The sequence below is a fragment of the Lacipirellulaceae bacterium genome (assembly GCA_040218535.1).
In the GTDB taxonomy this organism is placed as follows: Bacteria; Planctomycetota; Planctomycetia; order Pirellulales; family Lacipirellulaceae; genus Adhaeretor.
In genome coordinates, this window is the sequence record JAVJRG010000005.1 from 1,211,101 (window position 1) to 1,268,771 (window position 57,671).

The window sequence follows — 57,671 nt, forward strand, 5'->3', positions numbered from 1 at the left end:
GGCGAGTGAAAGCTCTCCGAACTCGACCTCGGCTTCGTGCTGCAGGATTTCGTGTTTGATTTGGATGATCTCCTCGTCGTAGGAGGCCTTAGCGCTTTTAAGATCTTGCTTCCCCAAAGCAACCCAGTTCTCAACACGCTTGACTCGCAACCTCTGCTCAGCGACTTCTTCGGGGCGAGGGCCGACTTCGAGACGGCGTAGATTGGCTTTGGATTCGCGTATCTCCGCGTGCTTCTTCGTCAGGTTGACTTCGAGGTCGGGGATTTCAATGCGGGCAATAATATCGCCAGCGTTAACGCGGCTCCCTTCGGAGACGATAATCTCCTTTAGGAACCCTGCCTCCAGCGCGTTGACTTCAATGTGGGTCGTTGGTCGAACCGAGAAATTTCCAGACACCCGATCTTGCATCGGCACAAGGCTGGCAACGACAGGAATGCCGAGGAGCACGAGTAACCAAACCAACGCCCTACCTCTACGTTTTGCGAACATTTTTGTCATCTCCCCGGCGGACAAACCGCGTAATAAATTCTTGCCGATGACTAACGGCATCAACACTGCCACGAAGATTCCGATGGGTCCAAGCTGCACACTGCTTAAGCTGTGCAACTTGATCAGTCCGTAAACCATGCCCCAGAGAATCGTGGCGATAAACAGCCAGCTTGCCATTCCATAATAAAACAAAAATCGACCATGAGGCTCAGGTTTCGGACGTCTCCCGCCCCAGAGAAGCCAACGAACGGTCTGCATGAATCGTTTCCGGCCACGGTCGAAGAGATTCGGTAGCCGCATGGCGTCGCTGAGCAGGTAGTACCCATCTAGCTTAATCAGCGGATTGAAATTAAAGAAACTCCGCCCCCCACAGATGGTTGCGGCCATCCAAGCGAAGTAGTTCAAGGAAGTTTCAGGGGCTGAGGCCCGCCAAACGAGGGTGGCGACAGCCCAAATCACCAGATCAGAGTAGCCACCTGCCGCTCCCACCCACAAACGTTTTCGCCGCTCACGGAACAACCAAGCGTCGGAAACATTGCAGTAAAAACAGGGCATAAAGAACAGCGCCAAGAAACCAATCTCGTGGACTTCTCCGCCATAGTGCTTGCAGGTGAGCCCATGAGCGAATTCATGAATCAGCGTCACAAAGAAGATCAGCACCCACACCAGGGCGATCGTCTTCCAGGTGATTGCCTCCGGGAACGAGCTGATCCAGTGGGCACGGTTGACATAAGCGGTTGCCGCGGCGAAAAGCATCAGTGCGATACTGAAAACCACAAAGCCTTGTGTCCACAGAAAACGCACCTTGGGCTCGAGCCACGTTAAGATCGGATCCGGATCGAAGAACGGGATTCGCCAATTCAGCAGTGTTTGGTCACTCGCTTGGCTTCTTTTGGCTTTCTTGTGGGGAGTCGGAGTGACCGCTTCCGAATCCTTCCCCACGACGGGGTCTTGAAGTAGTCCGCGACGGCCGGCGAGATCGACAAATTCTTTGACATCTTTCGCTGACACCGATTCTTTGAATCGTGTCTCGAACGCTTCTCGAATAGCAGCCCCGTCATGCTCACCGTCTAATAGCGAGAAGAGATAATGCTCGTGTTCGCCGACGTGAAAGAATTTTCCCGAGTCGGGGTCCTTAACAACATAGTTCCCGGGGGATGAGTCTTCTCGAATGACAAGAGTCGACCGCAATCGAGGACGAACTTCAGGTTGCCGCAACGTCGAGGAAGGCATGATGGCGATTTACCTGACTGAGCAATAGCTCCTTGGCCTACTCGTCATCAACTTTCGCGAAGGTCTGAACCGGTTTCCGCAGCAAGATTTCCTTGCTTTCTTCTTCGGTCAGTATGTAGGCAAAATAAGGCTTGCCAAGTTCCAGGCAGCGAGCCGCACGGTGATTGCCGTCAATCAACACATGGGCATGGATCTCCTCACCATCATCGGCATGACAGAAGACATGAGAGATGATGCCAGGCTTTGTCGGGTCGACATGAGAAACGTGGTCTCGATCGATGCGACTATTCTCGACGCTGAGCCGCACGCTTTCTTCTTCGACCTCAACAGGCTCGCGTCCGTCCTGCACCATTTCCATGGCGAGCTCCACATCGAAGATAAAGTTCTTTCCCCAGTATTTATAAGTTGCGTCGCGGTTTTTCTTGCGACGACAGCACTCAGGGACCTTTTGCTTTTTCTTGGACTTCGAACTCTTCAAAGCTGATTTCTTTGCCTTCGACATGGGCACGGCCTCGTTAAAACGTCGCAAACTTGAGAAAAGAAAAACTGAGATGAGAATAAATCCGGCGCTGGAAAGCAGTTGCTCTCCAGCGCCGGTCGACATCAATCATCACTTCACAATCAGATGTGAAGTTGCAGCCGGGTAGCGCCTCCCTCAGCTACTACCACCTTTGCCGCCACTGCTTCCACCACGGCGGCCTCCGCTGCTTCCACCCTTACGGCCACCGCTGCTGCCGCCTTTGCGACCGCCGCTGCTGCCGCCCTTACGACCGCCGCTGCTTCCACCCTTACGGCCACCGCTGCTGCCGCCTTTGCGACCGCCGCTGCTTCCACCCTTGCGACCACCGCTGCTGCCGCCTTTGCGACCGCCGCTGCTTCCACCCTTGCGACCACCGCTGCTTCCGCCCTTACGGCCACCACTGCTGCCGCCTTTGCGACCGCCGCTGCTTCCACCCTTACGACCACCACTGCTGCCGCCCTTGCGACCGCCGCTGCTACCGCCCTTACGGCCACCGCTGCTTCCACCCTTGCGACCACCGCTGCTGCCGCCTTTGCGGCCGCCACTGCTGCCGCCCTTGCGACCACCGCTACTTCCACCCTTGCGGCCACCGCTACTGCCGCCCTTACGGCCACCGCTGCTGCCTCCCTTGCCGCCGCTGCTACCTCCTCGGCCACCACTGCTTCCGCCTTTTCCGCCGCTGCCCGATCCGCCTTTGCCACCACTGCCGCTACCGCCGCCGTGATGCCCGCCCCACTTGCTTGGCGCAATTCGCTCCTCCAAGCGTGTAATTTTAAATCTACCCATTTGAGTTACTCCTATTATGAAGAGTCTTTTGTTCGCGCCGAGTTGCGAACTCTGCCCAGCTGACTATTCTCACCTTGCCAAATTGGCGCATCAAGCATATTTAACCCGATTAGTACAAATTCCCTAATATCCGCACTGGTTGGCACTTAGGAATCAGGCTTGGGGCGGAGAATGCCCGTTGGTTTGCTCGGACAAGGGCAACTAGATGATCGCGGCGGCCGTCAACGCCTTAGGTCAAGCCATAGGGAGGATCCCGGAAGATCCGGAATCTGGACTCGACTGACGGCAATAGGTCGTGAGAAGCTTCAGAGCGTTCGTTCATCATGCTTCAGTTGTCAGTAGGTAGCGCTCTCGACTGTACGAAATGAAGAACAATCGCTTTCGGGACCATTCAAAATCGGTGCCCGAGTCAAGCCGAAGAGAGTCTGGAGACCAGTAAGCGGACGAAGAGGGATTCGAACCCCCGGTACCTTGCGAGCACGCCGGTTTTCAAAACCGAGAATTGAATAGGGCAATTGATATGCACTTGTTGGACATTTGCGTTTCAGTAAGGCCAAGAATCGTTTTGTGTGAGCGAAGGGTAGGGCGATTGATCACTCTTGGGATGGTAATTACATGGCCCCGTTTCTGTCAGAAATCTGTCAGATTTAACTTGGGTGTCGCACACGGTATGACACTGCAAGAGCAAAAGGGTTTCGTCAAAGATGCCGTTGCTCCATTGCCTCCTCGGAGGCCTGCTAGCACTCTCGGCAAGATCATGCCTACCACCGTTTCCCCTGTAGGGATGAAGCAGGATTTACCGATAAGGAAAAGGAGGTTCCTGCGCGCTTCGTGCGTACCCTATCCTTTTCTTTCTCGACTCGAACCTTCATAGATGGATCCGCTTTGCAATTACTGGCGCTCGAAGTTCGCGCTGGTTCTTGCGAGCCTGCAGCTTTGCATCTTGCTTGCCGTTTGGTTCCGAGCCCAAGCGCGGGCTTCAGAGTTCCCGCACTCATTGACAGCAATTCTGGACTCAGAGGTCTTTCAAGAGTTCCCCTCGGAGCCTCATCCAGCAAGCGGTGAGTCAGCACTCATTAGTGATCCGGTAGTCTCGCACGCTTGCCACACGAGCCCGTTCGCTGGGAACACTTTTCAGACTCACGTGGTTGGAGTTGGATACGAAGAAGGTTTCGTTATTGCTGCTCCAGGGCCGATGAATCTTCGAGCCAGTGACTCGCCTTATTTGTTAAGGCTGAACGGTTGGGGTCAGTTGCGTCACACGGTGCTTGATTCACAAGGGGCCAATCCGGATGTCAATCAGTTTCAACTGAAGCGAGCTCGATTGGTATTCTCTGGCCACGCCTACACGCCGGATTTTGCCTATTACGTCCAGTTGGATGGACGCAGCAGCAGCGGCGACGATGTGCGGTTGCTAGATTACTTTTTGACCTACGACATTGGGCGTCATCTTTGGGAACGTGATCAGGGCACGCTAGTATTTAAAACGGGACAATACAAGATGCCATTTACGATGGCGCGATCGCTGTCAGGGCGAGAATTCGAGTTCTCTGATCGTGCAATGGCGAGCACCTTCTTCGACGTGAATCGCAGTTTAGCTTGGGGATTGGCCGGACAACAGAATCAGGCGGTGGTGCCTTGGAATTGGGAGGTAGCCGTCTTTAACGGGTTAGTGACCGGAGGTGCCGAGACCGGTAGTAGTGGGACCTTGGATGACAACTTCGCCTATTCAGGTCGCATCGTTGCCTTCCCGATCGGGGAATGGGGACTTGGTGCACTGGCAGATTTCGACCAGCATGAGCAACTGGCGGTGCGCTCGGGGCTGGCATTTGCGACTACCACGATCGACTCAAGTGGCACGACGGAGTTCAGCAGCCTGAGGGTGGTTGACTCGGGAGCGACGCTTGCTTCGCTCTTGCCGGCGTCGGCAACCCAATACACCGTCAATCTCTATTCAATCGATACGTCGTTCAAGTGGCGAGGTTGGTCGACGACCTTCGAATACTACTTCCGGAACGTGGGGCAAATCAATGATCCAACCATTGATCGCCTCTTCGATCATGGATTCTGGCTTCAATTGGGAAAATTCGTTGTCCCCAGGAAACTTCAACTGCTCACCCGTTGGTCGCGGGTCGAGGGCGACTCGGGCACGTTGGGGCTGGCGAATCAAAGTTCCGAAGAGATTTCGGGGGGCTTGGTTTGGTACTTTCGCGAGCAGCATGCTAAGTTCACAGCGGACATGACTTATCTGGATGGTGCTCCCATCCGCTCATCAGCCCTCGACATTTCCCCGGGTGACGTCGGCTGGCTGTTTCGTTCGCAGATACAATTCGCGTTTTAGCGGACTTTGATGAGAACTTCAGTGATGGGTTCTCGATTGAATGATGCCCAGAGCTAGGGGCAGAGAGTCGTTATACTAGGGGGCCTTGTTCTCGGGCGGGAAGATGCGCTTCCAATCACGCTGCATATCCACAACATGCCAACCTCGGCTTTGGGCTTCGTCGAGTCCGCGATCTAGCTTTCCGACGTGGGACTGTCGGTCGTATGCCCATTCGCGCTCAGCGTCCGTGTGATGTACAATCATCCCGAATCGAGATCCACTGCCAGCGGTCGTCCACTCGAGCATCTGAAAGTCGCCGTCCGAGTTGCCGAAAGCCATCAGTGGCCGCCTGCCAATATGGTCTTGGATACCAATCGGTTTCCCTTCTTTGTCATCAATAAAGTTGAGTTCAGGTAGACGGACGATGGCGGGTTTTCCATCGCGAAGCTCATATCTAGTCTTGACGCTGCTTCCAACAACTTGCTCGGGAGGAATCCCATAAACGCGTTCTGTCCAAGGGCGCATGAACTCTATACCGCCGCCGGAAACGATGAAGGTTTTAAAGCCATTCGCTCTTAGGTAGTCGAGTAGTTCCAGCATCGGCTGGTAAACCATTTCCGTGTAGAGTCGGCCTGTCTTCGGATGACGAGCGGTCGTTACCCAATCGATAACCACCTGATCGAACTCTTCCGAGGTCAGCCCTGCGTGCGTCGCCATCACCAATTCAACGAGGCTTTTCTTGCCACCGGCTGCGACCTTTTGCAAGTCACCGTTCAAGACGGACGCATAAGGCTCCTCGGTTTTCCATTCGGGATGCTTAGGCGTCAGGGCTTTGATGCGGTCAACGATAAAGAATGCCTGAAAATACATCGGTTGCTCCGCCCACAGGCAGCCGTCGTTGTCGAAGACGGCAATCCGTTCTGCAGCTGGGACGTAATCATCGGAGCCTTCGTCGGCTACCGTGCTAACGAAGGCAATGATACTCTGCTTCACTGGCCCGTCGTTCCAGGAAGGGAGTGGCTCTGATGCCGATAGCGAGGAAACCTTGAAGACTAATACGAGAAAGGCGGCGGTAAGCTTGTTTGTGCTTTGCTTCATCGTTAGAGATTCCAAATTTTGAGCCGTTGAAATGAGACCGTCCGCCTCCCCGAGCGGGGAGGCGGACGGTGCGAGTTGCAAGCTTCTCTAGAAAAGCTATTTCGAACCGACGCCAGCTTTGATCTGCTCGATAACTTTATCGAGGTTGAACGATCCTGGGGTCTGGCTGGGCGGATACTCTTGCATGCTCTTAAGGAACTTGCCAGCCACGTCTTGCATGGGGACAAGCACAAAGACGCGGTCGATGTACCAATCCCAATACGTGTTGGAGTTCTCCTGGGCTTTCTCAAAGGGGTCGCGACGCAGATTAAACAAGTAGGGGATGCGGAGTTGCACGAATGGCTCCTGCCAAACCCCAAGCTGCACGCCACGGTTGGCGAGGAAGACCGCCTTCCACGGACCGAGACGAATCGCGACGATTTGCCCCTCGTCGTTCACGTACATGAACTCTTTGCGCGGAGAGTCCTTCGTTTTGCCCATCAGATAGTCAAGCTGGTTGTAGCCGTCGATCATGTTCCGATACTTGCGACCGATCAGCTCCGTTCCAGCAGCCAGTTTCTCCTTAATCTTCGGTTCGCCAGCGGCGGCTGCGAAGGTGGGCAGCCAATCTTCATGGGCGACGATCCCGTTGAGCGTTACATCTTCAAGGAACTTCCCTGGCCAACGCACAAACGTTGGCACGCGGTAGGCACCCTCCCAGTTGCTGTTTTTTTCACCTCGGAACGGTGTTGTTCCTGCGTCAGGCCAAGTATTAAAGTGCGGACCATTGTCGGTTGAGTATTGCACGATGGTGTTCTCTGCGATGCCTAGCTCGTCAAGCAGGTCAAGCAACTCGCCAACGTGCATGTCGTGTTCCACCATGCCATCGTGGTACTCATCGCCGTCTTTGCCGGAAATGCCGCGGTGCTCCTCTTTGACGTGAGTGCGAAAGTGCATTCGCGTTCCGTTCCACCAGCAGAAGAAAGGCTTGCCCGCTTCGTGCTGTCGCTTGATGAAGTCCTTAGCGGCAGCGACCGTTTCGTCATCGACGGTTTCCATTCGCTTCTTCGTCAAAGCGCCAGTGTCTTCGATCTTCTGGGTGCCATCGGGCATCGCGTACGAGCGGATGACGCCGCGCGGGCCGTATCTCTCGCCGAACTTTTTGCCACTGGGTAGGACGAGATCGGTGGGATAGTCTTCATTCTCCGGCTCTTCTTCAGCATTAAGGTGGTAGAGGTTCCCGAAGAATTCGTCGAAGCCGTGGTTCGTTGGGAGGTGTTCGTCGAGATCGCCCTGGTGGTTCTTCCCGAATTGTCCCGTGGCGTAGCCTTGTTCTTTCATGACGGCAGCTATGCAGACATCGGTTTCTTGCCAACCTTCCTTGGCACCAGGCATGCCGACCTTGGTCATGCCCGTTCGAACAGGGACATTCCCGCCCAGGAATGCTGCGCGACCCGCAGTGCACGACTGCTGAGCATAGTAGTCCGTAAAGGCGATCCCTTCTTTGGCAATCCGATCGATGTTGGGAGTCTTGTAGCCCATCATGCCACGGTTGTTGTGACTAATATTCCAAGTCCCGATGTCATCGCCCCAAATTACGAGAATATTGGGTTTGTCGGCAGCGTGAGTCGCAGTCGCCACAAGAGCGAGAGCAACAGAAGCGAGTAAACAGAGCCTCTTAATCATGACAGTTACCTCCGAAAGTAAATTAGAAAGAAGTGTTAAACCAGGTTTCGACGTGACTCGTGTTAGAACAAGTATTTGAGCCAACTCTGCATCCGCACTACGAACATCACCGGAATGCCAGCAATGGGGACGTGATTCGTATAGATTGCAGCCAAACCGTTTGAGCCCGCGGGCAATCGCAAGTCTTCGGCTTCGTCGATCTGGATACGCACTGCGAACTTCGACGGCTTTGCAGGGCCTAGGTCTTCGGGCAAATCGCCAGTAGCAAGCAGTTGTCCAGCTCCCGAGATGTCAATGAGTGTCAAGACTCTCCCCCTGAAGACCTCTCCGGGATATCCATTCAGGACCACTTCTGCGTAATGACCAGGCTCAATCAACAAGTAATTCTTTTGATCAATCAAAGCGACAACAACGCCACGTTCGTCTTTCTGGGAGTCTCGAACGAAACTCATGACCGAACCGGCTCCAGGACCGCCCACAAGCATTCCTTCTTGCAGTTGCAGGTTGGTGACAAACCCATTGCCGGGGGCAAGAACGGTGGTCTGCTGCAAATCGTACTTAGCGCTCTCTAGCGAAGCTTGGGCTTGGGATAACTTCGCATTGGCAAGTTCCACCGAAAGCAGCGACTGTTTCTCCGTTGCTTTGGCTTGCTCTAAGGTGGTGACAGCTTGTTGGTAGCGGGTGATTGTCTGCTCAAGTTTTTCTTCAGTTGTTGCTCCACTGGGCAGAAGCTTTTCCTGTCGTTCGCGTTCGCGTGTCATGAATTCCAAGTCAGATTGGGCACGCCTGATTCCCGCCTGAGCGATTTCAATGCTCGACTGAGCGACGCCAACACTCTGCTCGGCTTCCTTCACGGTAGCTTCCAGGCGGTCAACTGTTTTTCGATAGGGTACGGGATCGACCTCGAACAATACATCACCCGCAGAAACAGGTACGTTTGGTTGAACGGCTATTTTGACAACCCGCCCAGCCTGCTTCATCTGTGGAATGACGGGCACGACTTTTTGAAAGACGCGAACATCGCTGGAGAGCGGATGGTAGTACTGAGCACAGAACAAGAGGGCGAGTATCAGCGCTGGACCCACGGATCCAGCGACAACAGCAATCGGCAGAGAAAACCGTAAGAGCTTTAGCTTGTCGAATACCAACCACAGTACAAGGCAGTAGGCACCTCCCAGGAGCCACATCATGATGTGCTCTCCTTTGTTGACGCCGTCGCAAGTTTCGTTAGTCTCTTCTCAATCCGCCTGATTCTCTCTCGAATACCGCTCGATGCCGACGCGTAGCTCTCGTCCTCCGACGCTACTGAGTCTTCGGCAGCGTTTAACTTGCGATACAAGTAGAACACGTAAACACAGGTAAGTAGAGCGACGATCAAGAACGGGGCACCTTTTGCTGATTCTCCAACCTGTCGATGGTGGCTTCCAAGCTACTCAATGCTTCCTCAATCTCGTGACTGTTCGCAGTCTGATACTTCCAGAATGCCCATGCGAAGGCAACCACCCAGAGGATGCCTGTTGGCAACCCGAGCCAACCACAAGCGTTGACTGCTGCGGTTTGCGGATGATTTCGTGCCGCAGCAATCCGTCCCGGAAGGGACGCGAGCAAGATCGCAACAGCGATGCCTACCAACAGCATCGCAAACAACACGAGCAAAGCGATGACGTGCAGAGTTGGCCCGATAGAAATGAATGGATAATCCATGAAATACGCCCCACCAAACTACTCTTGCGTTGTGTCGCTCTCTGCTTGCTCTTCGGGAAGCCGTACCATTAGCCAATTCTGTGTCTGATCGGCACCGAAATGAACCAAAGCAGTCGACTCTTCTTGGGTGAGATTGTAGATGGTAGTTTCCATCACGACTTCCGTATTTTTATCGTCGGCGAATTTCCAAGCAGCACGCTGGCTTTCCCGATCAACCTTGCCTTCCAGGGGCCGTCCTTCATCGGTGGCATCGTTGTAGAAAGTTCCTGCGATAATCCCTTCCTTGGAAACGGCCAATTGGATGAGCATGCCGTTATCGATGCCATCTTGCTCAGCGATCGCAAAGACGCCTAACGGCATCCACTCGATCTGTTCAGATTCGACTTCCGCAGGGATGCTTGCTGCGATTGTCTCGGCTTGTTGGTAATACTCCTCTGTGGTCGCCACCTGTTGTTCGTTCACATAGACATAATTGTCTCGGTAGACGACATCGGTCCCGTAGTCGTACACCACGGGAGTCGACCAACTCCAGGCAAACCAACCACCAACGGCCGCCCAACTACCGTGACGCCAATACCAACTTCCCGGATACCGTCCCCAGCCACGATGCCAACGCCATGCGGGAAGCGTTGTCGGGTAACGCCCCCACCAGTTGCGAGTAAAGGGACGACGATCAATGTTGGACCAATGATTGCGAATGGAGTTGAAGTTGCGATCACGATTGATGTTTACCCGATTATTACTACCGACATTGATGTCAGGTCTTCTGCCAATATCAGGACGTTTACTGAAATCGGGCCGATTACCAAGATTCGGGCGATTCCCGAGATTAGGTCGATCACCCCCGCCAGGTCGGTTGCCGACTCCCGGTCGGTTGCCGGCTCCGGGACGATTGCCCGACCCCGGCCTGCCGACATTCCCTGGGAGCGTCGTCGGTCGGTTTATTCCACCGGGCAAATCAAGGAAATCTCCCAGATCACCAGGCGATGGCCTGCCTGAAAGTCCGGGTCGATTGCCCCCAGTTCCTGGTCGATTAAGATTCGGTCGATTGATGCTAGGTCGGTTCGTGGCCGGACGATTCAGATTAGGACGATTTAAGTCGGGCCGATTCGTATTAGGCCGGGTTAAATTGGGCCGATTGAAATTGGGGTTCGTATTAGGCCTCGTCACATTAGGTCGAGTGACGCTGGGCCTGTTGAGACTCGGATTATTGATGTTTGGTCTCGCGACACTTGGTCGGCTCACGTTAGGCCGATTACCGACGGCTCCTCCATAATTGGGCCGCGCGACAGCAGGTCGGCTCATGGAGGGTGTACGAGCACCCCCGCCCCCAAAGTTCCCGCGGGCAACTCCTCGCCCGCCCCCGCCTCGACCACGTCCCCAAGCCTCGGTGGTTAGCATTGGTAACGTTGCCGAAAGAACGACGATCGAAAGTAGCAAGCGTTGCATGGTTTTTCTTCCAATACGGGGTCGATTTCCTTCGATGAATGCGGCACTACTCTGCTATTCGAGAAAGCGTGACTGACTCGATACTTGGCATGAGTTGGCCGTCAACCTGTCGTCCGATGGACCGAAATCGAAAAGAGTTCTCATCGACCTTCTCGTAGATATTCGTGGCAGAGCCACGACGGCCATCGGGAAGCACACTCAGCGTGCGGACCACCCAGCGGCTTTCTTCTTGCGACCAACTGCCGACACCGAATCCACCGTCAGAATCAAAAATCCACGAGCGAATTGATTTCCTATGAGGGTCCCAGCCGACAACTTGAGTGCCTTCAAAATCAACTTGGTCGCCTTCGATAACCTTAAAGCTATGGACCAAAAAGTTTTGGTTGGTTGTCCAGCGGCAGTTGTTTTCGATCACTGAGTCACCGCTACTCTCCTTCCAACTGCCAATCATCCATTCCATGCTGGCAAGGTGCTGGTGGTGAGATTTCGGTTCGTCGGGAGGGGCTTGCTCACTGATGCTATCGATTTTCCATCCCGTCGGGGACTTCAGATGGATTGCCTCGTACATCGTCTCGACAGGTTCCTGTTCAGGAGTAACGATCCTGGCCAATCCGGTTTCAACGGCCACGTTCGGGGACAGAAAAGTGAGCTGCGTTTCGAGAAGTTCGAGCTTCACATCTTTCTTGCTCTGGAAGTATTCCGCGAAATCGGCCTCAATCGCTTTGCGTCCCTGTAGTGTCTTGCCATCGGCTGTGACGAACTCTCCCCCTTTGTTCCAGTGGGCCGCTAGTGATTTCGCATCGCCACTGTTGAAGACCTTTACGTACGAGTCGATCGACTGACGGATTGCCTGTTCTGCAGGGCTCGGCTCCTCAGGCGATGAATCCTGAGCAAAAGTCATTAATGCGTTGCCGAAAAAGAGGCACAGCAGAGTCGTAACCGCAGAGAAACGTGTCATGACGCTCATGCTCCCAGATAACTCCAAAGTAATTGGAAATTGATTGGGTGCAGTTCGGAATGCGAGCTGCTACTTATGCTTTTTGCAAAGATAAGCCTAATTTGCCGAAGTGATCTTGCAGGGTCGCTGAGGCCTCGCAAAAGGTTCACTTCTTTGTCCCGAAAGAAGACTTGTCCCGTAAGTCTAGCGGTTGGCCCTACGCACTCCAAGCATTTTCTGGTGCGAATACGCAGATTCTTCAAGTGTTTGTAGGTCGCCTTCGATGTGCCGAAGGAGCCGCTGCACACATCGTGTGCGATCAACGATTGGTGATTCACGACTCTGTTTTCTCCATCATGCGACTCAACCTGCGAAACCGATAGCCACCCAACAAAAACAGGGCAATGCCCAGAGCGAGTAATGTCCAGCCAATGGCTGCATAGAAAGCTCGGTCCCCATATAGAGTAAAGAGTGTCGCACCGGTTGCCCCAAGCATGATCGCTGTGCGGGTGTAGGCCAGTAGGGTGCGCTCGTTGGCCAATTTCGTCCGCTCGAGTGCCAACAGGTCTCGTTCGGAGCGAACGAATCTTTCGGTTGCTGAGCTCTGCATACGCTTCCCCACCATCGAATCGTCACCGTTTTCGGTTTCCATCAAGAGGTTAAGCTCAGCCTGTGCGAATGCCAAGCCGTCATGCGTAGTTAATTCTCGCCTGGGGCTCATGGCGACCGTTTGGAATTACTTGAAGAGTGAATTCGAGCAGATTAGCCTAAGGGTTTGAATTTTAGTCACGTAGTCAACAGCCAGGTACTTGCCGGAGAAACTGAATATGACAAGAGTTGCACTCTCTCGTGGAGCCTGGCTCTCTCTATGGGCCATCGTAGCCGTTTCGTTATCTGCGAAGATCGGCCTTTCTGCAGATGAGCAGACAACGGGGAGTGTGCGCAAGTACGACCCGAAGAATGAAACGTTCGTCCCAGTGAAGTCACAGGACATCAAGCCTGGAAAAATCTACAGTCACTATAGCCCTAGCCGTGGTCGCTATGTGTGGGCCTACGCCAAGCAAGGGGGCGGTTTTTCGTACCCACTAGGGCCCGGTTCGACAGAACTCCCCGACAACTTTGACCTGATAGCAACAAAGAGTGAAATCAAGGCGCTCTTAGGGCAAGCGGCAGGGAGTTGGCTCAGTGCAAGCCGCCAAGAGGGCGTTGATATCTACGTAAGATTGGATACCGATGATCGATGGAGGGTGTTTCGTGGACGAAGTCTCCGATCGCACTACGATTTAGATACCAAGCGGCGATGGGAATGGCATGGAACGCGTCAGGTCGCGGTCAGGCATATCCATGGATATCTTTGGGATTACGAAGGTCAGCAGTACCAAGCAGTCAATGCTAGTTATTCTTCACCTTCCTGGTATCATTTCGGCTGCAACGGTCCGTGTGGATTTAAGTGACAACTGATGCGAGTGACTGTGAGAAACGTTTCTCACGGGAAAACGCTTTTTGTTCGAGTTCCTGTTTAGGGACAATCGAGTCACACTTCTCTTTGTCGTGGTCTTATGCCTCGAAATACTCAAGACGGGGTCTGCAAGATGCTGAAATTTGGTAATCACTTCGTTTTCCTGTGCGCCATCCTTGCATCGCTCGCGAATGCTTTACCAGCGGCAGCACAAATCGAGCAACTTGCCAGGCGTGTGCCAAGCTCGGCTAATGCGCTGATCGTGATCAATGCACGATCGGCCTACAATAGCCCGCTCGCGGAAGCGCGAAACTGGAATCAGTCTGCTGTCGTTTCCAAGCGAGATGGCATGGTCGAACTGCCATCGCGCGCGAATCAAATTCTTATGGCAGCAGAGTTCGACTATGAGTTCGTTCAGCCACTTTGGGAAGTTGCGGTCGCCTCGGCCACTGAGCTTCCGCCGATGCGTGACCTTGCAAGTCGCAGCGGCGCTCAACTGGACCGCATCGCTGCCTCGCAGGTTTTTGAGCGAACCAATGACAGCGTCGTGGCCAAGTTGGGTACGAAAATCATCGGTGCCTGGGCCCCTGCCAACCGTCAACAGGTGTCGCGCTGGCTCAGGGAGTCGCATCGCCGAAAGCAGCCGGATCTTTCCGAGTACCTGACTGATGCCATTACGAAGGCGACTGACGAGACGAACCACATCGTTCTCGCGTTAGACTTGCAAGGTCTCCTCGATCCGGCAGAAGTTGCTAAGACGCTGGCAAAGCGGGATGACCTTCCGACAGATGAAGGCGGCGCAGATAGCCTTGCCACAGTTGTTGCTAGCCTGCGCGGTGCGCGACTTGTGGTGCAACTTAAGGATCCAGCTCAAGGAAGCCTTACGCTCGACTTCGAACATGAAACAGAAAGCCTCACAGGCTTCGCCAAGCCCATGCTCCTAGAGGCTTTGTCGAAAAACGGATTGAATATCGATGACATTCAAGCATGGAAAGTCCGCTCAATCGAGAAGTCGATCGTTCTTGAGGGAGAAGTTTCTCCTGCTGGGCTGAGACGAATCCTCTCCGTATTGACGAGCCCTGTCGGCCCTCTCACGAAGAAGCCCTCAGAAGATAGTATTGCTAGCGGAATCTCTGTAGATGCCTCGCAGGAATACTTCCAAGCCATCGTCAATTATTTGAATGATCTGTTCTTCAGCGATCAGAAGCCCCGCAGCCTCCATGAAGTCAAAGTATGGATCGAACGATACGCTCACAAGATCGAGGATCTTGATACCTATCAAGTGGATCCCGATCTGGTCGACTTCGGACAACAAGCGGTGGGTTCTCTGCGCGAGATTCTCAGCGTCATTAACCGCGCCCAAACGCGTAGCGACTTGCGTGAGTCGACCATAGATATTGGAGGGCAACGGCGGTACGGCCGCTATGGTGCCTACGGATACTATGAAAAAGCAGGGGCGACGCGCGATCGACAATTGATTCAGGCTGATGAGGCTAGCCGGGGTCTTGGGGCGGCTGGGACAATCGTCGAAGAGTTGCGGAGTCTTTCTTCCCAAACACGCAATGAGATGACAGCTCGCTACAATCGTCAGTTTTAGGTGATTGATAGCAAGCATTCAGGCGATTCGGTCGTTCGCTGACCGACCCACACGGTCACTTTCAGGCGTGGGATTAGCGAGGGGGTGCCACACTGCTCGCGGGAAGACTCAGGCAGGCGATTACTTACAGGCGCACAACCGCACGTACGCCTGCTACAAGTGCCGTATTCACATTTTCTCGGCTAGGAACAAGCACTTGCAGGTCGGGTGTCACATTGAGCCAAGGGGTCGCCTGCCAGTTGTAAAAGATTTCCACTCCGTGACCATCTCCAATTGGCCCGAAGGCGGTTTCCAAGATCGGTCCAATTTCGTCACTCGATCCGGCAACAAACCAGCCTACGCCGAACGTGTCAGCCCCATGTCCCGGTAACGGATTGTGCCCACCCACGCCAAAGCTAAGAAACCATTCCAGTGGATTCGCTTCCTCGTCGGCGATGCCTGCACGACCGAACAAACCCCATCCGCGACTTGCGTCTTCGGCATCGACGTGCAAATATTGATCGAAGTTCCAGTAGAGCGACCAAGATCCATCAGCTTGATTGATTGGTATGTTGGGAAATATGATCCGCGGATCTTGCCCCAGGGCAACGAACTCCCGGCTGCTCCACGTCCCGCCAAAGAGTTGGTGGCCTGGAAGACCGCCGAAAGTTGTCGGCAAACGAAGCTCAGCCGACATGGCGACTCCCTCTGCAAAAAGTTCATTGAAGCCATCGGTTTCAGCCGTGTCGGTAGGGTTCAGAATGGTATAGGCGAATAGAGGCTCTCCTTCTTCTCCTAGGATGACGAAGCCAGCTCCGAGCGTTGAGTACGGAACGGTTCGCAGCGCAATTGGATTAGCCACGAAACCGGCATTCGAGAATTGCGTTTTGCCCCGCCCATGTGCGAAGGCGTTAATGTCACCGTCAAGCGTATCAAGCTTGCCAAAAAAGACGCCGAATCGTTCCGAGAGAAACTGCGTGAACAACACGTTGGTCAGTAGGAGTTCCTCGCTATCGAGCACTGGGAGATCGGCCAATACCGAAGCAGGCAGAAACGCCCCTGTGTCTTGGTTGATGTTTTCACCGAACCGATGTTCAGCACGGACTTTGAGGAATAGGCCTTCTTGCAGTCCCAGCTTTCCAAAATCGAGAGTGGTTACATAGTCCCCATGTCCGCCGTACTTGAAATTACGATTCAATCCCCCACTAGTTACGCCCTGGTAGAAGTTCGCAACATCAAGATCAAAAGTGATCCCACGATCAGCAAGCCAAGATCGATTGCCAAACCAATCGCCTGTCAGACCTTCCTGAGCGAAAAGGTTTGAACCGCAAGTGAAAAACAACGCGGTAGCAAGGGTTGTCAGGCGGTGGGCGAACATCGGAATGCGAACTCGCAAGTAAAGGCGCGAAGAAACCTCCGGTAATTATCGTATCGACGACCCTTTCTTGCTTCTGCGATGCAACTCATTCCAGGCGACTTATTTGCTACAACCAATAAACTCAATGTCGCGCGTGTAAATTCTCGTTAGCCAGTTCTAATTACGGAGTCTGACGAATACTTTACGGCGTTTCTTGGTCTTGGGGAGATTAAAGAACGATCTGTATCTCGTGTGGCTGCCGGCGTACCGAAAGCGGGCGCGGCAACTACCGGAAGCGGGGGCGAGTTCGAGGCTGGCCGTAACGTAGGGAGAACGGTGAACGGGTTGAACAATTCCATCGTTCTCCATTGCTTCGTTTCAGACCAGCAGTACGAAGGCCCTGCAATCGACCTAGTGTGACAGAAATGTGTCAGATGGCTTTCGAGAAGCAAAACCAACAAGAGAGGGCAATCGACGTAAGTCGTTCCCCTGTAGAGCGGACGGAGAGGGATTCGAACCCCCGGTACTCTTGCGAGCACGCCGGTTTTCAAAACCGGTGCGTTAAACCAGACTCCGCCATCCGTCCGTTGGAGAAGACGCAGTGATCACTGCGAAGAGTCTTCATTGGTCTAGCAAGACTCTACGTTTGCCCCAGCGAAGTGTCAATTCCCGCTTGCGGAAAGGCTGCTCAAGTATTGAGGAAACGCCGCGTTGACGGGGAAGGGTATCAGGGGCAATAATGCGTGACTCGACCGTGCCGCGGACATTATGCTTGGGAGCTCGCGGTTCTCGAATCAACTGTACGAATACCCAAGACCAATACCTAAGAAGGTGGCCCGATGCCAGGTAGCGAACGCCAACGAGAACTCCGCCGTCGTCGCAAACGTCGCGAAGCGATTCAGAAACTCAAAGCCAGACTTCCCAAGGCAACTGCCAGTGAGAAGGGCGAAATCGCCCGCAAGCTTCGCGAGATGACCCCTGGAGCGGAAGAGCTGATCGAAAAGTGGGAACTGGCCGAAGCGGCCCGCTAGACGTCCTGCCGTTAAATGCCCTTACGGTTAGACGCTAGCCGCATGTTGAGCCGCCGCGAAGGTGAACTCCTCGCCATCATAATCGACCACTACCTTCGCCCCTTCTGGGAATTCTCCCCGAAGGAGTTCCGTGGCTAGCGGGTTCTGGATCGCTTGCTGAATGACTCGCTTGACCGGTCTCGCACCGTAGGCAGGATCATAACCATCAGCGGCGATTTGGTTGCGAGCTTTCTCAGTGACTTCCAGGGCTAAGCCGCGAGCGGCTAGGAGCTTCTCCAAGTTATTGAGTTGCAGGTCGACAATCTTGGCGACCTGGTCGCGTTGGAGCGGTTCGAATACGATCGTCTCGTCGATGCGGTTGAGGAACTCGGGCAGGAATCGCGTGCGGAGCGAATCGTGCAGTGCTTCGCGCAATTGCTCCTGATCGCCACCCTCGCTGGCGATCTCTTGAATGAGTTGGCTGCCGACGTTCGAGGTCATCACGATAATTGTGTTCGTGAAATCAACCGTGTGGCCGTGATTGTCGGTCAGGCGACCATCGTCGAGCACTTGCAGCAAGATGTTAAACACATCGCGGTGGGCTTTTTCGATTTCATCAAGTAGCACGACGCTGAACGGACGACGGCGGACCGCCTCGGTGAGCTTGCCCCCTTCTTCGTAGCCGACGTACCCGGGAGGGGCACCGATCAAGCGGCTGACGGTGTGCTTCTCCATGAATTCGCTCATGTCGATGCGCACCATGGCGTTCTCGTCGTCGAACAGAGTCTCCGCGAGAGCTTTACAAAGCTCGGTCTTCCCAACACCTGTGGGTCCGCAGAAGAGGAATGAGCCGATGGGGCGATTCGGGTCTTGCAGGCCACTCCGGCTACGGCGCACCGCGTTTGCCACGGCTTCAACCGCTTCGTTCTGGCCAACGACACGTTGGTGCAAACGCTCTTCGAGAACGAGCAACTTCGCCCGCTCCGTCTCAACCATGCGAGAAACAGGCACGCCGGTCCACGCACTGACGACCTCAGCGATTTCATCGGGGCCCACTTCTTGGCGAAGCAGACGCTTCTTGTCATCAGATGCTGTGGCGTCTTCAGCCTGACGTTCTTCTTGCTCATCAAGCTGTTTCTGCAATTGCTTGCGGCGCGAATCGAGATCGTACAGCGACTGATAAAGGTCCTCGCCAATCAACTCACCCACGGACTGCTTCTCCTTGAGCGTCGCGGCCAGTTGTTCGTACTGATGCTCGACTTCTTGCAATTGCTCGCGCACCTGATGCACGTCGCCCATGCCGAGTTTTTCGCTCTCCCACTGTTCACGCAGGTCGGCGAGTTCTCTTTTGAGGCCGGACATTTCTTCTTCGATGTCGGAGAGCCGCTGCTGAGCGTGCTCTTCGGTTTCGTCCGAGAGTTGTCGTGCGGCTAGTTCCAACTGCATCAGCCGCCGTTGGACCTGGTCGATCTCCTCGGGAACGCTCTCCAACTCCATCGCCAATCGGCTGGTCGCTTCGTCCATCAAGTCGATGGCCTTGTCAGGTAGGAACCGATCGGCAATGTAGCGATTCGAGAGCTCCGCCGCGGCAACGAGCGCGCTGTCCTTGATCTTCACGCCTTTATGGTGCGCTTCGTAGCGAGGTTTCAAGCCACGCAGAATGGCGATGGTATCTTCAACCGAAGGCTCGCCGATGAACACGGGTTGGAACCGCCGCTCCAACGCCGCATCCTTCTCGATGTACTTGCGATACTCGTCGAGCGTCGTCGCCCCGATACAGCGCAACTCACCACGGGCGAGTGCCGGCTTTAGCAAATTCGCCGCGTCGTTGCCGCCCTCGGCAGCGCCAGCACCGACGACCGTGTGAAGCTCGTCAATAAACAGAATGACTTGGCCCTGCGAATCCTCAACCTCGCGCAGCACGGCTTTCAAGCGATCCTCAAACTCGCCACGGTACTTTGCCCCGGCGATGAGCGCACCCATGTCGAGTGCGATCACCCGTTTGTTTTTGAGGCTCTGCGGTACGTCGCTATGAACGATTCGCAAGGCGAGCCCTTCGGCAATCGCCGTCTTCCCAACGCCAGGGTCGCCGATCAGTACGGGGTTATTCTTCCGACGGCGCGAAAGTACCTGCACGACGCGGCGGATTTCGTTGTCGCGGCCAATCACGGGGTCAAGCTTGCCTTGCTCCGCGCGGGCCACGAGATCGATGCCGTACTTTTCGAGGGCTTGGAATTTGTCCTCGGGGTTCTGGTCAGTCACTCGAGCCGAGCCACGCACCTTCTGCATGGCGGCGAGCAAGTCCGCTTCAGTGACGGCGTTGAGCTTGAGCGTCTCTTGTGTTTTCGACTTCGTGGTTGTCAGCGCAAGCAACATGTGCTCGGTCGAAACGTACTCATCCTGCATCGTCTCGGCTGTCTTTTGAGCCGCTTCGAGTACCTTGTTCAAGTCGCCGGATAGCCCGGGCGGTGAACCGCCGCTGGCCTTGGGCAAGTGGCCCAGCTCCGATTCCACAATCGAGCGCAACTGCCCCTGCGGCACGCCCACGGCATCAAGCAAAGGGCGCACAACGCCTTCCTGCTCATCCAGCAACCCAGCGAGCAAATGAATTGGCTCCATCTGCGGATTCCCCGCATCAGCCGCCCGCTCCTGCGCACGCTGAACCGCCTCTTGGGCCTTTTGAGTCAGTTTGTCGAATCGGAATGCCATGGGTGTCCTCTATTTGCTTGCTCCAAACATTGGTTGACTGCGAAAAAAATCCCGAGGAGGTGGTGAGTCACGCTTTCGCTAGACTCGCCACCTGGCTCGGGCTGTAATAAAAAATAGCTGACGGCTGAGAGCTAACAGCCGATAGCTTTACTTAACTCTTCACCTCAAACTCCGCATCAATCGCGTCGTCGTCCGACGAATCCGCACTGGCCGTTTCGTCAGGTGAAGGAGCGTCGCCTTCGCTGCCTTCGGCTTGGGCGTTCTTGTACATCGCTTCGCTCATCGCGTGGCTGGCGGTTTGCAGCGCTTCGGTGGCGGAAGTGATTGCGGCGGCGTCCTCGCCCTTGATCGCTTCGCGCACTTTGGTGATCGCGTCTTCGATCGGCTTCTTGTCGCCGTCGCTCAGCTTGTCGCCTTGATCCTTGATGGTTTTTTCCACCTGATAGGCGAGGCTTTCACCCTGATTGCGGGCTTCGACCAGCTCACGCTTCTTCTTGTCCTCTTCCGCGTGGGCGGCGGCGTCCTCTTGCATGGCCTTGATCTCGTCTTCGCTGAGGCCCGAGGATTGCTCGATCTTGACGGTTTGCTCCGTCCCGGTGCCGAGGTCCTTCGCGCTAACGTTAAGGATGCCATTGGCGTCGATGTCGAATTTGACTTCGATTTGAGGAACTCCACGTGGTGCGGGCGGAATGCCTTCCAGGTTGAACTGGCCAAGCAGCCGGTTGTCCGCGCACATTTCGCGTTCGCCTTGGAACACCCGCACGGTAACGGCGGTTTGGTTGTCGTCGGCGGTGCTGAACACCTGCTTCCGCTCGGTGGGAATCGTCGTGTTCTTCTCGACGAGCTTGGTCATCACGCCGCCAAGGGTTTCGATGCCCAAGGAAAGCGGAGTGACGTCCAGCAGCAAGATGTCTTGCACGTCGCCTGAGAGCACACCACCCTGGATGGCCGCACCGATGGCGACGACTTCGTCCGGGTTGACGCCCTTGTGAGGGTCTTTGCCGAAGATGTCCTTCACCAACTCTTGCACGGCAGGGATGCGTGTCGAACCACCGACGAGGACTACTTCGTCAATGTCCTTGGGGTCCATCTTCGCGTCTTTGAGCGCTTGCAGCACAGGGCCGCGTGTTCGCTCGACCAGACTGTCGACCAGCTTCTCGAAGTCCGCACGGGTGATGTTCATCTGTAAATGCTTCGGCCCGCTGGCGTCGGCGGTGATGAACGGCAAGTTCAGGTCGGTCGATTGGGCAGAGCTCAGCTCTTTCTTCGCTTTTTCGCACGCTTCCTGAAGACGTTGCAACGCCATTTGGTCAGAGCGAAGGTCGATGCCTTGCTCTTTCTGGAATTCATCCGCTACGTGGTTGATGAGCGCTTCGTCGAAGTCGTCACCACCTAGGTGCGTATCACCGTTGGTGCTGATCACGCGGAACACGCCATCGGCCACTTCGAGAATCGACACGTCGAACGTACCACCACCGAGGTCGAACACGCAGATTTGCTCTTGCGCTTTCTTATCGAGACCATAGGCAAGCGATGCGGCGGTTGGCTCGTTGATGATACGAGCAACTTCCAAACCGGCGATCTGACCAGCGTCTTTGGTGGCCTGACGTTGCGCGTCGTTAAAGTAAGCTGGAACGGTGATCACAGCCTTGTTGACGGTGTGGCCAAGATAGGCTTCGGCAGATTCTTTCAACTTACGAAGAGTCTTCGCGGAAACCTCTGGCGGCGTGAATTCTTTATCATCCACTCCAACCTTCACGTAATCCTCGGGCCCGCCGACGACTTTGTAGGGGACCATCTTTTCTTCCGAGGCGACTTCATTGTGGCGACGCCCCATAAACCGCTTCACGGAATAGACCGTGCGGGCAGGGTTGGTGACGGCCTGACGACGAGCCGGCTCGCCGACGAGCACTTCGTCTTTATCAGTGAACGCAACGACGCTCGGCGTAAGGCGGTTCCCCTCGGGGTTGGGGATGACCTTCGCCTCCTTGCCTTCCATGACGGCAACCACACTGTTGGTGGTTCCCAGGTCGATGCCAATGATCTTCTCTCCAGCGGCCATGTTTCTCTCCTCGGATGGGGAAATTCGGTGTTTTCGTTTCGATATGGTTGAGCTGCGACATGGGGGATCCAGCCGCAGACGTATATTTCACTCCGACAGAAGAAAGCAAAGGCCGTGCCGAGTCTTGCTTGGAGTATCGGATGTGACACAAGTCATTATTGGGTATTGCTTTATGTGGATTTTGGATTGCCAGAGTTGAACCCTGGACTGGCATGTCGCTGTCAGATTGGCAGCGAATCGCGAATCGGCGACTTGTCGCTTAGCCGCCAAACCCGCCAAATTGACAGCTTAGTAAGTATCTGGCCGATTTTGAGGGCTCGAGTGCTAGAGTTTCTCGGGCTTTGCACGCCTGAGCCCTTGGTGACCTCTCGATAGCGAACATACTGAGCAAATGGCCAAGAAATCTCCCAAGCCACGCACTTCGACCCCCAAGCAACTGGCGAAGCTTGATCGCGAGTTGCTTGCGGCGATGAACGAGCGCGTGCAGAAGGCACTTGATCGACGTGCGACCAAGCCCAATGAGGATTCGACGTTGGCCGATGCGCACGAGGCGATCCAGTCGCTCTTGGAAGAAAACGAGGGCCCGCTGGGCGATGAAGCCGTTCGGGCCATCTTCCGCGAACTCTACAGCGGACTGCGGGCAGCGGAGCAAAAAACACGGGTCGCGTTCCTCGGACCGGAGTTCACGTTCAGTCACTTGGCGGCGATTGAACACTTCGGCCAGAGCGTCGAGTTCGTCCCGGTTAGCTCCATCGCAGCCGTGTTTGAGTCGGTGGAGCGCGGATCGGCTGAGTTTGGCATGGTCCCGCTGGAGAACTCGACTCACGGACGCGTTACCGACGCGCTCGATTGTCTCTCAAATAGCAAGGCGAAAATCTGCGGTGAGGTGCCTTTGCCCATCCGGCATTGCCTGCTGGGAGTCGGCGAGCGGAGCGAGATCCGAAAGGTTTGCAGCAAGCCGCAGGCCCTTACCCAGTGCCGGAATTGGCTGGCGAAGCACCTGCCAGAGGCGGAAATCACACCAGTCGCGAGTACGGCAGAAGCGGCGAAGATGGCCGCTACGGACCGAACCATCGCAGCGGTGGCCAGTGCTGAGGCGGCAGCCGTGCACGAAATCAAGATTCTTGCCCGAAATATCCAGGATCAGACGGATAATGTCACTCGCTTCGCGGTGATTGGCGAACAGGCGGGGGAGAAGACTGGCAACGACAAAACGGCCCTGGTTTTCGAGGCCCCGCACGAGCCGGGAGCTCTCGCCGACGCGATGGCCATCTTCAAAAAGCAGCGTCTGAATCTCACGTGGATCGAGTCGTTTCCGATCCCCGGGGCCCACGGGCGATATCTGTTTTTTCTCGAGTTCCAAGGCCACCCCAGCGAACTCCGCCCCCGCCGTGCGCTAGCTTCGCTGGAGAAGAAGTCGCTTCGCCTGACGGTACTGGGCTCCTATGCACAAGCCGGCTCGGTTGATTAAACTAGTTGATTCGAGCGAGGTGATCAGAGCTGACTATATAGGGGGCTCAACCATGACGATCAAGCTTGGATTGGCGACGGTGATTAGTTGCTTCTTCGCGGGAGTCGTTGCAGGTGGTCTGATCGGCTACCTAGTCGGAAGCCTTTCGCCTTCGTTGATTCCCGCCTTGGTGCCAACCTTACCAGAAGGCGTGAATCTTCGCGAAGTTGCGGTGAGCCTCGGGCTCATCAACGGCGCTTGGGGCGGTCTGGCCGTCGGCATAGCACTCACGGTAGTTGTCGCTTGGTTTGAGAGTCGAAAACTGAATAACAAATAACTTGCCCTCGAAGGATTAAGCGAATCACCGAAACGCGATTCGATAGTTCCATGATTATCATTTTGAAAGAATCCGCGACGGACGAGCAGATCAATCACGTCGTCAAGAAAGCCAAAGAGCTAGGCTTCGATACCAACGTCAGCCGCGGCAGTTACCGCACCGTCATCGGCATGATCGGCGACGAGTCGAAACTGCAGCCCACGGCCTTGGAAGCGATCCCCGGTGTGGCTCAAGTCGTCCCTGTGATGCCGGCTTACAAGTTGGCGAGTCGTGAAGCGCATCCCAAGAGCTCGATCATCGAAGTGGGAGCTACGAAGATCGGCGGCGGACACTTGGCGATGATCGCGGGGCCCTGTGCCGTCGAGTCCGCCGAGCGGATGGACGAAATCGCCAAGTCGATTCGCGATTCTGGGGCGAACATCCTGCGTGGCGGCGCGTTCAAGCCTCGGACAAGTCCTTACTCATTCCAAGGACTTGCCGAAGAGGGGTTGAAGATCCTCCGCGACACCGGCGACCGCTACGGTTTGCCGATCGTGACCGAAGTCGTCGATCCGCGCTTGGTCGACTTGGTTGCCCAGTACACGGACATGATTCAACTCGGCGCACGCAACATGCAAAACTTTGTGTTGCTCACCGAGGTTGGCAAGACGAATAAGCCCGTCCTGCTGAAGCGAGGCATGAGTGCCACGATCAAAGACTTGCTAATGAGTGCCGAGTACGTGATGGCCCAAGGCAACTCGAATGTCGTCCTCTGCGAACGCGGCATCAAAGGCTTCGATCCGGCGACACGCAACCTGTTCGACGTGGCCGCCGTGCCGCAGGTTCAGGAGCTTTCGCACCTGCCGATCATCGTTGATCCAAGCCATGCGACCGGTCGCCCTGAGTTGATTCCGTCGTGTGCTTTAGCAGGAGTTGCTGCCGGGGCGGACGGCGTGCATATCGAAGTCCATAACAAACCCGAAGACGCCATGTCCGACGGGCCCCAGGCCTTGCTGCCGGATCAGTACGCAGAGGTCATGCAGCAGATCAAGAAAGTGGCTGAGGTGATGGGCAAGGAGATTTCCGAACCTGCCGCTGCTGCCGTATAAGTCTCGCGCAGAGACGCGGAGACGCAAAGAATAATCGTATTCAACTAACTCGCTTCGCGCCTTAGCGCGTTCGCGAGAGACAAGAAATCAAGGAGAGAGAAAATGCGACGCCCACTCATTGCCGGCAATTGGAAAATGAACACGGACCGAGCAAGCGGGACCGAACTGGCCTCTGCCGTTGCTGCACGCGCCGGCGAAGCGGCCGACGTTGATTTGCTCGTCTGTCCTCCGTTGGTTTACCTATCGAGCGTGAAGGAAGCGATCGGCTCGGCTAATGTCGCTCTCGGCGCCCAAAACATGTACCACGAACCCAGCGGTGCGTTCACGGGCGAGACTTCCGCTGACATGCTCAAGGATGTTGGTTGCACCTACGTTATCCTAGGCCACAGCGAACGCCGTCACGTGATGGGCGAATCGGACGCGGACGTGAACAAGAAGACGCTCGCCGCTCTCGAAGCCGGGCTCATCCCCGTGGTTTGCGTCGGTGAGCTGCTTGAAGAGCGTGAAGCAGGCAAGACGGCTGAGGTCATCAAATCGCAGTTCGAGGGCTCGCTTGCCGGATTGAGTGCAGGCCGAATCGAGAAGACAGTCATCGCCTACGAGCCAGTCTGGGCCATCGGCACCGGCAAAGTCGCTACTCCCGAGCAAGCCGAAGAAGTTCATGCTGATCTTCGCGGACTGCTTGCTGAACGCTACAATCAAGAGGCTGCCGACAAGGTCCGGATCCTCTACGGCGGCAGCGTGAAGCCCGACAATGCGAGTGACTTGCTCGGCCAAGAGAATATCGATGGAGCCTTGATCGGTGGAGCGAGCCTCAAAGCAGACGACTTCCTGGCCATTGCAGCAGCAGGTGTCGCAACAGTAAACGCCTAATAATATTCCCTAGCCCGCGAGCCACGTCTCGCGCGGTTAGCTGAGTGTGAGTTCATCCTCGCGAGCCAATTTCGATAACACAGTGCTCGCGGGCTAGAAACTAGTAAGTACAAACACGATTCAAAACCCATACGAAGCGACGGAGCACTCCCCGTGGATCTGACACTCGCCACCGCATTGCTGGCTCTTAGCATGAAACCCGTTTACGGTTTTCTGCTATCTGTGATCGCCATATTCATCATTCTTCTGGTCCTCGTGCAGCGAGGGCGCGGAGGCGGCTTGGCCGGCGCTCTCGGCGGCGTTGGTGGATCGAGCGCTTTCGGTGCCAAAGCGGGTGATGTTTTCACCCGGATCACCATCGGTGCGGCTGCCGTTTGGATCGTTGTCTGCATCGCTGCTGCGAAGTGGGGCGGCGATACCGAAAGCATGATCGGCGACGACTTCGGCGGCGGCAAAGCAGCCGCTTCGGCCGAAGATGGGGCTGCTGAGGGCGGTGATGCTGAAGAAGGGGCGGAAGCTTCTGAGGGTGAAGGGGACGCCGAACCAGGAGACTCCGGCGAGCAGGCGTCTAGCGAAGGAGACTCTGAGAAGGCGAGCGACTCTGAAAGCACCGATGAGTCAGCCGAGTGACTTTTCCTCCCCATCCAGAGTTCGTTAAGCAGGGTTCGCAGTGACGCTTTTGAGTATGACCGGGTTTGGCGAAGCTCGCGCTGAGCAAGCCAACTGTTCTGCAGTCTTCGAGCTGCGCACGATCAACAGCCGTCATTTCAAGCTTAGTCTCCGTTCTACCGACGGTTACGGATCACTCGACGCCCGCATCGAGTCTTTGCTACGCGAGTCGATTCGCCGCGGTACGGTTCACGCCAACTTGAAGATTCGTGAACTGGGCACCGACGAAGATTTTCGCATCAACGAGCAGGTTCTGAATCAATACCTCGACCAACTTCAAGCCGTTGCCGCCAAGCGGGATTTGAACGAAGAGCTACGGGTTGAGCCGCTGGCATCGTTGCCGGGAGTCGTTCAATTAGCCGCTACCGATACCACGGACCCCGACCAGGCTTGGCCCCTGGTGCAGTGCGTGATTAGCGAAGCGTTGGAAAACCTGACCAAGATGCGCGCTGAGGAGGGGGCTGCACTTGCTGCCGATTTGAAATCGCAATGTGACGCCGTTGCTAAGGCGCTCGACATCATTGAGAAACGGACCGAAGTGGTTGTTGAGCACTATCGTCAGCGCCTCCATGAACGGGTTTCCGGAGCTCTTTCCGATTTGCAAGTGACGCTCGAACCGGCAGACCTGATGCGTGAGGTTTGCCTTTTTGCCGAACGCTCCGATATTTCCGAGGAAGTTGTCCGCCTGCGAAGCCACCTCCAGCAGTTTGAAAAGACGATGCAGCTGACCGAAAGTTCTGGTCGCAAACTCGAGTTTATTTGTCAGGAGATGGGCCGCGAAACGAACACGATCGGATCGAAAGCGAACGACGCGGAGATTTCCGCACAGGTTGTTGAAATCAAGACGGCCTTGGAACGCATTCGCGAGCAAATACAGAACGTAGAATAGCATCGTACGGAGTACGACTAGCAGACGAGCCACGCCTCGCCCGGCTGCTTGCAGCTTAGCCGTAGCACACCGTGCGAGGCGTAGCTCGCGGGCTGAGAAGTAAACTTGAACATGTCTTCAACACGCCACGGAAAACTGATCGTCCTCTCTGGGCCCTCGGGCGTTGGAAAGTCGACCGTGGTGAAGCGGATTTTGGAAGAGAGTGGCGATGGTCTGAAGCTAAGCGTCTCTGCCACCACGCGGCCACCAAGACCAGGTGAAACCGACGGTGTTGACTACCACTTCCTCAGCGATGCGGACTTTGCTCAGCGTCGCGAGGCCGGTGAGTTCCTCGAATGTATCGAGGTTTTCGGTCGCGGGCACTGGTATGGAACCCTGTGGAGCGAGGTGAGGTCTAGTCTGTCAGCCGGGAAATGGGTTATCCTAGAGATTGACGTCGATGGGGCAAAAGACGTGCTGCAGGACTTTCCTGCCGCAATTTCGATCTTCATCGGTCCAGAAAGCCTTGAAGAACTCGAACGCCGTCTGCGGACTCGCGGTACGGAGACCGAAGAAGCAATCCAGCGTCGGCTGGCGGTCGCCCGCCACGAATTGGCGATGGCGGGCAACTATCAATACAACGTAATCAATATCTCCGTCGAAGAGACGGTCTCAGAAATCTGCGGCATCCTGAAGAGTCAGGGATTCAAGAAGGAAGAATAATCGAATGATTGATGCATTAAAAGAAGAAGAAATCGTCAACAAAGTAGGCGGGCGTTTTAAGCTGTCCACTCTGATTCAGAAACGACTCGCCGCGATTAATGCCGGTGCGCGACCGTTGGTTGATCTGCAGTCAGACGACAAGATGGAAATCGTCGTGCAGGAAATCCTGCAAGACAAGATTTTCCTTGACACCTCAAACGAGGTGAAAGTCGTAGCCGACGGACCTGAATCGGGCGGTCCTCCTGAGTTGGATCTCTCGGCACTCTAGTCTTCTTCGACTTGTCGCTTAGCCGCTTGATCATTTTGAAGGAGTGACTCCCTATGAAACGCGAAATCATTGTCGGCGTTTCGGGAGGAATCGCAGCCTACAAATCAGCGAGTCTCGTCAGTCAGCTGGTCCAGGCCGACAACGCAGTAACGGTCGTGATGACCGAGTCCGCGAAGCAGTTCGTTGGTGAGGCGACGTTTGCTGCCTTGACCGGACGGACCGTGGCGAGCGATTCTTTCGACCCTTCAGCCTACCCACTGGGTGCGCACATCGAGCTGGCCCGCCGTGCGGAGTTGCTATGCGTCGCCCCAGCAACCGCCAACTACCTAGCCCAAGCCGCTTGCGGCTTAGCCAGCGACCTCTTAAGTACGCTAACTCTCTGCTTCAAAGGCCCCATACTGGTCGCGCCTGCAATGAACAACGAGATGTGGACCAACCCCAGCGTTCAAAGAAATGTCGCGCAAGTGATCGCCGATGGGTTCCATACCATTGGTCCTAACGAGGGTTGGCTTAGCTGTCGCGAGCGTGGTCCAGGACGCATGGCGGAGCCAGCAGAAATCGCCGCGGAAGTGCATCGTTTGCTGTCCGAAAAGTGAGCTAGACGGAGGCGGCGATGGCAAAGATTCTCATCACTTCTGGCCCGACGCGGCAGTATATCGATCCGGTTCGCTACCTTACGAATGCCTCGAGCGGTCGAATGGGCGCAGCGCTCGCTCAGGCTTGCATGGAGCTAGGTCACGAAGTGGTCGTCGTCAGCGGACCAGTCGAGGTGAAGTACCCCAAAGGTGCCCGAGTCGTTCCGGTCACTTCCACCGAAGAGATGCTAGTCATCGCCCGTGACGCCTTCGACAAGTGCGATGGCCTGATCGGCGCCGCAGCGCCGTGCGACTATCGCCCCAGGCAAGTCGAACCTGCGAAGATTGCCAAGACCGGGGAGCCTCTGTTACTTAAATTGATTGAGACCGAGGACGTTGTTGCAACGCTTGCCGCCGAGAAGGGTCATCGCTGGGTCGTCGGTTTCGCTTTAGAAACTGAGGATCACCGGCTGAGAGCACTGGCGAAACTCGAACGCAAGCGATGTGATCTCATGGTCTCCAACGGTGTCGAGGCCATGCATGCCATCGATAACAGCGTCGAAGTTCTCGACGCCCAAGGAACGGTTATTCAGAAGGCCAGTGGTCCGAAGGAAAACGTGGCGCGAGAAATCCTCGAGGTGATTCAATCCCGCCTCATCGAGCCGGTGATGAATTGATCTAGTAGCTTGCAGCCCGACCGCGGATCCTCTGGAAAAACCTCAGCAAGGGGCCACGCGGCTGCGTATGCTTGGCTTCGATGATTAGCTGATCGACCGCCGCTTGCCAGTCGTCCTGGCCGTTCGTCTCGGGACGCCCCCGTTCTTCCCAGATTTCGTAGGCACGGCGGGAGATTTCTTCGTCGGTGATTCCCAGCTTGTGGGCTTCAGATGCGTCTTGCGCGCTGTTTCTTGACATCAGGGAGGCTCCTTCTCTCATTTAGGCGGGAATGGCTGATCGAATATTGATCACTCCATCTCGGCGTAGTCTATCGTGAGGTCTAGCATTTTTGCAAGGCGGACGTCAGTCTCCATCTGTAGAACTAGGCCGAACCTGCCTTGTCGGATCGTGTCCCATGCTCCTGACAGGCTGTGGCAAGCCGCCACAGCGTCGGCTATACTATGGGATTGTCGGGTAGTCGCTGCGTCGCGGTGTTCCTACGCAGACCCCGGCAATTCCTTCCTCCCGCCTCCGTAATCTGATTTTCTTGCGATGATTCGAGTTGCCGTCCTTGGTGCTACTGGGTATGCCGCCAGGGAACTGCTGGCGCTTTTGCTGCGGCATCCGGAAGTTCAGGTTACCACTCTCACCACGCGGTCTGAAGACCGACCCCATTTGGGAGATGTCCATCCAACCCTCAGGGGACGATTGGACCTGCACCTCGAGAATCTCAATCCGACGGAAGTTGCCGAGCGGGCGGACTGCGTTTTCTGTTGTTTGCCTCACGCCGCGAGTGCAGCCGTAGTAAGCGAGTTGCTCGCTGCCGACTGTCGCGTCGTCGATTTTAGTGCCGACTATAGGCTGAATGACGCCGAAGTTTACAGCCGATGGTACGGAGTGACGCATCCCGATGCCGAGCGTCTTGGGCATGTTCCGTACGGTCTCCCCGAGTTGTTTCGCGACTCGATCCGCGACGCTAAACTCGTTGCCAATCCGGGCTGCTACCCGACGGCTGCCATCCTTGCCATTGCTCCGCTTTTGAAAGCGGGAGCTATTAAAGCCGAAGGAATCATCATCGACGCGAAGAGCGGAGTCAGCGGGGCAGGGCGGTCTGCGAAGCCTCACCTGCACTTCCCTGAAGCCAACGAAAGCGTTCTACCCTACGGCGTCGGCACGCATCGTCACACACCGGAAATCGATCAAATCCTGAGCAGCTATGCAGACGCCGTAACGGACGTAGTGTTTACTCCCCACTTGATTCCGATGGACCGTGGCGAATTGATCACCGCCTATGCGTCTCCGGGTGAGAGCGCCCCACAAACTCAAGACTTGCTGGCAATTCTCAAGGATCACTACGCCAACGAGCCGTTTGTCCGCGTACTTGACGGTATCCCCGGTACGAAGGGTGTCGCAGGCACCAACTATTGCGATATCACCGCGAGACGAGTCAGGGGGAAAGTGCTGGTTGTGGGAGCGATCGATAACTTGATCAAAGGTGCGTCAGGTGCCGCGGTGCAGAATTTCAATTTGATGTACGGATTCGAAGAAACGACGGGTTTGTAGGTACTTGTCCCACGCAGAGGCGCGGAGAACGCGGAGTTTTGGAGATCAATCAGATAACTGGTGCTGTCCTTGACACATCTATCGAGATTCACCGTCGGCTAGGTCCGGGATTGCTTGAAACCGTCTATCGAAAAATACTTGCTCACGAGCTTCGGAAGCAAGGTTTTCAAGTTGAGGAGGAAGTACCGATTCCCGTAGAGTGGGATGGGGTAAGAGTGGAGTTGGGATTTCGTGCAGATATCATTGTCAATGCTGCCGTTGTGGTTGAAACGAAGTCGATTGAGTCAATCCTTCCCGTACATAAGAAACAAGTGCTAACTCATTTGAAGATTATGAATCTTCAAGTTGGGCTGTTAATCAACTTTGGCGAGACCTTACTCAAAACCGGAACTCATCGCATCGTGAACAACTTCGTTGAGGATTGAATTGGAACACTCTGCGTTCTCCGCGACTCTGCGTGGGACACGAACGCTACAAGCCCAGAGAAGAGATTGAATCAGCAATGCCCGACCAACTTCCACAAGGTTTTCGAGCCGCCGGCGTCTACACCGGTGTGAAACGAAACCCTAATAAGAAAGATCTTTCGCTGATCGTTTCCGAAGATCCTGCGGTTGGGGTTGGAGTCTACACCAAGAACGTTGTCTTTGGCGCCCCCGTTCAGCTCAACCGGGAACGCACCCCAAGCGAATCCATTCGAGGCGTAGTCATCAACTCTGGCGTCGCCAATGCCTGCACGGGTGAGCAAGGCTACCGAGACGCGGTGACAATGGCCGAAAAAACCGCCGCCGCTTGCGGCTTAGCCGCATCAGAGGCGAAAGACGTCCTCGTCATGTCCACCGGCCTCATCGGCGAAATGCTCCCCATGGAAAAGATTTCTGCGGGCATCGAAGCCGCTTCGCAGCAGCTTGCCACCGACGAACAGTCTCTCATCAATGCCGCCCGTGGCATGATGACCACTGATACGACGCACAAGATTCGCAGCCGTAGTTTCGAGATCGACGGCACCACGATCCAGGTCACTGGCATGGCGAAAGGTGCCGCGATGATCGGCCCGAACATGGCAACCATGTTGGCGGTGATTATGACCGACGCCAAGCTTTCCGTTGAGGACGCCAACGCAGGCCTCAAGGATGCGGTCAACGAGTCATTCAATTGCATCAGCGTTGAAGGGCACATGAGCACCAGCGACACGGTGCTGCTTCTCGCAAATGGAGCTGCCGGTGGGCCGGTGCTCGAAGGTAAGAGCCTCGCGATGTTCCAAGCCACGTTGGTGGAAGTTTGCGAAGATCTCGCCCAATCAATTCCCGCCGATGGCGAAGGGGCGTCGCACTTGATTACGGTCGAAGTCCACGGGGCAGCGAATCGCGAAGACGCCGTGAAAATTGCTCGAACCATCGCCGATAGTCCGCTCGTGAAGACGGCAGTCACCGGAGCCGATCCTAACTGGGGCCGAATCGTCTCCGCAGCCGGCTACGCCGGCGTGGATTTCGATCCCAAGAAAGTAAGCCTGCACCTGAACAGTTCGCTTCTCTACGAACGCGGCGTGCCGGTTTCCTTCGATGCGGCAGCCGTCAGCAAGTCGATGAGCGAAAGCCGCGATACGCACTTAGTGCTGCTGCTCGACGAGGGCCATGCCTCCGCCCGTTTTTGGACTTCTGATTTGACGGCAGAATACGTTAGGCTGAACGCAGATTACCATACATGATGTCAGCCGCCACGCGTTAGCGTCCGGTTCTTATGTGATAGAGTGCGAAACCGGGGGCAAACGCTCGGCGGCTGAAATTCAGCCTGGCCCCTCGCCCCTAGATGCTAGCCCCTAAGAATGACCCACGCCTTCAAACGCATCCGCCGCGGCTGCCTAATGATTGCCGTGGTGTTCGTCGGCTCGGTGCTGGGACATCATCTCGTCACAGGAAGCCCGCTGCTGGAGAGCATCTACTGGACGGTCATCACCGTCGCCGCGGTTGGCTATTCGCAGCAATTGGAACCGAATGTCACGCCGGCGTTGCAACTGCTGACAATGGGAGTGATTCTTGTTGGCATGCTATCCGTGGCGTACACGCTAGGTGTCTTGCTACAAGCAGTGATCGAAGGACAACTCGAACGCGCAATGGGAGCTCGTCGGATGATTCGTCAAGTTGATAAGTTAGAAAACCATGTGATTATCTGCGGTTACGGCAGAACCGGCCAAAACCTAGCGGAGAGACTAAATCATCAGGGAATTCCCTTCGTGATTATCGAAGCGAAAGAAGATGCCATCGCCGATGCAATGAGCAGTGAGTACGTCGTTTTGGAAGGCGACGCTACCGATGAGGACACTCTCCGCCAGGCGGGAATTGAACGGGCGAAGACCGTGGTGATCGCCATCCAGAGCGATGCTGACAATGTGTTCCTAACCTTGACGGCAAGGAACATGAACGCCAACCTGCGCATCATCGCCCGCGGCGAGCAAGTTGGCACTGAGCGGAAGCTCCGCCAAGCAGGAGCCAACGATGTTGTCTTGCCAGCAGTAATCGGTGCTCATCGTATGGCCGACATGATCGTCCGCCCTCACGCCGCTGAGCTGATGCACCGCGTTGGCGACATGAACAACAGCCTTGAAGCGATCATGGCGGAGATATTCATTCCCGAGGGAAGTCTGCTGCCGGGCAAGACGATCCGAGACGCTGGCTCCGATCTCCAGCAACGTTTGCTGATCGTCTCTGTACGTCGCCCCGACGGCGAAGAAGTCTTCAACCCCTCAGCCGACTACGAGTTCTCCGCTGGCGATTGCCTCATTGCGATGGGCGAACCGAGCCAGATCAAGAACTTTCGCGAGAAGTTCCAGGTGGGGTAGAGTTCCCTCACTTCTGGGCCGCAATCAGAAACGCGGGCCTGAGCGAATCAAATCGTAGTCGCTCTAACTGCTCCCCGGCGCGAGCCACATTCACCATTAGCACGTCGTAGCTGGAGGCTTTCTCTGCGAGAGCAGCTCTCATTTCCAGGAGGCCATCAACGCTCACGACGTTCGCTACCAGATGGCCATGCTTCAGCAATCGCTCGAAGGCGAGTTCCGAAAGCTTGGCGATTTCACGCCCGCTCCCCTCCAGAAAAACGGCTGTGGGGTCGGGCAAATCGGCCCAGCAATCGGGGGCCCGACCGACCACTGGGGTGACATTGGTCACCTCGAACCGTTTCGCGTTCTCGCGGATCAGGTCGGCATCCTCTGCATCTTGCTCAATAGCGTAAACATGTCCACCCACGGCAAGTTGGGCCGCTTCGACACTCACGGAACCACAACCGGCGCCCACGTCCCAGACGATGCTTCTCGATCCGAGGCTCATCTTTGCCAGGGCTATAGCGCGGACTTCGGAAGTCGTTAGCAGGCCGTGCTTCGGCTTCGACTGGACGAACATATCGTCGGGATTGCCAAAGAGGCTTCGAACTGCGGAAACGCGGGGACGATCAGGCGTCTCCGCGTCGCGAACCAGGATCATCACGTTCAACGGGCCAAATTCCTGGCCGGCAATTTCTTTCAGAGAGCCGCGGGTGACGCACTCGTTTTTCGCGCCCAGATTCTCGCAAACGTAAACCGTAAAGTAATCGATTCTGTGGGCGAGTAGCGCCTCAGCAATCGCCGCGGGGCCACACTCGGGCGTTGTGAAGAGGCCGACCTTCTCAGCCGCTCCAATTCGATCAACAATCGACTCCAACTCGTGGTTGGCCAAATTCGTGAGATATGCTTCATCCCAGCTTTCTTTCACCCGCGCAAAAGCAAGCTGCATGCTGCTGACGTGGGGGATGATCTCGCACCGATCTCGTCCAAGCCGGTCGCAGAGAAAGCGAGCCAGTCCGTAAAACAACGGGTCACCGGAGACGAGCACGGCAATCGGGCCGTTTCCAGCAGACTCGATTTGCTCAGCCGTCTCCTCGATATCGGCGCTCATCGTAATGCGTTGGTTGGAGCCTTCGCCAACTAACGAGAGGACACGTTCATTGCCGAAAAGCGTTTCCGCCTCGTGAACGAGCTTCTTAACCGAGTCACTCGCCGCGGCAAGACCGTCGTCACCGATGCCAATGATCGAGATGGGAGATTGGTTCGTGGCCATCGCATAGATGTATGGGGTTGAAGGGGTCGTTTTGCTTTCCAAACCCTCATTCTAGCGACTATTCAGCGCAATCACTACGGCCAGAGCGGAGTAAGCTCAGCGGCGAAACGTGATACACAGCCCACTGCCCACTGCCCACTGCCCACTGCCCACTGCCCACTAATTACGCCACATAGCACATCAGCGTATGGTGAATCAGCTTCAACTGCCCAGAGGCCGGTAGTGCCGGTCCATCGCAACCAGGATGCACATCGTCGGGGGCCGCCGCGGCGGTGTCGAGGAACTGCTGCCAAGGGAGCTTTCGTAGGTGCTTGGGAATAATGAACCGTTGCGAGTCTTGCCCCGAATGCATGAGCAGCATGACGTTCCGGGCGTCAGGGTCTTCCAAGCCATCGGTGCCAAACACGCAAATGAAACTCCGTGATTGGGTTTCCCAATCCACAAGATTTCCATCGGCACCGTACCACGTCACGTCCGGCAGTAGGCCATTCTCCGTTGCTTTGCCGGTCAGGAAAGTTTGCCGGCGAACGGTTGGCTGATTGACGCGGAACTCGGTGAGTGCCTGGGTGAACCGCAGCATTTCCGCGTTCTTCTCGACCAGCTTCCAGTCAAACCAGCTGATCGCGTTGTCCTGACAGTAGGCATTGTTGTTGCCACGTTGCGTGCGGAGAATCTCGTCGCCGCTGACCATCATGGGCGTGCCCTGACTCAACAGCAGGGTCGCCATCATGTTCTTCGCCTGCCGGCGACGCAGCTCGACGATCACCTTGCGGCGAGTCGGGCCTTCGACGCCGTAGTTGGCGCTGTAGTTATTGTTGTCGCCATCGCGGTTATCTTCGCCATTGGCTTGGTTGTGTTTCTGCTCGTAGCTGACCAAGTCGTTCAGCGTGTAACCATCGTGCGAGGTCACGAAGTTGATGCTGTGGTACGGACGCAGGCGACCTCTTTGGTAAAGGTCGCTGGAACCGGAGATGCGCGTCGCCGTGGGGCCAACACGTCCTGACTCGCCTCGCCAATAGCGGCGGATGTCGTCTCGGTAACGGCCATTCCACTCCGCCCAACGCATGTCAGCGAAGGAGCCGACTTGGTACGCACCGGCAGCGTCCCACGCTTCAGCGATCACTTTCGTGTCGGCGAGCATTGGGTCTTCGGCGATCAATTCGACAAGCGGTGGATTGGGGACCAGCTCGCCGTGCCTGTTGCGGCTGAGGATCGACGCTAGGTCGAACCGGAACCCGTCAATGTGATAGTTGTAAACCCAGTGTCGCAGACAGTGGAAAATCATCTCGCGGCAAATTGGGTGGTTGCCGTTAACCGTGTTGCCGCAGCCTGAATAATTCTTGTAATGGCCATCTTCGGTGAGCATGTAATAGACCTGATTTTCGAGGCCCTTGAAGCTCACAGTGGGTCCCATGTGGTTGCCTTCAGCCGTGTGATTAAACACGACGTCGAGAATCACCTCGATGCCGGCGGCGTGCAACGCACGCACCATCTCCTTGAACTGGCGAACTTGGTCGCCCGCTTTTGTTCCGTGCTGGTAGCCGCGATGCGGCGAGAAAAACGCCAGCGAGTCGTAACCCCAGTAATTTCCCCGCTCCGGCTTTTCGCCATTGGCGGCGTTGATGGGAAACTCGTGGACCGGCATCAATTCAACGGCAGTAACCCCCAACGATTGGAGGTACGGAATCTTTTCAATCACGCCAAGATAGGTGCCCGGATGCTTCACGTCCGCAGAGCCACTTTTCGTGAACCCTTTGACGTGCATCTCATAGATGATCGATTCCGAAAGCGGTCGCCGCAGGTGTCGGTCGCCCTGCCAGTCGAACGTGTCGTCGACGACTACACACTTAGGAGGGCGAACGATGCCGTCGTCCGATGGCTGATACTTTCCGGCCAGTGCCCGGGCGTAGGGGTCAATCAGCCGTGCCTGGGGATTGAAACGGTGTCCCTTCTCCGGCAGATAAGGCCCGTCGGCTTGGTAGTGGTAGAGCTGGCCAGCTTTCAATCCGGGAACGAAAACACTCCAAATGTCGCCCCAACGATCAGTGACCGGATCGAACTTGATCGTTTTGAACGGCTCACGATCCGAGTGCCGCTTGTACAACAGCACGCTCATCGCCGTGGCGCTGCGACTGTAGACTGCAAATTGAACTCCGCCCTCCTGCAGAATCGCGCCATAAGGCAACGGGTACTGGAACTGCATAAAAGGCTGCTTTGAGGCCATGTCGAGGGCTTGCGTATCGTAGGAAGTTTTGGCGTCGGGAGAGGGAAGTGCTGCGGGCGAACCGGATTGAGCAATGGCGATCGGGTCAAACGAGCTGGAGGAATCTAGGGACGACTTGAACGAAACAGGGAACCATTGGGACAGCACAGGCGTATTCTCGATCCGAATTGAGACTGGGGAGGCACCGCGAACAGCGGATCGCGGGTAGGGGACGTATGCCTACTGTCATTCGTCACGATGAAGTTCGAACCTGAGTTGCGTTTTGAGTCGCCTGCAGGGCTTCGCCTCACGGCATAGCCCATGTAGTCCCGTTTTGTGGAATCATCGGCGCTAGAACATGATACACCAGCGTTTCAGCCGCATCGGCAAGACTATCGTTGCAAGTTTCGCCAATTGGAACAATCGCCCCGCCAACCTCGATGATCTGCCTTGACGACCCCTAGCATCGATACAACCGTCTGGTCAGGGAAGGGGGATTCTGGCTCAGGGGCGGAAAGCCGCCTGCTAGTTACGAGTGGGAGAGTGCGTTGACACTCAATTCCAGCGAGTCTTACAATCATCGTTTCTTCATGTTCGCGACCCCAACGGCAGGTAGATGGCTAAACTCACCTATAAGGATTCGGGGGTCGATCTCGACACCTACGAGGAGTCGATGTCTCGGCTCCCCAAGCTACTGCGCCGGACCCATTGTCCGAGAGTCTTGCCTTGCGAAGGGGGCTTTGCTGGCCTGTTTCAGTTGGACTTCAATGGGGGCTTGTTTCGCAGGAACTACGAAGATCCGGTGCTCGTCTCGTGCACTGATGGCGTAGGCACGAAGCTGGCTGTGGCGAAGTTGGCTAATCGGCACGATACCGTCGGCATCGATTTGGTTGCTATGTGCGTGAACGACGCTCTCTGCTGCGGTGCTGAGCCTCTATTCTTCCTCGACTACATTGCGATGGACCGGGACGACCCGGCCCGCCTGGAGCAAATTGTCAGCGGCATCAGCCAAGGCTGTGCCGAAAGCGACGCGGCGCTCGTCGGTGGCGAAACGGCCATCATGCCCGATCTTTACCGCGAAGGTGATTACGACTTAGCCGGTTTCTGCGTAGGAATCGTCGAACGCTCACGGTTGATCGACGGCAAGTCCATTGCTTCAGGAGATGTCGCCATCGGGGTGCAGTCGAGCGGATTGCACTCCAACGGATTTAGCTTGGTGAGAAAGATTGTCTTTGAGCACGCGGGCCTCTCGATCGACGATCAAGTCGAAACATTGGGTACCACCGTGGGCGACGCCTTGCTCACGCCCACGCAACTCTACGTGAAATCACTTCGCGACGTTCTCGAACATTACCGCGTGAAGAACGTGGTGCATGGTGTGGCTCACATCACCGGTGGCGGCTTGCACGAGAACCTCGCGCGGATTCTGCCTGACGGAGTCGATGTCGAAATCGAGCGCAATAGTTGGGACGTGCCTCCGATCTTCCCTTGGCTGCAAAGCCTTGGCGAAGTCGAAGACCAAGAAATGGCCCGCGTCTTCAACATGGGGCTTGGCTTAGTGCTAATCGTCAGCGAGTACTACGCGGAGAGTGTGCAGAAGCAACTGGCAGGACATGGCCTAGCGAGTTGGAACATCGGCAAAGTGGTCGCCGGCGCCGGTGAAGTTCGCTGGGCCCAGTAGCATTGCGTTTGCATAAAACCCTATTAGCCCGCGAGCTACGCCCCGCGCGGAGAAGTGCTAGGCGTCGCACCGTGAGAGACGTAGCTCGCGGGCTAGTACAATATCGGTGCAGCTAACGCTACCGCGTCACAGGATACCGTCGAGACATCTGCTGAGTACCCTCAGCATCAAGCGAAGGCCCCGCTTGATCGAGCGCATCCAAGACCTTCTGCTTTGTCAGCAAGTCGGGCAGGACAATCGGTTCTTGCTCACCTGCTGGGTAGATCGCCATCAATGGAATACTTATGCTGTCGAGTTCTTCCAGAGCTGCCTTGATCGTGGCGTTCTTGTCGGTCCAGTCGGCCAGTAACGTGACGACGTCGTTCTGCTCGACTTTCTCAAGAACCTCTTCGCGATTGATCGCAAACTTGAGGTTCGTTTTGCAAGTCGGGCACCAATTCGCCGTGAAATCGACAAGCACGGTTTTTCCTTCGGCTCGTGCGGCTGCGAGCGCCTCAGGAGAGTACGGCTGCCAGGGCAACTGATTAGCGCTTGGCGTGAGCAATTTGAACGCGAGAATCCCGACCAGTGCAGCGGTGCCAAGGCCGCCAAAGTAGGCGAAGTTTTTTTGCTTCTCAGATGCCGTCGCAGGCGTGCGGCCGATCCACCAACATGCGAACCATATTCCTATACATAAGGAAAGCGTCGGCAGAAAGAACTTGAGGTTCATGGTCGAGAACAGATAGACGACTGTCCCCAACAGCACAAATCCCATGAGGTTCTTAAAAGTATCCATCCAAGCGCCAGGCTTTGGAATCCAGCTAACAAGCGAGGGAAACAGGCCAATCAGCAAATACGGCAGTGCCATCCCAAGTCCGACGGAAGCGAAGATGGCGAAGATAATCGACGTCGGCTGGGCAATGGTATAACCAAACACCGGGCCCAAGAACGGGCCACTGCATGGAGTCGCAAGTATTGTTGTGAAGACGCCCATAAAGAACGCGCCACTCATTCCCTCTTGCGAAGTCAATTCGGTCGCCTTGCCGGTCGTTGCAAATCCAGGAATAGGTAACTCCCATACGCCCAAGAAGCTCAGCGCCATAGCAAAAACAAAGCAGGTCATGGTGACCTTGAACCAAGTCAGCGTGTAAAGTTCTCCCCAGCCGTAGCTTTCTTCACTGAGTCCGAGTTGCACTAACGAAGCGAGGCCAGCGAGAACCATAAAGACCGCGAGCAAGCCTGCTGCGTAAGCCAAGTTGAGCATTAAGATATGCGATCGACTTTCACCGCCCTGCTTAGCGAATGACATGACCTTCAAACCGATCACTGGAAGAACGCAAGGCATCAAGTTCAAGATGAGGCCCCCAAGGAGACCGTAGCCGAGGATCTCGAACAAAGGGATGGCGTCTTCATTGGCTTCCGATGCGGATTCATTGGCGCCGGATTGGACGGGAATTTCGAATCCATCGCCTACGGCAGCCTCAAATTTCAAGTCGAATGGGATGCAAGTTTCTTCGTTGCAAGCTTGCAAACTTACTTCACCGCTGATCTGTTGCTGTGCAGGATCAACCCCAGTGGCGAACTCAACCGGTGCGTACCAAGTGACTTGCTTGCCATGCTCACGGATCTTCAGGCCTTCCCAGATCACTTGATCAATACGCTCCGAGGGCGGTTCGATAGGTTTGAAGGGAGATGTAACTCGAAACTGGGAAGACTCCGAAACGGATATAATCGTAGGCTGAGGTCCACCTCCGCCGTCGGGCAAGGCCCCCTGATCCAAAGCGTAAACGTGGTAGCCAGGGTCAATGCTTGCAGTGACGAAAAGCATCGCCGGTCGGGACTCTGTCGCCAGAGAAAACTGAGCTTCGATCGTGACTTCTTGACTGGTATTCCCTCCACCGAAGCTGCCCGATCCGAATGCCCCACCAAAGTCGCCAAAATCAGGGGAGTCGGGCTGCGCAGACGACTGACCTGATGGCATGCTAAGCAGCAGAATTACCAGCAGCTTGAATAGTCGTTGTGACAGAGAGAACGTGGCGGGCATGGAGAAATCCGGTTCAGCGAGGCAGAGCGAGGGTAGCCGTCCTTGGTTACTACAACAGATTGTACGAAGAATCGAAATTGCGGGTCAACGTCGCTACCCGCAGCCAACAGGGTATTCTTCGGTCCTAGGGCGTCTCCAGACTGTGAAACAGCCCACCTTCCCCTCCAGCTAGGAGGGTGGTAACACGCTGGCACGCCCCCGCCGGTTCAAAGCTTCGAGGCGGCCAGCCAGATGTTCTAGCCGTGCAGCGACAGCCTCAGGGGCAAGTTGACGTCCCTCGACAACCAGCCAATGAAGCCAGCGGTAGGCCGCGACAGCGACTCCCCCTGAATCAAAGGCTGCAAGCACTGCTAATTCGTCTGGCGTGAGCGGGGAGACCTGTTGATAGGCTTGCACCCCAACCTCCCATCGTTCGGGATCGTCCAAGGCGATACTGTCGAGTAGCCGAGCGATGTCCCGCACGCGTGAATCGACACACACCGCACCGAAGTCAACAAGCCCGGTCACTTGCCCATTTGTAAATAAAAAGTGTTCACGATGGACATCACCTAGAATCCACTGCAAAGGTAACTCGTGATCCGTCGCTCGTAGCACTTCCTCATAGACTAACGGTAGTGTCTTCAGTAACTCTCCGTACATATGCTTGAAGCGTTGCGTTTGAGGTGAATCGCTGGCAGCGATCAACTCACGGAGTGTTTCTTGAAAGGCTGGTCGTTTGAGGCTTTCGAGCGTTTCCAGCCGCACACGCAGTCCCTCAGATCGTCGCTGTTTTGCCGAAGGCGCATGAGGCGGCCTTGCAGCTATGCCGTGGACCTGCGCAAGAGTTGAGAGGACAGTACGGTTTTCTTCAGTATTAAATCGATGCAGTGCGACTGCTTCGCCTGGTGTCCAGGTCTGCAGTTCCCAAGCAACGTCGTTCGCGTAGATGTATGTCGTCGGCTCTAGAGAAGAACCTCGCTTAAACGTGCGGAGGACGGTCGGTGTGATTTCGCATCGTTGGTCTTGGAGGTGATCGAGTAAACCGTGGATCTCAGCGAAACGTTCCGCCGTCGGATGGTTCGGCCATTGGCGAAGGCAATAGGCTTGATTAGACGTTTCGACTTTCCATAGTCGCGAGCCGCTCAAACCGCCGTGGTTCTCTAACGGCTTGATCACACGATCTGGGGTGCGAGCCAGCCAGTGGTCGAGTATTTCCTCCAGGCTGAATTCGGGAACTTGAATCATGACTGCTTTCTGTATTCGCCCACGTATGGACCGCGCCTCACCCCAACGCGAACCCTTTGCGACCGGAGCGCTTCATTCTATGCTGTCTAAGTTGTGGTATGAAACCTTAGGCGGTCAGCATGAAACTAATTGTCGCGATCCTCCAACCCCCAAAGCTCGAGGCGGTTCAGCAGGCTCTACGCCAAGTGGGGATCCTTCGCATGACCGTCACTGACGCCATGGGTTACGCCCGCCAGCGAGGGCAGGATGAGCTTTACCGTGGCAGTGAGTACAAGACGAATCTGCTTCGCAAGGTCGCTTTAGAGATTGCCGTGAACGACGATTACGTTGATCGGACGATTGAATGCCTGGAAAAAGTCGCACGCTCCAGCGGCGAAGGCGCAATCGGCGACGGAAAGGTGTTTGTCTTGCCGGTAGAAGAAACCATCCAAATCAGCGACGGTCAGCGTGGATCCGGAGCAGTCTAAATTAGTTTCGCCGCGGTGCTCGCACCGCGCTAGCATCAACAGAGCCGATGGTAACGGAAAGTAGCAAATGCACGTCGTCCTCCTCAGCAGCGACCTGATGTTTACCTCAAAGATTGAGGGAGCGGTTCGCACGTGCGGAGCGAAACTCTTCGTCACGAGTGACGCCCAAGCAGCGATTACTTCTGCCAATGAAGAAGGTTCAGCCCTGGTGATGATCGACCTGACGTTGCCGGTCCTTAATCTTGAGGATCTGCTGACATCCTTGCCAGAAGGTTGCCAATCACTCGCCTACGGACCGCATGTCCACGAGGCGAAACTCGCCGCCGCTAACGACGCAGGGTGCGACCTGGTTGTGAGCCGAGGAGAGTTGGATCGCAAGCTACCGACGCTTTTAGCGAAGTTCATCGTTACGAACTAATCCTGGTTAGCTAAGCAGCCTGTCATACTCGCCGTGCGGACCGATCCAAAACCACACGAGTCCTTCGTCACGATGTTTTGCAAGCACGCGGTAGTTCAGGCCTACGCGGGCGGACCAAAACTCGCCGACTTTTTTGAGGTGGAGAGAAGGATGACCTGGAGACTGTTTGAGTAGCTCGAAGTTCTTGTCTGCAAGTCTCTGTACTTCTCTTGGTAGCGAGTTGTAATGAGCCCAGAAATCAGGAGTGGTGAAATGATTCATCACGAATTAGAGAGGCTTGCAGCGTCCTGCTTCGAAGTCTTGATCAGCTTTCTTGCCCAACTCCTCTAATCGGCCAGCCTTGATGTCCGTTTCAATCTGATGATCCCATTGGTCTGCTCGAAACGTATCGAACCAAGACGCGAACTTCCTAAGCTCGTCTTCTGACAATTGGCTGACTGCACTTTCGATTTCTAATCGGCTCATGACGGAAAATCCTGGCTTAGATGGAAACTCTCTCGCTACGGGAATTCTAGTTTGAGATGAATCGATCGTCCAACCGCGATACTATGACTCTGTTTCCAACGCCACTTGGTCTATCTCCGCCGAGTCAATCTCTCGACGCAAGAGCAAGTAGGCTGCCACTGCCGTAGGAAATAGGAATGACAGTGGGAAGGACTTCGCGACTTGCAGAAACGCGCTTGTCCAGAACTGGCGAGCTTCGGTCGCCCAAGTTGGGCTGGTCGGCTTAATTTGGACGATTTGTTCGATCACCTGTTCCCCGCCACCTATTGCGATCAAGCGATAGCAAGCGTCTGCAGCGAAGCTCAAGAGCCCGAACAAAGCAAGCTGTGCCAGGATACCTAACACCGTTGCGAAGCAGAGGTAGAAAAGCAAGTGCAGCGGACGCTGGTAGACATAAGCATAAGAACGGCTAATCGCGTCGAAAGCATCCGTCCGCTCGACCGCCACGGTCGACCACATCAACGGCCAACCCAGCAGTAGCCCGATCGCGGCAATCGCAAAGCCTAGACCTAAGAGAAGCGGGACGATCATTAAAAGGCTAGTTAGCAAGGCTCCCAACTCCATACGCATGAAGAGTCCCGTGAGCACTAAGGGCAACGCGATAATGAGTAGTCCAACGAAAGTAGCTGAAGGTGCGCCCGCAGTAGAAAGCCACGATTTCCAGGAAGATTTCAACGCCGCGAACGGGCCGATCAGTTCGTCTCTAGTGAGGTAAAGTGCCGCAATCCGCGCGATGGCCCCACCAAACAAGCCCCAAACGGCAATGGTCCACATTCCAGCGACGCAGAAGTAGGATGCCATATAGGATGAAGTGCGTGGTCCGCCAAGCATCGTCAGCGGCTGAATCGCCCACGCCCAGCCGGCAACCAACGGCCCCATGTTGCTAGGGCTCAGCGGCTCACTTCGCTTGGGAATCGAGAGGTCGTTCAGCTCATCAAGCTGCTCGACTTCCGGCAAAGAATAGCGATCAGCCAACAGTGACCAACCAAGTTGAGTCAATGCCACGCCGATCGTCGCCAGGAGCAGCACACGGACCATCAGGGCTACCCGTGTCGCGCGCACGAGGATTAGCCAGGGGCACAGCTCTTTCCAGCGAATCGTATGAAGTGTGCCAGAAGTTTCGTTCATGCCCCTATTGTACTAGAATTTCGAGCCTTGGGAGGCGGTACTCAGGCATCGGTCGCGTCTTCTTCGACAGAGACGGCCCAGGGCTCGTCGGCCTTCTCATCCGCCTCAGGATCGGGCACATGAGGAAGGCCATAATCCTCACCGAGCCAGCGGCCTAGATCGATCGTCTGGCAACGCTCAGAGCAGAAGGGCATCCACTTCTCTGCGTGCGATTCAAACTCACGTTGGCAGGTGGGGCACTTCATTAAAGAGTTTTCAGTTGGCAGTGTTCAGTTTTCAGTGAAACAGATCAGTCTGCTTTCTTCGGCTTCGACTTCTTCTCGCTCTTTTTCTCAGACTTACTCTCCGACTTCTTTGAAGAGTCCTCTTTTGACTTCTTGTCCTTCTCTGCGCCCTTTTTGTACGACTCGCTGCGGTAGTCAGTCTCGTAGAAGCCTGAACCTTTGAAGACGACCGCGGCTCCCGTGCCAAACAGCCTGCGGAGCTTCAGCTTGCTGCACTCAGGGCACTTCCGCTTGAGGGGATCGGAGATCGACTGAAACAGTTCGAACTCATGTCCGCAAGCATCGCATTCGTAGTCGTACGTAGGCATGGCAGTATTTTAACCAAATGAGTCGCGAGGCGTCAGCCCGCGGGTCCCGAGGAAACAATCACCTGAGAAGGTCGTACCACGCGGTCATGCATCTTGTAACCAACTTGCGTAACCATGGTGACGTGGTTTGCCTCAATCTCGTCGGAAGGTTGCTGGAGGATGGCTTCATGGAACTGCGGGTCGAACGGTTGCCCTTCGGCCTCGATCGCCTCGCACTGATGCTGGGCCAAAACGGATAGAAGTTGCTGGCGTACGAGTTGAAATCCTTCCAGCAAGCTCGAGGACTCGTTGTCTTTTTCCGCGGCTTCAATAGCACGATCGACATTGTCGACCACAGGAAGCAGGTCTCGCGCGAGGCCGAGCGAGGCGTACTTCCGTTCCTCGATCAACTCGCGAGCAGCACGACTGCGGACGTTCTCCAGCTCTGCCGTCAGCCGCAAGGCCCGATCTTTCAGGTCGGAGACTTCATCAACGACTTGCTCCGACTCTTCAACGGCGGCGTCAATCTGGCCAGCAATCGAATCGTCTTGCTGCGCATCACCATCGTTAGGAGCTTCCGCTTCATTGTCAGCGGGTGGTTTCATCGGCATGGTAGCAACCCTCGGACCTAATTTACTGTTTCGCCACCGAGCTTGCTCGGCGCTGGAATCGCTGTGTGTTCTCTACTCTTGAAAACGCCGAGCAAGCTCAGCGGCTAAACCTTCTTAATCTCAGACTTAAGCGGATTCTTCAGCAGCCTCTGCCGAGAAATACTCCTTCATCTTATCGAGGAAGCTTTTTCTCTTCGGTGCTACTTGGCTGTGTTCCAGTTCGGCAAGCTCACGAAGCAGCGTCTCTTGCTCCTCGGGAATCTTTGTCGGCACATCGAGTAACACCTGAACGTGTAAATCACCACGACCCGAAACTCGCGGATCGCGCATCCCTTCGCCGCGGATGGTGAACACATCGGCGTGTTGCGTTCCGGCAGGGATTTCGATCTCGTCACGTCCGTCGAGCGTAGGCACCTCTAAACGGCAACCCAAGACCGCTTGTGGATAGGTAATCGGAATTCGGCAAATAAGATGCTGACCTTCGCGGTCGAACAACTCATGTTTCTCAACGGTCACCACGCAGTAGCAATCACCTGGGGGACCGCCTGAGCCGCTTGGCTCTCCTTCACCGGCGATTCGGATTTGCATGTCGGTGTCGATACCTGCCGGGATGTCGACGTCGGCTTCCACCTTCTTTAGCAGTGTTGCTTTTCCTTTGCATACGCCGCACGGTCGGGAAATTGTATTCCCCGCACCGGTGCACGAGGGACAAGTCGTCTGCATGCGGACGATGCCTGCCTGCTGAATCACTTGTCCGTGCCCGCCGCAATAGGAGCATGTCTCGACGGCACTTGGGTCTGCGGCTCCCGAGCCATCGCATTTCTGGCAAGGCTCTTGCCGTTGGAAATTGACCGTCTTGGTGACGCCCTCAGCCGCTTCGTGAAGTGTGAGGGTCACATCGCAACGGACATCGCGGCCTTTGCGAACTCGTCTCCGACGCCCGCCACCGCGCCCGCCAAAGATATCCCCAAAGATATCCCCGAACGCCCCGAAGATATCCTCAACATCGGCAAAGCCAGCCCCACCGCCTCCTTGGCCGTTGACTCCCGCGTGGCCGAAGCGATCGTAGCGAGACCGCTTCTCCGAGTCGTTGAGCACCTCAAAGGCTTCACTACACTCTTTGAAAGTCGCGATCGCTTCTTCGTCCCCCGGATTTTTGTCCGGGTGATACTTCACGGCCAGCTTGCGATAAGCCGTCGTAATCTCGCCTTCTGAAGCAGAGCGAGACACGCCGAGGATTTCGTAATAGCAACGCTGGGTGGCCATGATTTATGAGCCGCTGATGAACGCGGATAAACGCAGATGTCTTAAATAGCAGAAACGATTGCCACAAAGATATCCGCGTAAATCAGCGTTCATCTGCGGCCAATTTCCTGGCGTGGTCTAACAAACCGGGCCACACGTCTCACAACGGTGGCCCGGTTCTATGTCATCGCAAAAACTCAAGAACTAGCGAATGCTGCCGACGACAGCTTTCTTGTCTTGGTCTTTCGCGTCGAAGTTTGTGACCAGTGCCTCGGTGGTGAGGATTAGGCCGGCGATGCTGGAAGCATTCGTCAGCGCTGTCTTCACAACCTTTGTCGGGTCGATAACACCTGCTTTGAGCATGTCGACGTATTCGCCGTTGTTCGCGTCGTAGCCGGTATTTTGACCCTTACGGCTGACTTCGTCAGCGACGACGCTGCCGTCCAAGCCGCAGTTATCGGCGATCTGCTTCATCGGGGCATCCAGTACGCCAGCGACGATGTCCACACCAATCTTCTCGTCACCCTTGGCACCGGAACGAGCCGCTTGAACGGCTTCCTGACAGCGGAGCAAGGCAACACCACCACCGGGCAGGACGCCCTCTTCAACCGCAGCCCGGGTCGCGTGCAGTGCATCTTCGACGCGGGCTTTCTTTTGCTTCATGTCCGCTTCGCTATTGGCACCAACCGACACGATGGCAACGCCGCCGGTGAGCTTCGCAAGACGCTCTTGGAGTTTCTCGCGATCATAGTCGCTCGTGGTGTTTTCAATGCCGGTGCGAATCTGGCCGATCCGCTTTTGAACATCGGCGTTCGAGCCAGCACCTTGAACGATCGTCGTGGCGTCTTTACTGACGCTGATCTTCTTGGCTTGACCAAGATGCTCGGTGGTGACCTTGTCGAGCTTGATGCCGAGGTCTTCGCTGATGAGCGTACCACCGGTGAGCGTGGCAATATCGCCGAGCATCGCCTTGCGTCGATCACCAAAGCCTGGGGCCTTCACGGCACAGATATTCAGCACACCGCGGAGCTTGTTGACTACCAAAGCGGCGAGCGCTTCGCCCTCGACATCTTCGGCAACGATCAACAGCGGCTTGCCAGTTCCTGAGACTTGCTCAAGTACTGGGAGCAGATCACGTAAGTTGCTGATCTTCTTCTCGTGAAGCAGGATGAAGGCATCTTCGAGAACACACTCCATGCTGGCCGTCTCGTTGATAAAGTAAGGCGACAGATAACCCTTGTCGAATTGCATGCCTTCGACAAACTCGAGCGTCGTGTCGGTGGACTTGCCTTCTTCGACGGTGATGACGCCGTCTTTACCAACCTTTTCCATCGCGTCAGCCAGCAGGTCGCCGATCTCACGGTCGTTGTTGGCGCTGATAGCACCCACCTGAGCGATTTGCTCTTTGCTGCTGACCTTCTTGCTCATCTCGTCGAGCTTCGCCACAGCCGCATCTACAGCACGGCGAATACCACGCTGGACGGCGGTCGGGTTGCTGCCGGCAACGATGTTACGAGCACCTTCGCGAAGAATGGCACGAGCCAGGACGGTCGCCGTTGTGGTTCCGTCACCAGCCAGCGAGGAGGTTTTGTCGGCCACTTCGTGAACGAGCTTGGCGCCCATGTTTTCGAAGGGGTCTTCCAGCTCAACTTCTTTACTAACAGTGACGCCGTCCTTGGTAACGGTTGGTCCGCCAAACGATTTGTTGATGATGACATTGCGACCGGTCGGGCCCATTGTTACGGCGACCGCGTCGGCCAATTTATCGACGCCTTTGAGCAGCTTCGTGCGAGCCGCATCGTCGAACATGAGTTGCTTTGCCACGGGATACTCCGGGGTAGAGTTTTGCTTGTTGTAGGGTCCGCTGTGCGGACCATGATGTTTCAGTACTAATCGATGTGAGAAATGGCTTCGTAAGCGAGGTCCGCAAAGCGGACCCTACAGCTAGCCCACCACTTTCGCCAGGATATCGCTCTCGCGAAGAATCTTCAGCTCGTCGCCATCGACCTCTACGTCCGAACCGCCGTACTTGCCGAAGATCACTTCGTCGCCCACGGCTACGGAAAGTTCACCGCGGTTGCCACTATCGAGCAGCTTGCCTGCTCCGACGGCGACAATTTTGCCGCGTTGGGGCTTTTCCTGAGCCGCGTCTGGCAGAACGATACCACCGGCGGTCACTTCCTCGGCATCCAATGGTTTAACAACAACACGATCATCCAGGGGACGAAGATTCAATTTGGCCATTGCTGAAGGTTCCTTATTTTATTTGCGTCGCAACGCGATTTGGTTGTTTGAGATTCGTTCGATTTGGAAGCACAGTATTGAGTAGTGAGCCTTTAGCTATTAGCTAATTACTAACTACCAACCGCTAACAGCTCCCTACATCATGCCGGGCATACCACCCATGCCGCCCATTCCTCCCATGCCAGGCATGCCGCCACCCATACCGCCCATGCCACCCATTCCGTGGTCATGGTGATCGTGGCCGCCGGCTTCCTCTTCTTCCTCAGGAATGTCAGCGATAAGAGAGTCTGTCGTGAGCAACAGGGCAGCGACGCTGGCGGCGTTTTGCAGCGAAGTGCGTACAACCTTCGCCGGATCAATTACGCCTGCAGCGACCATGTCGCCGTACTCGTCTTTGTCAGCGTTGTAACCTTCGGTCTTCCCCTTGAGCTGGCGAACGCGATTGACAACGACCGCGCCGTCGATGCCCGCATTCTCAGCGATGTAGCGAAGTGGATAGTCAAGCACCTTGCGGATGATCTCGACGCCGAAGGCTTCGTCGCCTTCGAGCTTCAGCTTGTCGAGCGCCTTTTCAGAACGTAGCAGAGCCACTCCGCCGCCAGGGACAATGCCTTCTGCGAGAGCAGCCTGTGTGGCCGCACGCGCATCTTCCAGAAGTGCCTTTCGCTCTTTCATCTCCGTTTCAGTTGCCGCACCGCACTTGATTTCGGCGACGCCACCGGCAAGCTTCGCCAGACGCTCTTGCAGTTTCTCGCGGTCGTAGTCGGAATCGGTCGATTCAATTTCGCGACGGATCTGATCAGCACGAGCAGCGATGTCATCCTTCTTGCCGCCACCGCCAACCATCGTGGTGTTGTCGCTAGTGATAATCACCTTGCGGCACTTACCGAGGTCGGAGATTTGCACGCCGTCGAGCTTGATCCCAAGGTCTTTGAAAATCGCCGTTCCGCCGGTCAGAACAGCCAAGTCGCCCAGCATCGCTTTGCGACGGTCACCGTAGCCGGGGGCCTTAACAGCACAGACGTTGACGATGCCTCGCATCTTGTTGACGACCAAGGTCGCGAGGGCTTCGCCTTCAATATCCTCAGCGATAATCAGCAGCGGCTTGCTTGCTTTGGAAACCGCTTCAAGGATAGGAACGAGATTCTTGGCGTTAGAAATCTTCTCCTCGAAGACCAAAACCAAGCAATTATCGAGCTCGACCGTTTGGTCGTTCTCGTTGGTGACGAAGTGTGGTGAGAGGAAACCGCGGTCGAATTGCATGCCCTCGACAACCTCAACGGTCGTCTCGTTGCCGCGGCCCTCATCGACCGTGATGACACCGTCCTTGCCGACTTTTGCGAAGGCTTCGGCCAAAACGCTACCAATCGACGGATCGTTATTTCCTGCGATGGTCGCAACTTGCTGGAGGCTCTTCTTATTCTTGACTTCAATCGGGTCGGCGAGCTTGCCGATGGCGTCCGACAGTGCTTCCACAGCCTTGTGAATCCCACGACCGAGAGCCATCGCGTCGGCACCTGCTGCGATCATTTTCAGACCTTCGCGGAAAATGCCTTCAGCAAGGACGGTGGCTGTCGTCGTGCCGTCACCAGCGACATCGTTTGTCTTGCTGGCGGCCTCCTTGACGAGCTGGGCACCTAGGTTTTCGTAGGGATCGTCGAGTTCTATGTCCTCTGCCACGGTGACGCCGTCCTTGGTCACCTTGGGAGAGCCCCAACCTTTGTCGAGAACGGCATTGCGACCGCGAGGGCCAAGGGTGCTGCGGACTGCCTTGGCGAGTTTACCAACGCCTTCAGCCAGGGGCTTACGGGCGTCGTCTTCAAAAACCATCTGTTTCGGCACGGGGAGTCTCCTGCTCGGGTTGCTGGGACTGATTGTTAGATTTGTTCGAGATAACCCGCGTTAGAGCGGGTTCTTGATTGGTAAGTCACTATTGCTGCTGACAAAAAAGCACCGTTTGGCAGCTTTGCAGCTAAGCCTGACTAGAAAGCAAGCACCGTGCCAAGCTGAGTGCTTCGCCTCAGCACTACTAGCGATATGCATAAAGTTAAGACTGCAAAAGACTTGCAGCAATCAGGGAATTGCCTGAGTGAACATTGGGGACGTGCCATTCTGGCAGGCGTGAGTGCGACCTGCCTGTGGCTGGCAATCGGTAGGAGCTCCTGGTAATCTGCGTGCGATAGAGCGGATAGACGGAACAGGATCAGGACAGCATGAAACGGATTCGCTTCGCACTAGCCCTCGCCTTGATTCAGTTAGGGCTCCCCAACCTCCAGGCAGAGCAAGTCCTGTCGGACTTTTCAGCAGGCTTCGATTACGTCTTTGACGGCTTCTCACAGTCGCTCGATCAAGGAGTCGTTCGTCTGCACGACCCCAACGACGGCTGGGGCGGTGGAGGAAGTAATGTTGGCGACTCGAGTGGCAGCTTTTCTGACCTCTCAAGCTTTTCCAATGGCAGAGTCGTCGTCGATCTTTCCGTGGCTGCCACCCACGGTGTCGATCTTGTTGGCCTCGAACTCGTCGACGCCGATAACAACCGCGGCACCTGGCAGTTCAACGTTTCGGAACTTGTAGCTGACGCTCCAACGCGACTTGTCTCGAAAACGAAGCTCGATCGAGCAAGTTACTACAACGATGGTGCGACGAACATCGACCTGAGCCGCATCAAACAGTGGAATTTCTTAGGGGATTATTCGCTCCGTATCCCAAACCCGGGAGACCCTGTGCAATTCAATCTGTCGCTGGACCGCGTTGCCCTCTCGAATAACGCACCGGCCTACCCGGGAGCCGAAGCAGATGCGCCTTGGCGAGCGGAGGCCGCGACGCGGGTCGATGCGATTCGGAAAGCCGATCTCGAAGTCACCGTGACGAACTCCTTGGGCGTCGCGCTGCCGGGGGCAACAGTTGAGATTAGGCAGCAGAAGCACGCTTTTGGGTTTGGCTCAGCGGTCGAGGCCTTTCGACTACGGGATGAGACGCATCCGAACTACGATCCTGCGAACGCGATCTACAAACAAAAAGTCGAAGAGCTATTCAACGTCGCTACCGTGGAGAATGCATTAAAATGGTGGCCATGGGAGAACGATCTCGGGAACCATAGCAACCAGACAGGGATTGATGCTGTGGATTGGCTGAACGAACGCGGGATCAAGGTCCGTGGGCACAACGTGGTCTGGCCAGGCTACGAGAATCTCCCGCCGTCGATGCGAGCGCTACTCGACGCCAGCCCCAACTGGGATGCGGCCCAGCAACAGCAAGCTCGCGACGCCGTAGTGGCTCATATCGCTGACGTGGCGGGGACTTTCGACGGCAAGCTGGTCGCCTGGGATGTGGTGAACGAACCTCGGACAAACCGTGACTTATTTGATCGCTTGGATGAAGGGGAACAAATCGTCGAAGCTTGGTTTCACGCCGCACGTGCAGCAGATGCGGAAGTGCCGCTCTTTTTGAACGAATTTAGCATCGTCAATTCAGGCGGCCTCGTGGATACCGATGCTCAGCAGCAATTCTTTGACCGACTGCAGGGCCTGAAGGCGGCGGGAGTGCCTTTGGGCGGAATCGGCATGCAGGGGCACTTCACCGATCTCGACCTCACAGGGCCTGAGCAAGTTTGGGCGATTCTCGATCGATTCGCGACGCTTGATTTGCCCATTGAGATCACTGAGTTCGACTATCAAACGAACGACCAGCAATTGCAGGCGGAGTTCACACGCGACTTCCTCACAGCGGTCTTCGCTCACGAAGGCGTCGAGAACCTCACCATGTGGGGCTTCTGGGAAGGGGCTCACTGGCGTCCCGAGGCGGCCCTGTTTGATGAGCAGTGGAACATCAAACCCAACGGTCAGGCCTTTCTGGATTTAGTTTTTAACCAATGGTGGACCGAGGAAGAACTGACGACCGATGACGAAGGTAAAGTGAGCTTGCTGGGATTCAAAGGCGAATATGAAGTTATCATCTCGCACGGTGACGAAAGGGTGACGAGTACCCTCTCACTGGAAGACGATGGCTACGTCTTGGAAGTTCAGTTACCCGTCAAAGGCGCTGACTTCAACAGCAGTGGGAACGTGGACGCAGCTGACTTGGCCGTTTGGCAGCAGCGTTACGGCGAGCAGCTTGCCGGATCCGAACTCCTTCTATGGCAAATGCAGCTTTCAGCTAATCCCAGTCTTCTATCAGTTCCGGAACCATCCTCATTGCTTATTGCTGTGGGTCTATCTGTTTTGGCACCTCTGCGAGTGCTTTGAACCGGAGAAATTGATTCAAACGCGGGGATTCACCGTGCCGATTGTTCCTGCTGGAGCGATTATTCGGGGCTAGTAAGCTACGTCGAAGAATTGGAGGTCTGTTGGCAGTCCTTCGCATTTCCGCAAGCTAAGTTTTCAAGGAGCCGTTGGCTAGAACGGTCTCTCACTTGCCTCACAGAAAATGCCCGCCTAGAAACCTCGCCCTCCGTCTCGCCATGCGTATAAAAAAACGCAAGCTCCTTGTGTTTCTGTTGATCATCAGCCAACTCGGCTGCATGTTGTTCGGCCTTGCTTCGGCATCAGGCTGGTTAAATCGAGTTGTCACCGAGGTGATTGCCAGCCGCGTTGATGCGGAAGGTCGTTCGTTGGCTCACGAACTGGCGACCCGGGCAAGCGAACTGAACCTCGACGAGGTTGAGCTTGGGACTGACGACTGGCAGCGACTTCAGAGTGTTTTCGAGGCGGCCGAAGTTCCTCACCAGGGATACGCCTACATGATCAGGCAAGATAGTGGCGCGCTCATCTGCCACTCGCGGCTTAAGGACGAACCCTCACTCTTGGGTCGCTTTCCAGGCCGTACCATGCTTTCCACGGGCTACACGGCAGCACCGATTACAACCATTTCCAAAGAGGCGAATCAACTGGGACGCCGTCTGATCTCAGGCAAAGTGGAAATCGACGGTGAGCTGCACGTGTTCACCGGTTACACGATGCCAAGATTCAATGCCCTGCTTGCAATTAATCAGTCGGAGGCGAGCATTGACCAGGCAATCGCGACTTTGGTTTATCCCGTGACACAGGTCGGTTGCGTGCTGACTGCGTTTGTTATCGGAGTGTCAAGTCTGTTAACGGTGTTCCTCGTTGGTCGCTATGAGAACTCGCTTGCGGAAGCAAACTCAAGTCTTGAGAGACAGGTCGATGCTCGGACTCAGTCACTTGTGAACACTCGCAACGCGGTTATTTTCGGACTCGCCAAACTCGCAGAATCACGCGACAAGGACACCGGGGCCCATCTCGAGCGAATCCGCTCCTATGTCACTGTCTTGGCAACTGAATTGGCCTTCAATAATCCAGAAATCACCTCGACGTATGTTGCCAATTTGGCCGTTGCATCATCCCTGCACGACATTGGTAAGGTCGGGATTCCTGACAGCGTGTTATTGAAGCCCGGTAAGCTGACTCCCGCAGAGCGCGAAGCCATGGAAATGCACACCACGCTGGGCAGCGAGTGTTTGGCGGCCATTCAGGAGCAACTCGGCGAAGACGACTTCCTGCAACTCGCCAAGGAGATTGCTGCCTCGCATCACGAGCAATGGAACGGAACAGGCTATCCCAACCAGCTACAGCGGAAGGCGATTCCACTCTCCGCTAGAATCGTGGCTCTGGCGGACGTTTATGATGCTCTGACATCGCGTCGACCCTATAAGCAGCCAATCGATCATGCCGAAGCACGCGAATGGATTGTGACGCGTTACGGTACGCACTTCGACCCTGAAGTGGTCGAGGCCTTTGTGGCTAAGGAAGCTGAGTTCGCGCGGATCTCAGCTGAGCGATCGCAGATCGCGTTACCCGAAGTTACGACCGAAGCGCAAGCACTTAGCGAACCCGAGCAGCTAACCCTCGCACCAGAACTCTCCGGGGCTTGATTCGGTGCCTGGCCGGAACGCTTCAGCGTTCCGGAACTCTGGAGTGTTCCGGGCCTTCGGAGTGCTACGTATCGCTGAAGCGATACGGCCACTTTGTTTGCTACTCGTCGAAGTCGGGGTCGTCCTTGAAGGGGGTGTCGGAGTCGTCTTCGTCGTCGTCCTCTTCTTCTTCCTCATGGCCGCCGAATGTATCGGGAAATTCATCGTCCTGCGTTAGGTCGTCTTCCCAGTCTTCTTCGAAATCGTCATCAAAGTCGTCGTCGAAGTCATCTTCTTCGAAGTCGTCGAAGGGATCGTCCCCATCACACACAACGTCTGCGGCGGGAGCCCAGGGTACCAATTCCTGTTCCTCGTCAGGAGTCCAGGCAGGATTCAGAGTCGGCCGGGACGTACCCAGCGGCAGACTTCGGAAGTCGCCAAGAGAGAAAGGATGGGCGATTGGGGTGGTCTGAGGTGTAAGCAACATCTTCGGGAAATCTCTTCTTTGACTTCAAATAGGCAGCCGGGGACCGTGGGATTATCTCAGGCAAGCTGCCCTGTTGCCGAGAATAGTAGCCTTGAACAGCGTTTTTGTACGAACGACCTTGCCTGCTGTCAATGCAGCGAAGCCGCCACAACTGCTCTCAGAGAGGCAGTCTGCCAGCTTTGCTGCCACAAGATGATTATGGTCAGGTGCCAGCAAGGTTCTCTAGGCTGTTTTTCGTAGATTGAGTAAACTGTGCCGAAGTAGGTGAACTTGAGACACCCGGGATGGTGCTCATAAGAGTCGCCAAGCAACTTGTTTTCGCAAATCTGTTTTTGCGAGAATTGGCTTTTGCGGGAAGCTAAAGCCGACTTGTGCGTCGATCGAAAGGACTCAGGCGATGGACACAGCCGCACTATTATTATTGGTCTCCAGCCTTGGCGCTAATCTTGGATGGCAGCCGGCGACCGATGGTTCCGCGGGCTACGAAGTATTGATTCAGGTCGATCAACGGCAGGTTGACCGGCTTGAGCTATCCGCACAGCAGAGCGAACTTCTCCAGCGGAAACTCCCCGCAAAGCTGCCTGCTGATATTTCGCCCATCCGCAGCGTGAGGCTCATCTCGCAAGCGGATGACTTGCCGCGCATTCGCCGCATGGTTGCGCTCAAGCCGATTGTCCCAGAACAAACTGAGCGACTTCCGCGGGATGGCATCAAGCTCACGCAGTTCAACGGCCCTGTCCCCGGATCTGGCGGCGGCGCGAGGTATAGCAATTCCGACGCGGCGAACTTCGATCCTTATGCCAAACCTTCTGCAACGACGCAGCCGACAACACGCAATCCCTTCCAGCCGCAGAATACTTTGGCAGAGGAAGCCCGCAAGGCTGGCCAGAACTTGACCCAGTTCAGTCAGGAGCAATTACGGCAGTTGCAGAACCAAGCTGCCAGTGGAGTTGAAAATGTAACCAACGATGCGCGAAGAACGGTCAACGATGCCTTACGTGATGCCCAAGCAGGCATTCCTCAAGTGCAAGCGCAAGACTTGTTCGGCGGTCAGCCCCGAACGGCTACAGGTACTCGGGGAGCAACTCGACCGCTGGATCGTGTGACCCAGCCTTTGCGTGAGGGTGTTGATCGATTGGGTGATCGAACGCAACAGTTGTTCGATAACTTAGGTCGTCCTATTCGGCGGCTAACTGGTCGCGACGAAGCACCTCAGCCAAACCCGCTTCGCTCCAACACGCCAAACAACGGCTATCCGGCCAACGATCCTCGCTATGCTCAGCCCTCATCGGATTCGCGATTTCCGGCTCAGCAACAACCGGGAAATCTTCAGCTTGACAATCGCAGATTCGAGAGCGGGCAGCCGGACCCACGCGGTGTCGATCCACGCCTCCTGGCCGAACGAGACGCCAACGGTTTCCGGGCGGTTCGCGGGGAAAGAATCGACATGCCGATTGACTCCC

Annotated in this window: 53 protein-coding genes and 1 tRNA gene (2 of these 54 only partly in view); 24 read left to right on the plus strand and 30 right to left on the minus strand. The window is 55.7% G+C overall.

From position 1 onward, the window contains the following. The 3 genes in view from RIB44_05170 to RIB44_05180 are tightly spaced (at most 51 nt apart) and all read right to left on the minus strand, a layout consistent with a single transcriptional unit that may run on beyond the window. Positions 1–1,722: the 5' portion of an efflux RND transporter periplasmic adaptor subunit gene (locus RIB44_05170; protein MEQ8615964.1), read on the minus strand. The gene continues 768 nt to the left of window position 1, outside the view; 1,722 of the gene's 2,490 nt are visible here — the first part of the coding sequence; its start codon is at positions 1,720–1,722; its stop codon lies beyond the left edge, outside the window. Positions 1,723–1,759: 37 nt separating this feature from the next. Further along, positions 1,760–2,326: a hypothetical protein gene (locus tag RIB44_05175; protein MEQ8615965.1), complete on the minus strand. Its 567-nt coding sequence runs from the start codon at positions 2,324–2,326 to the stop codon at positions 1,760–1,762. Positions 2,327–2,377: 51 nt separating this feature from the next. After that, positions 2,378–3,028, minus strand: coding sequence for a hypothetical protein (locus RIB44_05180; GenBank protein MEQ8615966.1), 651 nt, complete (start codon positions 3,026–3,028; stop codon positions 2,378–2,380). An 874-nt stretch (positions 3,029–3,902) separates the two neighbouring features. On the opposite strand from RIB44_05180, the gene RIB44_05185 reads away from it, so the two are divergent. Then, positions 3,903–5,369 carry a porin gene (locus RIB44_05185; protein MEQ8615967.1) on the plus strand — a complete coding sequence of 489 codons (1,467 nt, stop codon included), beginning with the start codon at positions 3,903–3,905 and terminating at the stop codon, positions 5,367–5,369. 75 nt (positions 5,370–5,444) lie between these two features. Here the strand turns inward: RIB44_05185 and RIB44_05190 are convergent, their stop codons facing one another. The 7 genes from RIB44_05190 to RIB44_05220 all read right to left on the minus strand — a co-directional run bounded on the left by RIB44_05190 (position 5,445) and on the right by RIB44_05220 (position 12,853). Next, positions 5,445–6,446, minus strand: coding sequence for an HAD family hydrolase (locus RIB44_05190; protein MEQ8615968.1), 1,002 nt, complete (start codon positions 6,444–6,446; stop codon positions 5,445–5,447). 96 nt (positions 6,447–6,542) lie between these two features. After that, complete coding sequence (locus RIB44_05195; protein MEQ8615969.1) at positions 6,543–8,111, minus strand: arylsulfatase; 1,569 nt, start codon at positions 8,109–8,111, stop codon at positions 6,543–6,545. Between the two features lie 62 nt (positions 8,112–8,173). Further along, on the minus strand, positions 8,174–9,301 hold the full coding sequence (locus RIB44_05200) for an HlyD family secretion protein (protein MEQ8615970.1): 1,128 nt from the start codon (positions 9,299–9,301) through the stop codon (positions 8,174–8,176). 184 nt (positions 9,302–9,485) lie between these two features. After that, on the minus strand, positions 9,486–9,815 hold the full coding sequence (locus RIB44_05205; protein ID MEQ8615971.1) for a DUF3302 domain-containing protein: 330 nt from the start codon (positions 9,813–9,815) through the stop codon (positions 9,486–9,488). Between the two features lie 18 nt (positions 9,816–9,833). Beyond that, positions 9,834–11,264, minus strand: a complete 1,431-nt coding sequence (locus RIB44_05210) for a hypothetical protein (protein ID MEQ8615972.1) — start codon at positions 11,262–11,264, stop codon at positions 9,834–9,836. A 46-nt stretch (positions 11,265–11,310) separates the two neighbouring features. Then, positions 11,311–12,222: an SgcJ/EcaC family oxidoreductase gene (locus tag RIB44_05215; protein MEQ8615973.1), complete on the minus strand. Its 912-nt coding sequence runs from the start codon at positions 12,220–12,222 to the stop codon at positions 11,311–11,313. 313 nt (positions 12,223–12,535) lie between these two features. Continuing rightward, the gene (locus tag RIB44_05220) at positions 12,536–12,853 is read right to left on the minus strand and encodes a DUF202 domain-containing protein (protein MEQ8615974.1); all 318 of its coding nucleotides are present in this window, start codon (positions 12,851–12,853) and stop codon (positions 12,536–12,538) included. Between the two features lie 175 nt (positions 12,854–13,028). Here RIB44_05220 and RIB44_05225 point away from each other — a divergent pair, with 175 nt between their 5' ends. Further along, complete coding sequence (locus RIB44_05225) at positions 13,029–13,655, plus strand: hypothetical protein (protein ID MEQ8615975.1); 627 nt, start codon at positions 13,029–13,031, stop codon at positions 13,653–13,655. Positions 13,656–13,760: 105 nt separating this feature from the next. Next, positions 13,761–15,257 carry a hypothetical protein gene (locus RIB44_05230; GenBank protein MEQ8615976.1) on the plus strand — a complete coding sequence of 499 codons (1,497 nt, stop codon included), beginning with the start codon at positions 13,761–13,763 and terminating at the stop codon, positions 15,255–15,257. 124 nt (positions 15,258–15,381) lie between these two features. On the opposite strand, the gene RIB44_05235 is transcribed toward RIB44_05230, so the two are convergent. Then, positions 15,382–16,614: a carbohydrate porin gene (locus tag RIB44_05235; GenBank protein ID MEQ8615977.1), complete on the minus strand. Its 1,233-nt coding sequence runs from the start codon at positions 16,612–16,614 to the stop codon at positions 15,382–15,384. A gap of 476 nt (positions 16,615–17,090) precedes the next feature. Then, positions 17,091–17,179: transfer RNA gene (locus RIB44_05240), tRNA-Ser, on the minus strand. Positions 17,180–17,432: 253 nt separating this feature from the next. Between RIB44_05240 and RIB44_05245 the strand changes: the two genes are divergently transcribed. Further along, complete coding sequence (locus RIB44_05245; protein MEQ8615978.1) at positions 17,433–17,624, plus strand: hypothetical protein; 192 nt, start codon at positions 17,433–17,435, stop codon at positions 17,622–17,624. A gap of 27 nt (positions 17,625–17,651) precedes the next feature. Here RIB44_05245 and clpB read toward each other — a convergent pair whose 3' ends face one another. Both clpB and dnaK read right to left on the minus strand, forming a co-directional pair. Then, positions 17,652–20,312 (minus strand): ATP-dependent chaperone ClpB, encoded by a 2,661-nt coding sequence (clpB, locus tag RIB44_05250; GenBank protein ID MEQ8615979.1) that lies wholly within the window; start codon positions 20,310–20,312, stop codon positions 17,652–17,654. Between the two features lie 151 nt (positions 20,313–20,463). Then, positions 20,464–22,374, minus strand: coding sequence for a molecular chaperone DnaK (dnaK, locus tag RIB44_05255; GenBank protein MEQ8615980.1), 1,911 nt, complete (start codon positions 22,372–22,374; stop codon positions 20,464–20,466). Between the two features lie 391 nt (positions 22,375–22,765). On the opposite strand from dnaK, the gene pheA reads away from it, so the two are divergent. The 10 genes from pheA (at position 22,766) to RIB44_05305 (ending at position 29,902) form a co-directional block, all read left to right on the plus strand. Beyond that, positions 22,766–23,845 carry a prephenate dehydratase gene (pheA, locus tag RIB44_05260; protein MEQ8615981.1) on the plus strand — a complete coding sequence of 360 codons (1,080 nt, stop codon included), beginning with the start codon at positions 22,766–22,768 and terminating at the stop codon, positions 23,843–23,845. A 52-nt stretch (positions 23,846–23,897) separates the two neighbouring features. Continuing rightward, positions 23,898–24,161 carry a hypothetical protein gene (locus RIB44_05265; GenBank protein MEQ8615982.1) on the plus strand — a complete coding sequence of 88 codons (264 nt, stop codon included), beginning with the start codon at positions 23,898–23,900 and terminating at the stop codon, positions 24,159–24,161. 50 nt (positions 24,162–24,211) lie between these two features. After that, positions 24,212–25,249: a 3-deoxy-7-phosphoheptulonate synthase gene (gene aroF, locus RIB44_05270; GenBank protein MEQ8615983.1), complete on the plus strand. Its 1,038-nt coding sequence runs from the start codon at positions 24,212–24,214 to the stop codon at positions 25,247–25,249. Positions 25,250–25,351: 102 nt separating this feature from the next. Next, a complete protein-coding gene (tpiA, locus tag RIB44_05275; GenBank protein ID MEQ8615984.1) occupies positions 25,352–26,122 on the plus strand; it encodes a triose-phosphate isomerase in 771 nt (256 codons plus the stop codon). A gap of 153 nt (positions 26,123–26,275) precedes the next feature. Next, positions 26,276–26,752, plus strand: coding sequence for a preprotein translocase subunit SecG (gene secG / locus RIB44_05280; GenBank protein ID MEQ8615985.1), 477 nt, complete (start codon positions 26,276–26,278; stop codon positions 26,750–26,752). Between the two features lie 40 nt (positions 26,753–26,792). Next, on the plus strand, positions 26,793–27,680 hold the full coding sequence (locus RIB44_05285) for a YicC/YloC family endoribonuclease (GenBank protein MEQ8615986.1): 888 nt from the start codon (positions 26,793–26,795) through the stop codon (positions 27,678–27,680). A gap of 111 nt (positions 27,681–27,791) precedes the next feature. After that, positions 27,792–28,382 (plus strand): guanylate kinase, encoded by a 591-nt coding sequence (gene gmk / locus RIB44_05290; GenBank protein ID MEQ8615987.1) that lies wholly within the window; start codon positions 27,792–27,794, stop codon positions 28,380–28,382. Between the two features lie 4 nt (positions 28,383–28,386). After that, a complete protein-coding gene (locus RIB44_05295; protein ID MEQ8615988.1) occupies positions 28,387–28,650 on the plus strand; it encodes a DNA-directed RNA polymerase subunit omega in 264 nt (87 codons plus the stop codon). Positions 28,651–28,703: 53 nt separating this feature from the next. Then, entirely contained in the window at positions 28,704–29,246 is a 543-nt protein-coding gene (locus RIB44_05300; protein MEQ8615989.1) for a flavoprotein, read from the plus strand. A gap of 17 nt (positions 29,247–29,263) precedes the next feature. Continuing rightward, positions 29,264–29,902, plus strand: coding sequence for a phosphopantothenoylcysteine decarboxylase (locus RIB44_05305; protein ID MEQ8615990.1), 639 nt, complete (start codon positions 29,264–29,266; stop codon positions 29,900–29,902). 1 nt (position 29,903) lies between these two features. On the opposite strand, the gene RIB44_05310 is transcribed toward RIB44_05305, so the two are convergent. After that, positions 29,904–30,140, minus strand: coding sequence for a DUF2934 domain-containing protein (locus RIB44_05310; GenBank protein MEQ8615991.1), 237 nt, complete (start codon positions 30,138–30,140; stop codon positions 29,904–29,906). 294 nt (positions 30,141–30,434) lie between these two features. On the opposite strand from RIB44_05310, the gene argC reads away from it, so the two are divergent. The 4 genes from argC to RIB44_05330 all read left to right on the plus strand — a co-directional run bounded on the left by argC (position 30,435) and on the right by RIB44_05330 (position 34,281). Then, on the plus strand, positions 30,435–31,445 hold the full coding sequence (gene argC, locus RIB44_05315) for an N-acetyl-gamma-glutamyl-phosphate reductase (protein ID MEQ8615992.1): 1,011 nt from the start codon (positions 30,435–30,437) through the stop codon (positions 31,443–31,445). A 38-nt stretch (positions 31,446–31,483) separates the two neighbouring features. After that, complete coding sequence (locus RIB44_05320) at positions 31,484–31,870, plus strand: GxxExxY protein (protein MEQ8615993.1); 387 nt, start codon at positions 31,484–31,486, stop codon at positions 31,868–31,870. 77 nt (positions 31,871–31,947) lie between these two features. After that, on the plus strand, positions 31,948–33,150 hold the full coding sequence (gene argJ / locus RIB44_05325) for a bifunctional glutamate N-acetyltransferase/amino-acid acetyltransferase ArgJ (GenBank protein ID MEQ8615994.1): 1,203 nt from the start codon (positions 31,948–31,950) through the stop codon (positions 33,148–33,150). 117 nt (positions 33,151–33,267) lie between these two features. Beyond that, positions 33,268–34,281, plus strand: a complete 1,014-nt coding sequence (locus RIB44_05330) for an NAD-binding protein (GenBank protein MEQ8615995.1) — start codon at positions 33,268–33,270, stop codon at positions 34,279–34,281. A gap of 7 nt (positions 34,282–34,288) precedes the next feature. Here the strand turns inward: RIB44_05330 and cbiE are convergent, their stop codons facing one another. Both cbiE and glgX read right to left on the minus strand, forming a co-directional pair. Continuing rightward, the gene (gene cbiE, locus RIB44_05335; protein MEQ8615996.1) at positions 34,289–35,533 is read right to left on the minus strand and encodes a precorrin-6y C5,15-methyltransferase (decarboxylating) subunit CbiE; all 1,245 of its coding nucleotides are present in this window, start codon (positions 35,531–35,533) and stop codon (positions 34,289–34,291) included. 163 nt (positions 35,534–35,696) lie between these two features. Then, positions 35,697–37,757: a glycogen debranching protein GlgX gene (gene glgX, locus RIB44_05340; GenBank protein MEQ8615997.1), complete on the minus strand. Its 2,061-nt coding sequence runs from the start codon at positions 37,755–37,757 to the stop codon at positions 35,697–35,699. Positions 37,758–38,352: 595 nt separating this feature from the next. Here glgX and purM point away from each other — a divergent pair. Further along, positions 38,353–39,417 (plus strand): phosphoribosylformylglycinamidine cyclo-ligase, encoded by a 1,065-nt coding sequence (gene purM / locus RIB44_05345; protein MEQ8615998.1) that lies wholly within the window; start codon positions 38,353–38,355, stop codon positions 39,415–39,417. A 118-nt stretch (positions 39,418–39,535) separates the two neighbouring features. Here purM and RIB44_05350 read toward each other — a convergent pair whose 3' ends face one another. Both RIB44_05350 and RIB44_05355 read right to left on the minus strand, forming a co-directional pair. Further along, positions 39,536–41,440, minus strand: coding sequence for a thioredoxin family protein (locus RIB44_05350; protein ID MEQ8615999.1), 1,905 nt, complete (start codon positions 41,438–41,440; stop codon positions 39,536–39,538). Between the two features lie 168 nt (positions 41,441–41,608). Next, on the minus strand, positions 41,609–42,664 hold the full coding sequence (locus RIB44_05355; protein MEQ8616000.1) for a phosphotransferase: 1,056 nt from the start codon (positions 42,662–42,664) through the stop codon (positions 41,609–41,611). 119 nt (positions 42,665–42,783) lie between these two features. Here RIB44_05355 and RIB44_05360 point away from each other — a divergent pair, with 119 nt between their 5' ends. Together RIB44_05360 and RIB44_05365 are read left to right on the plus strand one after the other, a co-directional pair. Then, positions 42,784–43,131 (plus strand): P-II family nitrogen regulator, encoded by a 348-nt coding sequence (locus tag RIB44_05360; GenBank protein MEQ8616001.1) that lies wholly within the window; start codon positions 42,784–42,786, stop codon positions 43,129–43,131. A 67-nt stretch (positions 43,132–43,198) separates the two neighbouring features. Continuing rightward, complete coding sequence (locus RIB44_05365) at positions 43,199–43,549, plus strand: hypothetical protein (GenBank protein ID MEQ8616002.1); 351 nt, start codon at positions 43,199–43,201, stop codon at positions 43,547–43,549. A 6-nt stretch (positions 43,550–43,555) separates the two neighbouring features. Here the strand turns inward: RIB44_05365 and RIB44_05370 are convergent, their stop codons facing one another. From RIB44_05370 to groL (RIB44_05415), 10 genes are all read right to left on the minus strand, one after another. Beyond that, positions 43,556–43,810, minus strand: coding sequence for a hypothetical protein (locus RIB44_05370; GenBank protein ID MEQ8616003.1), 255 nt, complete (start codon positions 43,808–43,810; stop codon positions 43,556–43,558). Between the two features lie 6 nt (positions 43,811–43,816). Then, positions 43,817–44,014, minus strand: coding sequence for a hypothetical protein (locus tag RIB44_05375; protein ID MEQ8616004.1), 198 nt, complete (start codon positions 44,012–44,014; stop codon positions 43,817–43,819). A gap of 81 nt (positions 44,015–44,095) precedes the next feature. Further along, the gene (locus tag RIB44_05380) at positions 44,096–45,181 is read right to left on the minus strand and encodes a hypothetical protein (protein MEQ8616005.1); all 1,086 of its coding nucleotides are present in this window, start codon (positions 45,179–45,181) and stop codon (positions 44,096–44,098) included. Positions 45,182–45,222: 41 nt separating this feature from the next. After that, positions 45,223–45,426 (minus strand): DNA gyrase inhibitor YacG, encoded by a 204-nt coding sequence (gene yacG / locus RIB44_05385; GenBank protein ID MEQ8616006.1) that lies wholly within the window; start codon positions 45,424–45,426, stop codon positions 45,223–45,225. A gap of 44 nt (positions 45,427–45,470) precedes the next feature. Continuing rightward, complete coding sequence (locus RIB44_05390) at positions 45,471–45,773, minus strand: zinc ribbon domain-containing protein (protein ID MEQ8616007.1); 303 nt, start codon at positions 45,771–45,773, stop codon at positions 45,471–45,473. Between the two features lie 32 nt (positions 45,774–45,805). Then, on the minus strand, positions 45,806–46,363 hold the full coding sequence (gene grpE / locus RIB44_05395) for a nucleotide exchange factor GrpE (protein MEQ8616008.1): 558 nt from the start codon (positions 46,361–46,363) through the stop codon (positions 45,806–45,808). Positions 46,364–46,489: 126 nt separating this feature from the next. Beyond that, positions 46,490–47,629 (minus strand): molecular chaperone DnaJ, encoded by a 1,140-nt coding sequence (gene dnaJ, locus RIB44_05400; GenBank protein MEQ8616009.1) that lies wholly within the window; start codon positions 47,627–47,629, stop codon positions 46,490–46,492. Positions 47,630–47,812: 183 nt separating this feature from the next. Continuing rightward, positions 47,813–49,417 (minus strand): chaperonin GroEL, encoded by a 1,605-nt coding sequence (gene groL / locus RIB44_05405; protein MEQ8616010.1) that lies wholly within the window; start codon positions 49,415–49,417, stop codon positions 47,813–47,815. Positions 49,418–49,552: 135 nt separating this feature from the next. Then, complete coding sequence (gene groES / locus RIB44_05410; GenBank protein ID MEQ8616011.1) at positions 49,553–49,852, minus strand: co-chaperone GroES; 300 nt, start codon at positions 49,850–49,852, stop codon at positions 49,553–49,555. A 135-nt stretch (positions 49,853–49,987) separates the two neighbouring features. Continuing rightward, positions 49,988–51,682 (minus strand): chaperonin GroEL, encoded by a 1,695-nt coding sequence (gene groL / locus RIB44_05415; GenBank protein ID MEQ8616012.1) that lies wholly within the window; start codon positions 51,680–51,682, stop codon positions 49,988–49,990. 383 nt (positions 51,683–52,065) lie between these two features. On the opposite strand from groL (RIB44_05415), the gene RIB44_05420 reads away from it, so the two are divergent. Then, complete coding sequence (locus RIB44_05420) at positions 52,066–54,096, plus strand: endo-1,4-beta-xylanase (GenBank protein ID MEQ8616013.1); 2,031 nt, start codon at positions 52,066–52,068, stop codon at positions 54,094–54,096. 215 nt (positions 54,097–54,311) lie between these two features. Continuing rightward, entirely contained in the window at positions 54,312–55,742 is a 1,431-nt protein-coding gene (locus tag RIB44_05425) for an HD domain-containing phosphohydrolase (GenBank protein ID MEQ8616014.1), read from the plus strand. Between the two features lie 100 nt (positions 55,743–55,842). Here the strand turns inward: RIB44_05425 and RIB44_05430 are convergent, their stop codons facing one another. Next, on the minus strand, positions 55,843–56,208 hold the full coding sequence (locus RIB44_05430; GenBank protein ID MEQ8616015.1) for a hypothetical protein: 366 nt from the start codon (positions 56,206–56,208) through the stop codon (positions 55,843–55,845). Positions 56,209–56,605: 397 nt separating this feature from the next. On the opposite strand from RIB44_05430, the gene RIB44_05435 reads away from it, so the two are divergent. Beyond that, positions 56,606–57,671: the 5' portion of a hypothetical protein gene (locus tag RIB44_05435; protein ID MEQ8616016.1), read on the plus strand. It continues 752 nt past the right edge of the window; 1,066 of the gene's 1,818 nt are visible here — the first part of the coding sequence; the start codon lies at positions 56,606–56,608; the stop codon falls past the right edge of the window.

Coding starts and splice junctions, on each gene's coding strand:
- RIB44_05175 (MEQ8615965.1), bottom strand. CDS start 2,326: ATGTCGACCGGCGCTGGAGAGCAACTGCTTTCCAGCGCCGGATTTATT.
- RIB44_05180 (MEQ8615966.1), bottom strand. CDS start 3,028: ATGGGTAGATTTAAAATTACACGCTTGGAGGAGCGAATTGCGCCAAGC.
- RIB44_05185 (MEQ8615967.1), top strand. CDS start 3,903: ATGGATCCGCTTTGCAATTACTGGCGCTCGAAGTTCGCGCTGGTTCTT.
- RIB44_05190 (MEQ8615968.1), bottom strand. CDS start 6,446: ATGAAGCAAAGCACAAACAAGCTTACCGCCGCCTTTCTCGTATTAGTC.
- RIB44_05195 (MEQ8615969.1), bottom strand. CDS start 8,111: ATGATTAAGAGGCTCTGTTTACTCGCTTCTGTTGCTCTCGCTCTTGTG.
- RIB44_05200 (MEQ8615970.1), bottom strand. CDS start 9,301: ATGATGTGGCTCCTGGGAGGTGCCTACTGCCTTGTACTGTGGTTGGTA.
- RIB44_05205 (MEQ8615971.1), bottom strand. CDS start 9,815: ATGGATTATCCATTCATTTCTATCGGGCCAACTCTGCACGTCATCGCT.
- RIB44_05210 (MEQ8615972.1), bottom strand. CDS start 11,264: ATGCAACGCTTGCTACTTTCGATCGTCGTTCTTTCGGCAACGTTACCA.
- RIB44_05215 (MEQ8615973.1), bottom strand. CDS start 12,222: ATGACACGTTTCTCTGCGGTTACGACTCTGCTGTGCCTCTTTTTCGGC.
- RIB44_05220 (MEQ8615974.1), bottom strand. CDS start 12,853: ATGGAAACCGAAAACGGTGACGATTCGATGGTGGGGAAGCGTATGCAG.
- RIB44_05225 (MEQ8615975.1), top strand. CDS start 13,029: ATGACAAGAGTTGCACTCTCTCGTGGAGCCTGGCTCTCTCTATGGGCC.
- RIB44_05230 (MEQ8615976.1), top strand. CDS start 13,761: ATGCCTCGAAATACTCAAGACGGGGTCTGCAAGATGCTGAAATTTGGT.
- RIB44_05235 (MEQ8615977.1), bottom strand. CDS start 16,614: ATGTTCGCCCACCGCCTGACAACCCTTGCTACCGCGTTGTTTTTCACT.
- RIB44_05245 (MEQ8615978.1), top strand. CDS start 17,433: ATGCCAGGTAGCGAACGCCAACGAGAACTCCGCCGTCGTCGCAAACGT.
- clpB (MEQ8615979.1), bottom strand. CDS start 20,312: ATGGCATTCCGATTCGACAAACTGACTCAAAAGGCCCAAGAGGCGGTT.
- dnaK (MEQ8615980.1), bottom strand. CDS start 22,374: ATGGCCGCTGGAGAGAAGATCATTGGCATCGACCTGGGAACCACCAAC.
- pheA (MEQ8615981.1), top strand. CDS start 22,766: ATGGCCAAGAAATCTCCCAAGCCACGCACTTCGACCCCCAAGCAACTG.
- RIB44_05265 (MEQ8615982.1), top strand. CDS start 23,898: ATGACGATCAAGCTTGGATTGGCGACGGTGATTAGTTGCTTCTTCGCG.
- aroF (MEQ8615983.1), top strand. CDS start 24,212: ATGATTATCATTTTGAAAGAATCCGCGACGGACGAGCAGATCAATCAC.
- tpiA (MEQ8615984.1), top strand. CDS start 25,352: ATGCGACGCCCACTCATTGCCGGCAATTGGAAAATGAACACGGACCGA.
- gmk (MEQ8615987.1), top strand. CDS start 27,792: ATGTCTTCAACACGCCACGGAAAACTGATCGTCCTCTCTGGGCCCTCG.
- RIB44_05295 (MEQ8615988.1), top strand. CDS start 28,387: ATGATTGATGCATTAAAAGAAGAAGAAATCGTCAACAAAGTAGGCGGG.
- RIB44_05300 (MEQ8615989.1), top strand. CDS start 28,704: ATGAAACGCGAAATCATTGTCGGCGTTTCGGGAGGAATCGCAGCCTAC.
- RIB44_05305 (MEQ8615990.1), top strand. CDS start 29,264: ATGGCAAAGATTCTCATCACTTCTGGCCCGACGCGGCAGTATATCGAT.
- RIB44_05310 (MEQ8615991.1), bottom strand. CDS start 30,140: ATGTCAAGAAACAGCGCGCAAGACGCATCTGAAGCCCACAAGCTGGGA.
- argC (MEQ8615992.1), top strand. CDS start 30,435: ATGATTCGAGTTGCCGTCCTTGGTGCTACTGGGTATGCCGCCAGGGAA.
- argJ (MEQ8615994.1), top strand. CDS start 31,948: ATGCCCGACCAACTTCCACAAGGTTTTCGAGCCGCCGGCGTCTACACC.
- RIB44_05330 (MEQ8615995.1), top strand. CDS start 33,268: ATGACCCACGCCTTCAAACGCATCCGCCGCGGCTGCCTAATGATTGCC.
- cbiE (MEQ8615996.1), bottom strand. CDS start 35,533: ATGGCCACGAACCAATCTCCCATCTCGATCATTGGCATCGGTGACGAC.
- glgX (MEQ8615997.1), bottom strand. CDS start 37,757: ATGGCCTCAAAGCAGCCTTTTATGCAGTTCCAGTACCCGTTGCCTTAT.
- purM (MEQ8615998.1), top strand. CDS start 38,353: ATGGCTAAACTCACCTATAAGGATTCGGGGGTCGATCTCGACACCTAC.
- RIB44_05350 (MEQ8615999.1), bottom strand. CDS start 41,440: ATGCCCGCCACGTTCTCTCTGTCACAACGACTATTCAAGCTGCTGGTA.
- RIB44_05355 (MEQ8616000.1), bottom strand. CDS start 42,664: ATGATTCAAGTTCCCGAATTCAGCCTGGAGGAAATACTCGACCACTGG.
- RIB44_05360 (MEQ8616001.1), top strand. CDS start 42,784: ATGAAACTAATTGTCGCGATCCTCCAACCCCCAAAGCTCGAGGCGGTT.
- RIB44_05365 (MEQ8616002.1), top strand. CDS start 43,199: ATGCACGTCGTCCTCCTCAGCAGCGACCTGATGTTTACCTCAAAGATT.
- RIB44_05370 (MEQ8616003.1), bottom strand. CDS start 43,810: ATGAATCATTTCACCACTCCTGATTTCTGGGCTCATTACAACTCGCTA.
- RIB44_05375 (MEQ8616004.1), bottom strand. CDS start 44,014: ATGAGCCGATTAGAAATCGAAAGTGCAGTCAGCCAATTGTCAGAAGAC.
- RIB44_05380 (MEQ8616005.1), bottom strand. CDS start 45,181: ATGAACGAAACTTCTGGCACACTTCATACGATTCGCTGGAAAGAGCTG.
- yacG (MEQ8616006.1), bottom strand. CDS start 45,426: ATGAAGTGCCCCACCTGCCAACGTGAGTTTGAATCGCACGCAGAGAAG.
- RIB44_05390 (MEQ8616007.1), bottom strand. CDS start 45,773: ATGCCTACGTACGACTACGAATGCGATGCTTGCGGACATGAGTTCGAA.
- grpE (MEQ8616008.1), bottom strand. CDS start 46,363: ATGCCGATGAAACCACCCGCTGACAATGAAGCGGAAGCTCCTAACGAT.
- dnaJ (MEQ8616009.1), bottom strand. CDS start 47,629: ATGGCCACCCAGCGTTGCTATTACGAAATCCTCGGCGTGTCTCGCTCT.
- groL (MEQ8616010.1), bottom strand. CDS start 49,417: ATGTTCGACGATGCGGCTCGCACGAAGCTGCTCAAAGGCGTCGATAAA.
- groES (MEQ8616011.1), bottom strand. CDS start 49,852: ATGGCCAAATTGAATCTTCGTCCCCTGGATGATCGTGTTGTTGTTAAA.
- groL (MEQ8616012.1), bottom strand. CDS start 51,682: ATGGTTTTTGAAGACGACGCCCGTAAGCCCCTGGCTGAAGGCGTTGGT.
- RIB44_05420 (MEQ8616013.1), top strand. CDS start 52,066: ATGAAACGGATTCGCTTCGCACTAGCCCTCGCCTTGATTCAGTTAGGG.
- RIB44_05425 (MEQ8616014.1), top strand. CDS start 54,312: ATGCGTATAAAAAAACGCAAGCTCCTTGTGTTTCTGTTGATCATCAGC.
- RIB44_05430 (MEQ8616015.1), bottom strand. CDS start 56,208: ATGTTGCTTACACCTCAGACCACCCCAATCGCCCATCCTTTCTCTCTT.